Below are 57456 nucleotides of genomic sequence, written 5' to 3'. Positions count from 1 at the left end.
AACGGCTCGACAGGGGCGGAACGCCCGGCAGACGCGGATGGCTCGGCAGGCTTCGGGCCCTCGGTCGAGGAGGCCTGCTGTGCTGCTGCCGTCTCGGCAGGTGGAGGGCTCTCGGCGTCCGTGTCCGGCCGTGCAGGTGTCTCCGGGGCCTCCTCACCGGCGCCCGAGAAGGCGAGGGGCACGGCATCCGACGGCTCCGCCGGGCCAGGGTCCCCCGCTGACTCGCGTACGGCCGACTCCGGCCCGGTCGTCGGAGCCGGTACCCGGGGATCCCGTGCCGCTCGCACGACCCCCGGATCCAGATAGGCCGGCGTCGGCGACTCCCGCGGAGCCCACGGCGGCCCGTCCGGCGGAACCGGCTCCACCCCCGCGTCCGGAGCATCCGGCGTTCCTGGAGCCCCCGCAGCTCCAGGAACCTCCGGTGTGCCGGGGTCCTCCACCGGCCCCACCCGCAACGTGGGCGTGGGAGCCGAGAACGCGGCCACCTGGAGGGCCGCCTCCACCTCGTCGAGCCCCGGTCGTATCGACGGGTCCTTCTCCAGGAGGGCCGCGAGGATGTCGGTCAACGGGCCTGCCGCCGCCGGGAGTTCAGGCTCCTCGTAGAGGACCGCGTGGAGCGTGGCCAGGGTGGTGTCGCGGGAGAACGGGGAGCGGCCGCCGAGAGCCGCGCAGAGCGTCGCACCCAGGGACCAGATGTCCGACGGCGGGCCCTGAGGGCGCCCCGAGACCCGCTCGGGCGCCATGTAGTCGGGCGAGCCGACGAGCATGCCGACCATGGTGAGCGCCTTGGCGTCCTGCATCGCGGCGATGCCGAAGTCCGTGAGCACGATCCGGCGGCCCGTCCGGGTGCCGGACTCCACCAGGACGTTCCCGGGTTTGATGTCCCGGTGCAGCACGCCCCGCGCGTGCACCTGGCGCAGCGCCTCCACCAGGCCCAGGCCCAGCAGTGCCGTCGCGCGCGGGTCCAGCGCGCCGTCCTCCACCATCATCCGTTCCAGGGAGCGGCCCTTGACCAACTCCATGACGATCCACAGGCGTTCACCCTCGTCCACGACGTCGTAGACCCGTACGACGTTCGGGTGGTCGATGCGGGCCGTCGCGCGGGCCTCGCGCAGGGTGCGTTCACGGCGGGTGCGGGTGTCCTCCGCGTCGAGGCCGTCGATCCGCATCTCCTTGACCGCGACCTGCCGGTCGAGCATCTCGTCGGCGGCCCGCCACACCCGCCCCATTCCCCCCTGGCCGATACTCTCGACCAGGCGATAACGGCCCGTCACCAGGAGCCCTGGAACTCCGCCGCGCCTCGCATTTCCCGTGTCTCCCGTATTTCCCGGCAATCCGCTGCACCCCCTCGACGATGTCCCGAGTGGAACACAATGGTCACACTTCGAGCCGTACCAGCATAGTGCGGAGAAATCTTGTGGTACCTCTTCAAGTACTGCGAATTCAGGCGCAGCCAAGGGGGACGAACATGAGTTCTCGTCGTATGACGACCATTGCCGGATCGCTGGTCACGGCAGCCTTCTCGACGGTGATGATCCTGCCGTTCACCGCGAGCGCGGACGAGGGACCGGCAAGCAGCAAGGGGGGAAAGGCCGTTGACAAGGCGCCGGCCGGTGTGGAGCTGACGACGACACTGCCGGGGACGATCTCCGTCGACAACAAGTCGCAGAAGACCGATCTCACAGCCACCGTGAAGAACGACGGGAGCAAGGACAGCGGAAGGATCAGGCTTTTGGTCGTCGGATTCGACGGCATGACGGTCAAAAACGTTCAAGGCTGCTCTCCGATCGAAGAAAAGGATCTGCCGGAGGGTTCGAACAGCGGTTTCGCCTGCCCGATCGACAATCTCGCAGCCGGTAAGTCGAAGTCGTACGCCGTCGACGCGACATTCGATCTCGGCAAGACCGGAAAGATCTGCCTGCCGGTGCAGACCGGCGACGGGAAGAAGACGTTCTGGCAGCAGGGCCCGGTTCCGTTCGGTACGACGAACCCGTCGCCGAACGCCCCGGCCACCCCGCTGCTGCTGGGCACCGACAACAAGCCGGTGGGACCCGGCGGTGACGCCCCGAGCGAACTCCCGAAGACCGGTGTGGGACGTGACCTGCTGCCCCTCGGGGCTTCGGGCGCGGCGCTGCTGGCTGCGGGCGCGGCCGGCCTGTGGTGGTCGCAGCGGCGACCACAGCGCACCGTCTGACCCAGAGCGGGAGACCCACGGAGGCATAACCTGACGGAAGGTGTCAGGTTATGCCTCCACCCTGTCCGGCATGAACACCTCGACCCACGACGAAGTCACCAGTTTCCAGACCGGTTTCGCGCTGCGCCCCGACCATGTGTTCCCGGTGCGCTCCAGCGAGGACGTGGTGGACGCCGTGCGCCACGCGGCCGACGCACGGCTGCCGGTGTCCGTGCTGGCCACCGGACACGGACTGCCGGGCGCGGTGGAGGGCGGAGTCCTCGTCAGCACCCGCCACATGGACCGGGTGACCATCGACGCCCCGGCGCGCGCCGCCCGCGTCCAGGCGGGTGTCCGCTGGCGTGACGTGGTGACGGCCGCCGTGCCGCACGGGCTCGCGCCGCTCAACGGCTCCGCACCGGGTGTCGGTGCCGTGTCCTACACGCTGGGCGGCGGACTCGGCATCCTGGCAAGGGAGTTCGGCTATGCCGCCGACCATGTCCGCTCCCTCGACGTGGTCACCGGGGACGGCGAGCTCCGGCACGTCACCGAGGGGTCAGAGCTGTACTGGGGCCTTCTCGGCGGCGGCCACCGCCTGGGCGTCGTCACCGAGTTGGAGATCGGGCTCGTTCCCGTGCGGACGCTGTACGGCGGTTCGCTCGCCTTCGACGGCCGCGAGGTCGCTCCGCGTGCCCTGCTGCGGGCGTACGAGGAGTGGACCAGGACCGTGCCGTCCACGCTGACCTCGTCCTTCGCCGCCGTACCGTACCCGGACCTGCCGGCGCTGCCGCCGCATCTGCGCGGGCGGTACGTCGTCTCGGTGCGGGTGGCGTACACCGGCGCCGGTGGGGAGCGACTCCTCGCCCCGCTGCGGGAGATCGGGCCGGTGCTCGCGGACACCCTGCGGGAGATGCCGTACGCCGAGAGCCACACCATCCACAGCGATCCCGACGTCCCGCACAGCTACTACGGGGACAGCGCGGTGCTGAGCGCGCTGGACGTGGAGCGGGCCGGTGAACTGCTGGAGCGGACCGGGCCCGGCGCCGGGGCCATGGTGGTCGTACAGATCAATCATCTGGGCGGGACGCTGGCGCGACCGGCGCCGAACTCGGTGCCGTATCGCGAAGGGCGTTTCCTGGTACGGCTGTTGACCATGGGCGGGCGGCGGCAGGCGCGGGCGCTGCTGGACCCGGCCCTCCGGTTGCTCGCGCCCGTCACCCTCGGCCGCAGCGTCAACTTCGCCTTCGGGGCCGGGGACCGGACCGAGGGGCTGCACGACCCGGAAACGCGCAAGAGGCTCGCCGAGCTGGAGTCGCGGTACGACCCGGTGAGCCTCTTCCGGAGGAGCGTCAGCGCCTGACGAGCTTCCAGACGCCGGGCAGCAGACCCATCGCCAGGGCCGCCTTGAGGGCGTCACCGAGGAGGAACGGGGTGAGGCCGGCCGCGACGGCGGCGGACAGCGACAGGCCGGCGGCGTAGGCGAGGTAGGGCACGCCGATCGCGTAGATGATCGCCTCGCCGACCAGCATCGCGCCGGCCGTCCGCCAGACGTTGCGGTCGGCGCCGCGGCGGGCCAGGGCGCCGACGGCGGCGGAGGCCAGGATCATGCCGAGGATGTAGCCGAAGGAGACGGAGAACCCGGAGGTGCCCTGGGCGAACCACGGGAGGCCCGCGAGGCCGGCCAGCGCGTAGAGCGCGAGGGAGGCCACACCGCGGCGGGCGCCCAGGCTCGTGCCGACGAGCAGCGCGGCGAAGGTCTGGCCGGTCACCGGCACCGGGGAGCCCGGCACGGGCACGGCGATCTGCGCGGCGAGACCGGTGAGCGCGGCACCGCCGACCACGAGCGCGACGTCCCGCACACGGGAGGCGGGGATCAGGTCGGCGAGGACCTGGCCGGTGCGGGTGGTGGCGACGGCGGTGCTCATGGGGACTCCGCGGGGGTGAACGACAAGGGACTCCGGTGACGCTATCCCGGCCTCCCGCGGCCGATCACCGTCAACCGTCGACAAAGCCGGGAGCCGGGGCTTGGTGGGCTCCGGACAAAGAGTGCGGGTTACACCCGGTTCGGGGTGACTCCGGTCACTGAGGTGAGGTGGCCGGGGTGACAGCGACCCTGGTGGCGCGGCTGTGGGGACTCACCAAACACACAGCTTCACCGAACGAACCCTAGTGGTCTGGTCGGATTCACCGTTCCTGCCCTACCCTTCCAGACATGGTCGCCCAGTCCCGGTACTTCTCGTCGCGTCGCCACGTCGACCTCCGACGCGTGGGCACGGCCGTCTGTCGCCGTCCGGTGTGAGTCGGGCCCCGGCCCGCCTCGCCCTCCGAGACGTGTCGGCCCCCGTTCCCGAGGACGGTCCTCCATGCCCCGTACCGCGACACCCCCTGCCCCCGCTCCCACCTCCCGGCGCCGGACGAGCGCCAGCGTCGTCCTGCGGTCCGTGCTGGAGCACGGGCCGGTGGCGCGCAGCACCATCGCCCGGCTGACCGGGCTGTCCCCGGCGTCGGTGACCGACTACTGCTCCCGCTTCACCGAACTGGGCCTGATCCGGGAGTCGGAGGCGCCCCGGCAATCCCAGGGTGTGGGTCGACCCCATGTGCCTGTCGACCTGGACGACTCACGGTTCGTCGTGGGCGGCGTCCATGTGGCCGTCCCCTATACAACGGTCACGCTGCTCGATCTGCGGGGCCGGGTGGTGGCCGTGCGGGAGCTGCGGCACGAGAGCACCGACGCCTCCGCGATCCTGGCGCGGGCCGCCGACGGGCTCGCCGCGCTCCTGGAGCGGTCGCCGCGGCTCAGGTGCCTCGGCGTCGGCTTCGCGGCCGGCGGCTGGGTGGACCGGGACTCCGGGACCGTCGTCGAGCACCCCCTGCTGGGCTGGCACGAGGTACCGGTGCGGGAGCTGCTCGGTACCCGCACCGGCCTGCCGGTCCATGTGGACGGCCACGCGCGGGCGTTGGTCAACGCGGAGCGGCTGTTCGGGCGGGCGCGCGGCAGCCGGAGCGTGCTGCATCTGTTCGTCGGCAACGTGGTGGACGCGGCGTTCGCCACCAACGACGAGGTGCACCACGGGCCGCGCTCCCAGGCGGGCGCGATCGCCCATCTGCCGGTGCCGGGCGGCACCGAGCCCTGCGACTGCGGCCGGACCGGCTGCCTCCAGGCCGAGTTGAGCGAGCGCACCCTGTGCCGGCGGGCCCGGCGGGCGGGGGTCACCGAGGGCGTGAACCCGATGCATGTGCTGACGGCCGCGGCCGCGGGCGATCCGGCGGCGCTGCGGCTGCTGGTGGAACGGGCGCACGCCGTCGGGCGGGCCGCCCGGCTGCTGCTCGACGTGCTGAACCCGGAGACGGTCGTGGTGACCGAGATCGGCATCCTGCACCGCGAGGACTGCCTCGTCGCCCTGCGCGAGGGCGTCGGCGGCGACCGCGCGACCTCCGTCGTCCCGTCGAGTTTCCCGGATTCCGTACTCGCCGTGGCGGGCGGTTCGGTGGCTCTCGACGTGCTCTACCGGGATCCTCTGGCCGCTTCACCTGAGGCTATTTAATTCAGAAACTCGGAATGTTGACAGGGCTTCCACGGAACGGCGAACATCCTGTTCATGAGCCCGAACCTGCACTGTCGCGCCTTCTGTTGCTGACACGTTGCCCCGTGTGACGCGCTCATTTCCCCTGCGTGAACGCATTTCTTCGTGACTTTCTCCTGCACTGATTCAGGGAGCATTCCTATGCCCTATTCCCGCACGTCCGGCATCGACCGGCGGCTGTTCCTCTCCTCCGTCCTCGGTGCCGCCGCCGGTGTCGCCGGGCTCAGCGGCTGCGCCGACAGCAGCGCCGTAGCCGACACCAAGGGCGCCCTGTCCGCCCCGCTCGCCGCCAAGGTCCCGGCCGGTACGAGCCTGAAGATCGCCTCCTATCTGGGCGCCCAGCAACTCCAACTGAAACTCGGAAAGTTGGGGCCACTGCCGTTCAAGGTGAGTACCTGGGCGAATATCGGGGCCGGCCCCGATGTCATCAACGCATTCCGGGCCGGCTCCCTGGACATCGGCAACAACGCGGGAATCCCGCCGATCCAGGCGCATTTCCAGGGCTACGCCACGAAGATCGTCGCGATCAACATCACCCGTAAGCCGAACTACCTCTTCGCCACCAAGCCCGGCAGCGACATCCGGACGGTCGCGGACTTCAAGGGGAAGCGGCTCGCGTTCTCGCAGGGGCAGGCCCAGGGGGTCGTGCTGCTGCGGGCGCTGAAGAAGGCCGGGCTCGCCTACGACGACGTCAGGCTCGTCCCGCTGACCAGCAACCAGTTCCTCACGGCCCTCCAGTCCGGGCAGGTGGACGTGGCCCCGCTCGCCAACAGCCAGGCGCCCGCCTACCTCAAGCAGTACGAGGCCAAGGGTGCCCGGGCCGTCACCACCGATGTGGTCGACCTGCTCAACCTGCTGTGGGCGCCTACCTCCGTGCTGGCCGACCCCGCGAAGGCCGCCGCGGTCGCCGCCTACATCCCCTTCTGGGCCAGGAGCCAGGTGTGGACGTACGAGAACCCCGACATCTGGAACGAGGAGTTCTACGTGAAGACCCAGAACCTGACGCTCCCGCAGGCCAAAGCGGTCACCGCGCTCGCCAACAAGCCGCTGTTCCCGCCGAGTTGGAGCGAGGCGATCAAGTGGGAGCAGGAGACCGCGGATCTGCTGGCGGAGGGCGGCTTCGTGAAGAAGTTCGACGTGGGCCAGCTGTTCGACCACCGCTTCGAGGACATCGCCGCGCAGGCCGTGCCGGCGGAGTACCGGCGGTGAGCGCCGTGACCACGACCGTCCCGGTCGTCGCCCCCGAGGTGAGCACGCAGGTGCGCAGGCGCCGCCGGCTCTCCCCCGGCAGGCGGCTGCCCGCGGCGCGGCTCGTCGGACCGCTCCTTCTCCTCGCCCTGTGGTCCGCCGCCTCCGCCGCGGGACGGCTCGACCCGGCCGCGATCCCCGCGCCCTGGACGGTGGTCAGGACCGGCGCCCACCTGTGGACTGCCGGGACCCTGCCCACCGACATCCTGACCTCGCTGGAGCGGGCCGGGTACGGGTTCGCCATCGGTCTCGTCGCCGGTGTCGCCCTGGCCCTGGCCGCCGGGCTCAGCCGGGCCGGCGAGGCGCTGATCGACGGGACGGTGAACCTCAACCGGGCGATCCCCACCCTCGGCCTGATCCCGCTGTTCATCCTCTGGCTGGGCATCGGCGAGTCCTTCAAGGTCGCCATCATCGCGATCGTCGTCTACATCCCGATCTATCTGAACACCCATGCCGCACTGGCCGGCATCGACCACCGCTTCGTCGAACTCGCCGAGGTCCAGGGGCTGTCGAGGTTCGCCTTCGTACGGCAGATCGTGATCCCCGGCGCGCTGCCCGGATTCTTCGTGGGACTCCGGCTCGGCGTCACCGGCTCCTGGCTCGGCCTGGTCGTCCTGGAGCAGATCAACGCCACCAGCGGACTCGGCTACATGATGTTCCAGGCCCAGAACTACGGCCAGAGCGATGTGATCCTCGTCGGTCTCGTCGTCTACGGCGTCTTCGGCCTGGTCTCCGACAGCGCGGTCCGTCTCATCGAACGGAGGGTGCTGTCATGGCGCCGCACACTGAGCAGCTGACCCGGCCCGCCGTGCAACTGCGGGGACTCACCCGGTCGTTCGACGGGCGTACCGTCCTCGACGGCATCGACCTCGACATCCCGGCCGGACAGTTCGTGGCACTGCTCGGGCACAGCGGCTCCGGCAAGAGCACCCTGCTGCGGGCGGTGGCGGGGCTGGACCACGAGGTGGTGGGCAGCGGGCAACTCACCGCTCCCGAAAGGGTGTCGGTGGTCTTCCAGGACTCCCGGCTGCTGCCCTGGCGGCGCGTGCTGGACAACGTCCTGCTGGGCACCGACGGGGAGGAGCGGGGGCGCGAGGCCCTCGCCGAGGTCGGTCTGGCGGGGCGGGAGAGGGCCTGGCCGAACGAGTTGTCCGGCGGTGAGCAGCAGCGGGCGGCGCTGGCGCGGTCGTTGGTGCGGGAGCCGGAACTGCTGCTCGCGGATGAGCCGTTCGGGGCGCTGGACGCGCTGACGCGGATCAAGATGCACGCGCTGCTGCGGGAGCTGTGGAAGCGGCATCAGCCGTCGGTGCTGCTCGTGACGCACGACGTGGACGAGGCGGTTGTCCTTGCGGACCGGGTGCTGGTGCTGGAGGCGGGGCGGATCGGGCTGGACCTGACGATCGAGCGGGACCGGTCTCGGGAGGAGTACCGGGTGCGGTTGCTGGCGGCGCTGGGGGTGACGGTCGGCTCCAGTGACTGACGAACTTGCCGAACCCGGCACGACACAAGAATCCCTCCCGCAGCAAAGGAACCACCATGCCCCGCCACCTCCACCTCAACGCCTTCCTCATGACCACCGGGCACCACGAAGCCTCCTGGCGGTTGCCCGAGAGTGATCCGTTCGCCCATGTCTCGCTCGACCACTACGTACGGCTCGCGAAGATCGCCGAGCGCGGGACCTTCGACTCGCTCTTCCTGGCCGACGGGCCGCAGTTGTGGAGCAGTCTCGCCCAGCGGCCCGCCGGTGCGCTGGAGCCGCTGACGCTGCTGACCGCGCTGGCGACGGCCACCGAGCACATCGGGCTGATCGCGACCGCGTCCACGTCGTACAACTCGCCCTACAACCTGGCCCGGAAGTTCGCCTCGCTGGACATCATCAGCGGAGGCCGGGCGGGCTGGAACATCGTCACCACCGCCGGCAAGGAGGCCGCCCGGAACTTCGGTCTGGAGCACGAGCCGGCGCACGCGGAGCGGTACGCCCGGGCCGGCGAGTTCCTCGACGTCGCCCTCAAGCTCTGGGACAGCTGGGAGGACGACGCGATCGTCGGCGACAAGGCCACCGGCGTCTGGGGCGACGACGCGAAGATCCACCCGCCGCGCCACAAGGGGACGTACTTCAGCGTCGAGGGCGCGCTCAACGTCCCGCGCTCGCCGCAGGGTTACCCGCTGCTCGTGCAGGCCGGGTCGAGCGAGGACGGCAAGGAGTTCGCGTCCCGGTACGCGGAGGCCGTGTTCACCGCCCAGCAGACCATCGAGGACGCACGGGCCTTCTACGCCGACCTCAAGGCGCGGACGTCCGCGGTGGGCCGTGACCCCGAGCACATCAAGGTGCTGCCCGGCATCGTGCCGGTCATCGGCGCCACGGAGGCCGAGGCGCGCGCGAAGGAGCAGGAGCTGGAGGACCACATCGTGCACCGGCACGGCGTGGCCAACCTGGAGCGGCTGCTGCAACTGCCCGAAGGTTCCCTGGAGTTGGACAGACAGCTGCCCTCGGACCTGCCGCCCGAGTCGGCCGTCGAGGGCGCCAAGAGCCGGTACACGCTCGTCGTGGAGCTGGCCCGGCGCGACCGGCTCACCGTGCGGCAGCTGATCGGGCGGCTGGGCGGCGGGCGCGGTCACCTCACCTTCGCCGGTACGCCCGAGCAGGTCGCCGACGCCATCGAGACCTGGTTCACGCAGGGCGCCGCCGACGGCTTCAACATCATGCCCCCGGTGCTCCCCTCGGGCCTGGACGCCTTCGTCGACCACGTGGTCCCGATCCTGCGCACCCGCGGTCTGCTCCGCACGGAGTACGGACCGCGCACCACCCTGCGGGAGCGCTACGGCCTGCCCCGCCCCGCCAACCAGCACGTCCAGCCCGTCCACGCCTAGGAAGGACCCCTCCCATGTCCGGTATCGAGATCCGCAAGGTCACCGCGCACATCGGCGCCCACGTCTCGGGTGTCGACCTCTCCCGGCCTCTCGACGAGGAGACGGCCACGGCGCTGCGGGACGCCCTCAACGTCCACAAGGCGCTGGTCTTCAGCGACGTGAACCTCGACGACGAGGGCCAGCAGGCCTTCGCCCGGCACTTCGGCGAGCTCACCACCGCCCACCCGACCGTGCCCGCGATCGACGGCGCCCCCAACGTCCTGCCCGTCGACAGCGAGGGCGGCCAGGCCGCCAACCACTGGCACACCGACGTCACCTTCGTCCTCAACCCGCCCCAGGCCAGCACCCTGCGCAGCCTGACGATCCCGCCGTACGGCGGCGAGACCCTGATCGCCAACTCGGCGGCCGCGTACCGGGATCTGCCGCAGCCCCTGCGCCGGCTCGCCGACGAACTGTGGGCCGAGCACACCAACGACTACGACTACGCCGTACCGGAGGAGTCCGTCGACGAGGAACAGGCCGCCCGGCGCGCCCGGTTCACCTCGATCAAGTACCGCACCGCCCACCCGGTGGTCCGGGTGCACCCGCTGACGGGCGAACGCGGGCTGTTCATCGGCGGGTTCGCGCAGCGGATCGTGGGGCTGTCGGCGGGCGAGTCCCGCAAGCTGCTCGACATCCTCCAGTCGTACGTGACCCGCCCGGAGAACCTGCTGCGGCACCGCTGGTCGGAGAACCAGCTGGTCCTCTTCGACAACCGCATCACCCAGCACTACGCCGTCGACAACTACGACGGTCTGCCGCGCCGGCTGCACCGGGTGACCATCGCCGGGGACGTCCCGGTGGGCATCGAGGGCAAGGAGAGCTGGTCGATCGAGGGCGACGCCTCGCACTACACGTCCGTGGCCGCGTAGTCACGATCCGTGCCCAATGCGTCCGCATGATGGGCGGTCTCCCCTGTGACCAGGGGAGACCGCCCAGACTGTGGGCGTTTTTGCCGTCTCACGCACTGGACGAACCACGCCCATGCCCAGCACCACGGTCACGACTCCACAAGAGTCCGCCGCCTCGCTCTCCCACGGCCTCAAGCAGCGCCATCTGTCGATGATCGCCCTCGGCGGGGTCATCGGCGCCGGGCTGTTCGTCGGGTCCGGCGCGGGGATCGCCGCCGCCGGCCCGTCGATCGTCCTCGCCTACACCCTCTCCGGACTCCTCGTGATGCTGGTGATGCGGATGGCGAGATGTCGGCCGCCCACCCCTCCTCCGGCTCCTTCTCCGCGCACGCCGAGCGGGCGATCGGCCCGTGGGCCGGGTTCACGGCCGGGTGGTCGTTCTGGGTGCTGCTGTGCACGGCGGTGGGCCTGGAGGGCATCGGCGCCGCGAAGATCGTGACCGGCTGGCTCCCCGGGACCCCGGAGTGGGCCTGGGTGGCCCTGTTCATGCTGGTCTTCTGCGCCACGAACCTGGCCGCGGTGAAGAACTTCGGCGAGTTCGAGTTCTGGTTCGCCGCCCTGAAGGTCGGTGCGATCAGCCTCTTCCTGGTCCTGGGCGTCCTGGCGATCGCCGGTCTCCTGCCCGGCACGGACTCCCCCGGCACCGCCCACCTCACCGAGTTCTTCCCCGGCGGCGGCGAGGGCCTGGTCGTCGGCCTGCTCGCCTCGGTCTTCGCCTACGGCGGTCTGGAGACGGTCACCATCGCCGCCGCCGAGTCCGAGGACCCGGTGCGCGGGGTGACCAACGCGGTCCGTACGGCGATGTGGCGGATCGGGCTGTTCTACATCGGCTCGATGGCGGTCATCGTGATCCTGGTCCCCTGGGACTCGAAGGCGGTCGTGGAGAAGGGCCCCTATGTCGCCGCCCTCGACTCCCTCGGCATCCCCGGCGCCGGGCAGCTGATGAACGTGGTGGTGCTGGTGGCCCTGCTCTCCGCGATGAACGCCAACGTCTACGGCTCCTCGCGCATCGCCTACTCGCTCGTGGAGCGCGGTCTGGGTCCCAAGGCGCTCGGCCGGGTGTCCGGCGGCGTGCCGCGGATCGCGGTGCTGGTGTCGTGCGGCTTCGGCTTCGGCTGTGTGGTGCTGAGCTACTGGCGGCCCGACGACGTCTTCTCCTGGCTCCTCAACATGATCGGCGCGGTCGTCCTCGTCGTCTGGATCATCGTCGCCGTCTCCCATCTGCGCCTGCGCAGCTCGCGGGCGTTCCCCGTCCTGACCTGGGTCGCCCTGGCCGGCATGGCGGCGATCCTCGTCCTGATGGCCAGGGAGCCGGGCACCCGGGTGCAGCTGTACGCGACGGGTGCGATGACGCTGGCGCTGGCGGTCGCCGGATACGCACGACAGAAGGCGCTTCCTGTTGCTACCGTGTAGTTGCAAGTTACTTGCAATAAGGCACCTCCCCCTCGTGATCGTCTTCTCAACCTTCACGGGGATCGGGTGGAGAAAGGAAGGCCCCCGCGAGGACGTGACTCGCGGGGGCCTTCCGTGTCCGGGGGCCGTCAGGGCTTGCGGCCGACACCGCCGTGCTGGCCGATCGGAGCCGGGGTCGCGTCGCCGTCCGGGCGCCACAGCGGGACCGACACCACCCCGGGGTCCACCAGCTCCAGACCCTCGAAGAACGCCTCGATCTTCTCGACCGGACGCAGGAAGTAGGGCACCGCTCCGGTCTCGTTGTAGGCGTCCTGGGCCTGCTCGTAGTCCGGGTCGGTGCCGCGCGACCCGTCGTTGACGCAGAGATAGCTGCCGGAGGGCAGACCCGCCAGCAGCCGGCCGACCAGGCCCCGGGCCAGGTCGTAGTCGGCGACATGACCGAGGAGACCGCTGAGGATCAGGGCCGTGGGACGGGTCAGGTCCAGGGTCCGGGAGGCAGCCTCGAGGATCTTCTCCGGCTCGTAGAGGGTCAGGTCCTCGTACGCCGTCTCGCCCTCCGGGGTGGAGGTGAGCAGGGCGCGGGCGTGGGCGAGGACCAGCGGGTCGTTGTCGACATAGACGATCTTCGCGTCGGGCGCGTGGCGCTGGGCGACCTCATGGGTGTTGTCGACCGTGGGCAGCCCGGTCCCGACGTCCAGGAACTGGCGGACGCCCGCCTCCTCGACCAGGTACCGGATGCTGCGGCCGAGAAAGGCGCGGCTGCTGCGGGCGATCGTGACGATCCCCGGGAAGACGGCGGTGTAGGCGTCGCCGGCCGCCTCGTCGACGGGGTAGTTGTCCTTCCCGCCGAGCCAGTAGTTCCAGATCCGGGCCGAATGCGGCACCGAGGTGTCGATCTCCGTCATGGTCCTATCGTGCTACGACCGGTCCTGTTCGCACGGCACATTGAGTGAGAGAAGTGCGGCGGATCCGTCCTTGTCGAGGCGGAGTTCGGTGATCGCCGCGTTGCGCAACCGCGGGAACACTCTGCGGTACTCGGCGAGCGGAATCCCGAGGAGGGTGCACAGCACCAGCCGCAGCAGGGTGTTGTGGGCGACGACCAGGACCCGCTCGCCGGGATGGGCGGCGGCGATGCGGCGCAGGGCCGCGGTGCCGCGAGCGGCGGCCGCCGTCGGATCCTCCGCGCCGGGGAAGGGATACGTCACCGGGTCCGCGCGGAACGCCTCGGCCGCGTCGGGGACTTCGGCGGCGAACTCGTCGAGGGTACGGCCCTCCAGCACGCCGAAGTCGCACTCCCTCAGGCCGGGTTCGCGGTGCGGTTCTCTGCCGAGGGCTTGGGCGGCCGGTTCGGCGGTGGCGATCGCCCGGGAGAGGGTCGACGTCCAGATCGCGTCGGGACGGTGTTCGGCGGCCCAGCGGCCGAGTGCATTCGCCTGGGCGCGGCCTTCGTCCGTGAGGCCGATGTCGCTCACGCCGGCGTAGCGGTTCTCGGCGTGCCAGATCGTTTGGCCGTGGCGGGTCAGTAGGAGGGTTGTGCCTGTGGTCATGGGCTGGTCCCGTCTTCGAGTGCGGCGCCGTCGTGGCTGGTCGCGCAGTTCCCCGCGCCCCTGGGTGGGTTCAGGCCGCTGTACGCCTGCGCCGCGACCGGGGCTGGAAGCCAGCCTCGCTGGGTGAGTTCGTCGACGAGGCGGGCGTACGGGTCGGCGAAGAGTGCTGTGCGGGCTGGGCGCGGTTGCAGGACTGTACGGATGCGGACCATGCGCTCCGCGACATCCGCCAGCGGCTCCCCCGTCACGCCGTGCGCCGCCAACGCGGCCATCCCCAGGGCCGGTTCCGGCTGTTCCGGGACTCGGGCCGGGCGGCCCAGGATGTCGACGCGCAATTGGTTCCAGTACGGGCTGCGGGCCGCGCCGCCCGTGAAGGTGAGCGGGCCATCCAGAGGGGCGCCCAGGTGGTGCAGGTAGTCGAGGCACAGGCGTTCCGCGAACGCGACGCCCTGGAGGAGCGCGGCCCAATGGTCGGCGTCGTCGACCGGGGTGCCGAGGAGGAAGGCGGTGGCGTCCGGGGCGCGGAACGGGAACCGCTCCCCGCGCGAGACCAGCGGGTAGGCGACCGCTCCGGACGGCTCGTACGCGGCCGCCCGTTCGTCCATGGCCGCGGGGTCCGGGTCCGCCGGGAGCGCCCCCGCGCCCACGCTCGACGCCCCGCCCGGCAGCCATGTCCCGTCAGGGGCGCGGTGGTTGTAGACCACGCCGGTGGGATCCCGGACCGGTTCCGGGGCGGCCCCCTTGAGGACGAGGGTGGTGCCGAGCACCGAGTTCCAGGAGCCGGGCCGCAGGGCGCCAGCCGCGATCTGGGCCGCGCAGCCGTCGGTCATCCCGGCCACGACCGGGGTCCCGGCGGGGATGCCGGTGGCCTCGGCGGCGGCCGGGCAGACCTCGCCGAGCCGGGTGCCGGGGCGGACCACCTCGGGGAGGTCGAGGGCGATGTCCGGCCAGGCGTCGCGCTGAAGGTCGTAGCCCGTCTTGAGGGCGTGGCTGGAGTCGGTGGGCACTGGCCGTCCGACCAGCCGGGCGGTGACGGTGTCGGGCTGGTGGGTGACCCGGCCCTTGCCGTGAGCGGCGACGAGCCACAGCGCCTTGGGCAGCGCCCAGGTGTCCTGGACCGCGAGCCCGGCCGCCCGCAGCCCCGCCGCCTCGGTGGCCGCGCGGGCGTCGTCGTACATGAGCGCCGGGCTCGTCGGGCGGCCCTCCGCGTCCGTCAGCAGGACCGTCCCGGAGGTCCCGCAGACCGCGAGCCCTCCGACGCGTACGCCCGACCGGGTGAGAAGCGCGGAACGGGTCGCCGTGCGGACCGCCTCCCACCACTCCCCCGGCTCCTGCTCGTGCCGTACTCCCTCGCGTCGGCCGCCGAGCGGGGCGGAGCCCCGGCCCAGCACGGTTCCGCCGGCCGTGACCAGCAGCGCGCGCACGCTCTGCGTGCCGAGGTCGATCCCCAGCCACGCCGTCTCGTTCTCGTCAGTCATCTCGGTCATCTCCGCCCTGCCGGCACCTCCCACCCGCACGGGGTCTATGCGTACCCCGGACCGGCGGCTCAACATCGTGTCAGTGAAGCGACGATCCGGAGGTCGACGATGACCCAGAGGACCGATCCCGTACGTGTCGTGGCGGCCGGCGACCACTTCGTGCTGCCGGGGCTGATCGCCGGGGCCGTCGAGGCCGAGTTGGGCGGCATCGCCGTGGAGACCAAGGAGTTGACGCTCGGCTGGCCCCTCGAACCCTTCGGGCCCGTCTCCGAGGTGACGGAGGCGAGCGACGCCGAGGACGAGCTGATCGAGGCGCTGGACGGCGCGGAGGTCCTCGTCACCCAGATGGGCCCGGTCACCGAACGGGTCCTGGAGGCGGCCGACCGGCTGAAGCTGGTGGTGGTGTGCCGGGGCGGCCCGGTCAACGTGAACCTGGACGCGGCCAAGGCCCATGACGTACGGGTGTGCTTCGCGCCCGGCCGCAACGCCGCCGCCACCGCCGAGTTCACCGTCGGCATGCTGCTCGCCGCCCTGCGCCGCATCCCGCAGGCCCACGACCTGCTGGCCGCCCGGGGCAGGTGGGAGAGCGGCGCGGCCTACTACACCTACGAGCACAGCGGCCTCGAACTGGAGGACCTGCCCGTCGGGCTCGTCGGCTACGGGGCGGTGGGCAGCCGGGTGGCGCGCGTGCTGTGCGCGTTCGGGGCGCAGGTCATGGTGTACGACCCCTATGTGCGCGGCGAGATCCACGGTCTGCGGGTGAACTCCCTCGACCACCTCCTCGCCCGGTCCCGGGTCATCACCCTGCACGCCCGGCTCACCTCCGAGACCCGCGGTCTGATCGGCGCCCGCGAGCTGGGGCTGCTGCCGGAGGGGTCGGTCGTGGTGAACGTGGCCCGCGGCCCGCTGATCGACGAGTCCGCCCTGTGCGACGCCCTGGAGAGCGGCCGGCTGTCGGCGGCGGCCCTCGACACCTACGAGCTCGAACCGCTGCCCGCGGACTCCCGGCTGCACGCCCTGGCCGACCGGGTCGTCCTGACCCCGCACCTCGGCGGGGCGAGCCGGGCGGTGGCCGAGAAGGCGGCGAGGATCGCGGCCGAGGAGGTGGGCCGCTGGGCACGCGGGGAGCGGCTGGCGCACTGCCTGACGTGACGGTCGTAGAAGGGAATCCGAATGTACGTCGGTATCGATGTGGGCACGTCCGTGGTCAAGGCCGCCGCCTTCGACGGTGAGGGACGCCAACTGGCCGTCGAGTCACGCCCGGTGGAACTCTCCCTGCACGGCGGTTTCGTCGAGCAGGACATGACGGAGGTCTACGACGCCGTCGTCGACGTCCTCGCCAAGCTGACCGCGCGGGTGCCGGAGCCGGTGGAGCTGGCCGGGCTGACCGGGCAGGGCGACGGGGTGTGGCTGGTCGACAGGGAGGGGCGGCCGGTGCGGTCCGCGGTGTCCTGGATGGACGGGCGGGCGCACGAACTCCTCGACCAGTGGCTGGCGGACGGCACCTTCGAGACGGTGTTCCGGCGGACCGGCGGCGCGATGTTCCCGGGCTCGCCGGGACCGCTGCTGGCCTGGCTGGACCGGTACGACCCGAAGTCCCTGGACGCGGCCGCGGCCGCCGTGTACTGCAAGGACATGGTCTTCCAGCGGCTGACGGGCGCTGCGCGGGCTCTGACGGACGTGTCGGACGCGTCCATGCCCTTTCTGGACCCCCGGAGCCGGACGTACGACAACCGGGTGGTGGAGCTGCTGGGGCTCACCCGTCGGCGTCGGTTGCTGCCCTCCGTGGAGGACCGGATCGCCACGGGGGCGGCTCGGGGGGAAGGACTGCCGGCCGGGACCCGGCTCTCGAACGGGCCCTACGATCTGCCGGCCTGTGCGCTGGGGGCAGGGGTCACGGAGCCGGGGGACGGACTGCTCATCGTGGGCACGTGTCTCGCCGCACTGGTCGCCACGACCGAGCTGGATCTGAGCGGGGAGCCGGCCGGGCTGTACATCTCCACGGACCGTCCGGGGCACCGGTTGCGGGCGATGCCGGCGATGGTCGGTACGGCCGCGCTGGACTGGGTGCTGTCGACGACCGGCGTCACGCACGCGGAGGTGGACGGGCTGCTGGCGGCGACTCCGCCGGGGGCGCGCGGGGTGCGGGTGCTGCCGTACTTCGCTCCCTCCGGGGAGCGGGCTCCCTTTGTCGAGCCTCGTCTGCGGGCCGAGTTGAGCGGGGTGTCCCTGGAGACGACGCCCGCGGATCTGGTCCGGGCGACCTGTGAGGGGATCGGGTACGCGGCCCGGCACTGTCTGGAGGCGGCCGGGCTGACGGGCGCTCTCGCTGTGTGCGGTGGGGGGACTCGGAGTTCCGCGTGGATGCAGTTGCTGGCGGATGTGCTGGGGCGGCCGCTTCGGGTTGTCGAAGGGGAGGTGGGGGCCCGGGGGGCGGTGTTGGCCGCGGCCGAGCGGTTCGGGGTTTCTCTTGATGCCGGGGGGTGGACCGAGCCGACGATGATCGTTGAGCCTGATCCGGGGCGTTCTGCGTATTACTCCAAGGGTTTCCAGGAGCATGTGGTGCGGTTGGATGAGGCTCGGGGGCGGGCCGGTCGTTAGCCGCGGGTTTCATCGTGGCTCGTCGCGCAGTTCCCCGCGCCCCTGGGTGGGCTGGAGTGCACGGTGTTCATGCGGTGCTCGAATTGTGGTGGGTCGCTTCAGGAGTTTCGGGCTCTCACCGACGAGGAGCAGGCGTACGTCCGGGAGCACAAGCCCAGGCACACCAGCCTGGGCTCGTACTTCCGGTGCGCGCGTGAGGGGTGTCTGCGGTATCAGCGACGCGGGAACCAGAACGACGGGGGTTCCTTCCCCGAGCCGGAGAAGTGACTACAGGTTGCTGAAGTCGGGGCCCTTGGTGCGGGTGCGCTTGATCTCGTAGAAGCCCGGGACCGAGGCGACCGCCACGGTGCCGTCCCAGAGGCGGGCCGCCTCCTCGCCCTTGGGGGCGGGGGTGACGACCGGGCCGAAGAAGGCGATCTGCTCGCCGTCGGGGCCGGGGACCGCGATGACCGGGGTGCCGACGTCCTGGCCGACCTTGTCGATGCCCTCCTTGTGGGAGGCGCGCAGCTCGGCGTCGAACTCGAAGTCCTTCTGGTCGAAGTACTCGATCAGGTCGGCGGGCAGGCCGACGTCCGCAAGGGCGCCCTCGACGGCCTCACGCGTCGGGCCCTGGCCCTCGTTGTGGATCCGGGTGCCGAGCGCGGTGTAGAGCGGGCCGAGGATGTCGGAGCCGTGCTTCTGCCAGGCCGCGGTGACGACCCGGATCGGCTGCCAGGCCTTGGTCTCCAGCAGCTCGCGGTACTCCTCGGGCAGCTCGTCGATCTTCGGCTCGTTGAGGACCGCGAGGCTCATGAGGTGCCAGCGGACCTCGATGTCCCGGACCTTCTCGACCTCCAGGACCCAGCGGGAGGTCATCCAGGCCCAGGGGCACAGCGGGTCGAACCAGAAGTCGACGGGGGTCTTGCCGGAGGCGGTCGCGGTCTCGGACATGGGTCTCCTAGAGAAGTGTTCGTTTCAACCCGCAACACCGGTCGCCGCCCACCCCATTCCCGGCTGACCGATGTCAGGGGCACATGGCAGGATCGGGCCTGTCCGCATGTTGAACACCATCCGAGGGAGCACCGCCCGTGCCCGGTGAGAATCTGTCCCGCGAGGAGGCCCGGGAGCGGGCCGCCCTGCTGTCCGTCGACGGGTACGACGTGTCCCTCGACCTGCGCTCGGCGGTCGGTGACCAGGCCGGGGAGGGCCCGCGCACCTTCCGGTCCGTCACCACGATCCGCTTCCGGTGCAGCGAGCCGGGGGCCGCCAGTTTCGCGGACCTGATCGCGCCGAGCGTGACGGCCCTGTCGCTGAACGGCCGGGACCTCGACCCGGGGGAGGTCTTCGACGGCTCCCGGATCGCCCTGGAGGACCTGGCCGCCGACAACGAACTGGTCGTCGACGCCCAGTGCGCCTACTCCCGCACCGGCGAGGGCATGCACCGCTTCGTCGACCCCGAGGACGGCGAGGTCTACCTCTACACGCAGTACGAGCCGGCCGACGCGCGCCGGGTGTTCGCCAACTTCGAGCAGCCGGACCTGAAGGCGCCGTACCGCTTCGAGGTGCGGGCGCCCGAGGGGTGGACGGTGTGGAGCAACGGGGCCGGGACCCTGACGGACGGGGTGTGGCGGTTCGCGGAGACCAAGCCGATCTCGACGTACATCACCTGTGTCACCGCGGGCCCCTACCACTACGTGACGGACACCTACGAGCGCGTCCTCGACGACGGCACCCGCCTGGAGATCCCCCTCGGCGCCCTGTGCCGCAAGGGCCTCGCCCCCTACTTCGACTCCGACGACGTGTTCCTCGTCACCAAGCAGGGGCTGGACTTCTTCCACGAGCACTTCGACTACCCGTACCCCTTCGGGAAGTACGACCAGGCGTTCGTGCCGGAGTACAACCTCGGGGCGATGGAGAACCCGGGTCTGGTGACCTTCCGCGAGGAGTTCATCTTCCGCGGCAAGGTCACGCAGGCGTCCTACGAGGGCCGGGCCAACGTCATCCTGCACGAGATGGCGCACATGTGGTTCGGCGACCTGGTCACCATGGTGTGGTGGGACGACCTGTGGCTGAAGGAGTCCTTCGCGGACTTCATGGGCACCTTCGCCAACGTCGGCGCGACCCGCTTCAAGGACGCCTGGATCACCTTCGCCAACCGCCGCAAGGCCTGGGCGTACCGCGCCGACCAGCTGCCCTCCACGCACCCGATCACGGCCGACATCCGCGACCTCCAGGACGCCAAGCTCAACTTCGACGGCATCACCTACGCCAAGGGTGCCTCCGTGCTGAAGCAGCTCGTCGCGTACGTCGGTCAGGACGCGTTCCTGGAGGGCGCCCGGCGCTACTTCAAGCGGCACGCCTACGGCAACACCCGGCTCGGCGACCTGCTGTCGGTGCTGGAGGAGACCAGCGGCCGGGACATGGGCGCGTGGGCGCGGTCCTGGCTCCAGACGGCCGGGGTCAACTCGCTGACCCCGCAGGTGCTGCTGTCCGCGGAGGGGCTCGTGGACGAGCTCGCGGTCGTGCAGGAAGCCGCCGAGTCGCACCCGGAGCTGCGGCCGCACCGGGTGGCGGTGGGCCTGTACCGGGCCGCGGCGGACGGGACGCTGGAGCGGTACGCGCGCGCCGAGGTGGACGTCGAGGGGCCGCGCACGGTCGTGGCGGAGCTGGCGGGCGCGGAGGCGCCGGCGCTGGTCCTGGTCAACGACGACGACCTGACGTACTGCAAGATCCGCTTCGACACGACCTCGCTGGAGACCCTGAAGTCGGGGCTCGGTTCGGTGTCCGATCCGCTCGCGCGGGCCCTGTGCTGGTCGGCGCTGTGGAACATGACCCGGGACGCGCTGCTGCCGGCGCGGGACTTCGTGGAGCTGGTGACGCGGTTCGCGGGACGCGAGTCCGACATCGGCGTGCTCCAGATGCTGCACGCCTGGGCCGAGTCGGCGGTCACGCACTACGCGGCCCCCGACTGGCGACCGCACGGCGCGGCGCTGCTCGCCGAGTGCGCCGAGGGCGAGCTGCTGGAGCGGACCGCGCCGGGCAGCGAGCACCAGCTGGCGTGGGCGCGCTTCTTCGCCCGCACGGCCGAGGACCAGGGTGGCTTCGATCTGCTGCGGGGGCTGCTGGACGGCACGTCGAGCGTGCCGGGTCTGGAGGTCGACCAGGAGCTGCGGTGGGCGTTCCTGGAACCGCTGGTCGTGCACGGGCTCGCCGGTGAGAAGGAGCTGGAGGCGGAGCTGGCCCGGGACGACACCGCGTCGGGCAAGCGCCACCAGGTGCGGTGTCTGGCGGCGCGGCCGTCCGCGGCGGTGAAGGCTCAGGGCTGGGCGCAGGTCGTGGAGTCGGACGCGCTGTCCAACGCGCTGGCCGAGGCGACGATCGCGGGCTGGGGCCGGCCGGTCCAGCGGGAGCTGCTCGCCCCTTACACGGAGAAGTACTTCGCGGCCCTCACGCGGATCTGGCGGGACCGTTCGATCCAGATCGCGATGAACATCGTCTCGGGACTGTTCCCCTCGCTCCAGGACTCGGGGGCCACCCTGGACGCGGCCGACGCGTGGCTCGCGGCGCACGAGGACGCGGCGCCGGCGCTGCGCAGGCTGGTCCTCGAGGGGCGGGACGATCTGGCGCGGGCGCTGCGGGGACAGGCGTGCGACGCGGGGGCCGTCAACCAGAGCTGACCTATGGCCTGAGCTTGAGCGTCGGGTAGCCGTTACGAAATCCGTTCCATCACAACCGTAACCCCTGGTCCCACCCGAATGGACCAGGGGTTTTCGGTGCCTGATCGGCATCCGAACACCCGTCCTTTAGTACGGCCTTGTCCGTATTTGTCGACGGCCCTGTAACAGCGGTTAGCGGGCGGACCGGGTGCGGGAATCTCCGCTCCATGAACCACAACACCCCGGTCCCCCCGCTCTCCCCCCGCCCCCTGCGCCACCTCGCCGAGGTGCACCGCCGTGTCATGACGGCCGGCCGGCTGCGCGCGCAGGGCGTCTCGGTCGCCGAAGCCAACGAGCAGTGCCGGCCCGGCGGCCCCTGGCAGCAGCTCCTCCCGGGCGTCTTCCTGCTCCACCCGGGCCCGCCGACCAGCGAGGAGCGACTGCACGCGGTGCTGATGTACGCGGCACGGGAGCGCGGCACCGGGGTGCCGGCCCAGCCGGGCGCCGAGGACCCGCACCGCCCGGTGTACGCCGAGGCGGTGATCACGGGCCTCGCGGCCCTGACCCTGCACGGTTTCAGCTCGACCCCTCCGCTGCTCTCCCTGGACCGGATCGACGTGCTGGTGCCCCGGATGCGGCGGCTGCGCTCGACGGGCAGCGCGCGGATCGTGCGCACGTCGGCGCTCCCGGCCGCCGAGCAGGTCACCGGCCTCCCGGTCGCCCCGGTCCCGCGCGCCCTCGCGGACGCGGTCACCGAGCTCACGGACGCGGGCGCGGTACGCCGGCTGCTGACCGAGGCGGTGCGCGGCGGGCACTGCGAACCGGCCGCCGTCGTCAGGGAGTTGAACAACGCCAAGCTGCTGAGTCGCCCGCACGTGGTGGACGCGGTGGACTCCCTGCTCGCCGAGGGCCGGGCCATCGCCGAGGACCGCCTCTACCGCATGGTCCGGGAGTACGGCCTGCCCGACCCGGTCTGGAACGTCGACCTGCGGCTCCCGGGCGGCCCCCACCTGGGCGGCCTGGACGCGTACTGGCCCGAGCAGGCGGTGGCGGTGGAGCTGGACACCAGGGCCCCTCGGCAGGACGAGGACGCCCTGTGGTCGGAGTACGCCCGCAAGCGCGAGCACCTGGAGCGGCTCGGCATCACGGTCGTGCACATCACCCCGCGCAAGCTCCGGGACGCGATGGAGCAGCAGGCCACGGTCGTCCGTACGGCCCTGATGGCCTCCGGCGACCGGGATCCGGCGGCCTATGTCGTGGTCCTGCCCCGGTAGTGACGGACCGGGGAGGGATCAGGAGGGGAGAGGAGGGGCCCACCGGGACTGGGGAACCGGGGGCCCCTCCTCGTCGTGCGCACGGCGGGTACGCGAGGGCCTAGAGCGGGTCGGGAAGGGCCGGGCTCGCGGTGGTGCCCGCGGCCGCGCGGTCCAGCAGGGTCGCGTACGAGGCGATCATCCTCGTACGGCTGAAGCGTTCCCGGCTCGCGGCCAGGGCCGGGGCGAGGCCGGCGCGCGAGGCCACCGCCCGTGACCAGGCCGCCGCGATCACCTCCGGGTCCGGGGCGGTGACCAGACCGAGGCCCGCGACGATCGCCGCGCTGTCGCCGACGTCCGTAGCCACCGGGACCGCGCCGCACATCATGCCCTCGATCAGACACAGCGGGGCCGCCTCGCCCCACGCGGAGGTGAGGGCGACGACGTCGGAGGCCGCGTACAGCGACTCCATGTCACGGCGCACGCCGAGCAGCCGCAGCCCCCGGTCGGCGAGGCCCGCGGCTCCCGCGAACGCCGTCGCGATGTCGGCGGTGAGACCGGGGTTCGCCGCCGTCATGCCCGCCCCGCACAGCAGCACCTGGCCGTGCGGGACGCGGGCGAGCCAGGCGCGGGCGGCGGCGAGCAGCAGGGGGACGTTCTTCATGCCGTCGTAGCGGGCGGCGAAGACGACCACGGGAGCCGCCGGGTCGATGCCGAGTTCGGCGCGCAGGGTGCGGCGGCGGGAGGCGTCCGGGCGGAAGCGGGCCAGGTCGACGCCGTTGGGGATCACATGGAGGAGGTCGGCGGGGATGCCGGCGGCCCGGTAGGCGTCCCGGGTCGACTCGGCACAGCAGACGCAGGCCACGACCGTGCCGTCGGCGATGGCGGCCTTCAGCTCGTCGAGCGCGGGGCCCTGGTTCTCCGGGTCGGAGCGGTGCAGGCAGACCACGACCGGGCGGCGCGGCAGGCCCGCCTGGTTGAGCAGCGCGAGCGGCTGCTCCTTGAGGGAGAGGATGACGTCCGCGCCGGCCGTCACCCGGGCTGTTTCGGCCAGCTCCGGACCGGTGAACCCGTCCGGAACACCGGTGCCGCGGTAGGTGCGGTCGAGGGAGGTGACACCCACTCCGGCCGCGGTCAGCGCCCGGTAGCAGGTGTCGTCCGTCATCCGCTGCCGGGTCGCCTCCCGGTGCACCTCGCCGTACAGGCTCAGCACCCGATGGTGCTGGCCGCCCTCGGTGAGGCCCAGCACGATGTCACTGTGGACGATCCGGGCCCCGCCGGAGAAGAAGCCCTCGTAGACCGACAGCACTCGCAGTTCGCGTCCCGTACGCACACGACCACCCGCCTTGCACACCAATCGAGCCATCCCCGTGAAGTGCGGGTTAGCCGATATGAGGCGGTACGGACGTTACGCCCGGATGAACTGTGTGCTTCGGGGCGGGGTCGGGGCGTCTACTTGCCGCAGAACTCCGCCTCGATCACGGCGTCGGTGTCTCCCGACCAGTCGCCGTTGAAGTTGAAGGCGAGGGAGTGCCGGCCGTCGGCCGTGGTCACGGCCACGGAGCTGGAGCCGTGGATGCCGCCGTCGTGGCCCCAGACACGGACCCCGCAACTCAGCTTCCGGTCGATGAGGGCGAGGCCGTAGCCGGCGTTCGGGATCCCCTCGACGGGCACCGTGGTCTTCATCTCCTTCAGCTGCTCCGGCGGCAGCAGCCTGCCCTTCAGCAGGGCCGAGTAGAAGCGGTCCAGGTCGGCCGAGTCGGAGATCATCTCGCCCGCCGAGGAGGCCAGCGAGGGGTTCAGCCGCGTGACGTCGTACGTCGGCCCCGTCGCCGTCTCCGCCAGCTTGGAGTAGGCACGGCTGCTGGGCCCCGGAACGGTGACACGGGTGCCGGGGACCGAGGTGGCGGTCAGGTGCAGGGGGTCGATGATCCGGTGCCGGACCTCCTCGCCGTACGGCCGCCCGGTGACCTTCTGGATCACCATGCCGGCCAGTACGTAGTTGGTGTTGGAGTAGTTCCAGGAGGTGCCCGGTGCGAAGTCCGGCTCGTGGGCCATGGCGATCGCGACGAGCTGTCCGGGAGCCAGGGTGTCGTAACGGTGCTCGAAGAAGCCCTCCTTGAGGAAGTACGTGCGCCCGAACGTCTCGTCGGCGGTGTAGTTGAAGATGCCGCTGGTGTGGTTGAGGAGCTGGCGCAGGGTGACCCGGCTGCCGTCGTGGCCGTTGCCGTGCACCACGCCGGGCAGCCACTTGTCCACCGTGTCGTCGAGCGACAGCCGTCCCTCCGCCTCCAGCTGGAGGACGACGGTGGAGACGAAGGTCTTGGTGATGGAGCCGACGCGGTAGCGGTCGTCCGCCGAACGCGGGGCGTGCGTGCGGAGGTTGCCCACCCCGGCGGTGGTGGACCAGGTGCTCCGGCCGTTCCTCGCGGTGAGCGTCACCCCGGGCACGCCGTCCTTCACGGCGGCGCGGACGGCCTGCCGGGTGGCCCCGTGGGTGTCGGTGTGGGTGGTGCCGGCCGCCATCGCCGGAGCGGCGAGCCCGGTCGCGAGGGCCACGGCGGTCGCCCCGACCACCACAGTCGTCCGTACGGTCATGTCTTCCCCCTGTTCAGGCACGCCCGGTCGGCGTGATCGGCGGGAGAGACTCCCGCCGAGGAGGGAAGGTTGAGGTGGATCAGGAGGGTTGAGCGGCTTTCAGCCCTTCTTCAGAACCAGCTCCGTGTTCCGGTCCACCGCGCCGCCGCCGAGCTTGTTGCTCGACCCCGGGGCGTTGTAGGCCAGTTCGCGGTAGAGGGCCGCGAGGCCGGTCTGGGAGAGGTCGGTGAAGTCGGTGCGGTGGGGGGCCGCGGACTCGACCAGGGTGGTGAAGATCGAGATCGTGCCGTCCTTGTTGTCCACCAGCTCGATGATCCGGGCCAGGTGCGGGAAGTCGATGTGGGAGGCGGTGGAGATCTCCCAGAAGGAGCGGCCGTCGGGGGCGGCGTGGGCGGTGATCACATTGCGGTGGATGTGGCCGTTGACCCAGGCGAGGACGTTGCTGTGGCTCCCGAGGAGGGCGACGACGTCGGCGCCGCCGTACCGCCGCTCGCCCGGGTGGGCCGGGTCCCGGCGCAGGTTGTCCATCGAGTCGCTGGTGTGGTGGCTGAAGACGACGGCGAAGGAGTCCTTGTTCTCCCGCAGCGTCCGGTCCAGCCAGCGCAGCTGCGCGGCGCCGATGGAGCCCTGGTAGTGGCCGCCCGGGTCGGTGGTGTCGAGGCTGATGCCGATCACGTCGTCGGCGATGCGGAAGCTGTAGTACTGGGTGCCCGCGTCGAGGTTGGCGGTGGAGTATCCGTGGCCGACCGGGCCCACGCCCCGGTACGCGGGGTCGAGGTGGGCCTTGAGGTAGTCGCGGGCGGTGTAGGGGGCGCGCCGCTCGTCGGGGGTGACCGAGCGCATGCTGCGGGCGTGCGCCTTGAGCAGGTCGCGGAAGTGGTGGCCTTGCGGGTCGCTCGCCTTTCTGATCATGTCCTGGAGCTTCTTCGCCTCGGAGGCGGGCAGCGACATGAGCTTCCTGCCGCCGACGGCGTACTCGGCGAGCCAGGAGTCGCCGTGGCCGAAGCAGCCGAGCGGCAGGCTGTCGTGGTTGCCGACCGTCGAGTACCAGGGGATGTTCAGGCCGGGGCTGTTGACCTCGCGGATGGCGGCGGCGAGATAGCCCTTGAGGTGCGGGAAGCCGAGCCGCTTGTCGTTGTCGCGGGTGGTCGAGTCGGGCTGCCAGTACTGCTTGAGCCCGCTGTTCTGGACGCCCTCGTAGTGGCGCGGGTCCCCGGAGTTGGGGGTGATCCGGCCGCCGCTCATGACGGTGAGGAACCAGTCCAGCTCGGTGTGGGAGTTGTTGTCGGTGTTGTCGCCGGTCGTCATGGCGAACTGGAGCGGGGCGCCGGTGACCGGTCCGCCGCGCAGCGCGTTGACCCGCTCGACGAGGGAGATCGCGCCGGGCACGGTGAGCGCCTCCTGGGGCCGCCAGGCGTGCACGTCGGTGGAGCGCAGGTACTCCAGGCGGGCCGGGTGCTGGCTGTCCATCAGGTGCAGGTCGGTGAACTGCACGAAGGCGGCCAGCGAGGTGCGGCGGCCGGCCCGCCCGCTCTTCGGGGCGGCGAGGTCGGAGCGCACCTTGCGGCTCCACCCGGGGCCGTCGCCCAGGCGCCGGTAGCCGGAGGAGGTGCGCGGGGCGGCGATGGAGGCGACGGTGGTGCCGCGGGTGTACGGGGCGAGGGGGGCCTGGGCCGGGGCGGCGGCCTGGTGGACGGTCCGGGCCACCGGCGCCTCGGCGGCACCGGTGGTGGCCGTGGCGGCCTGGCTGTCGGTGGGCCGCAGGGCGTAGCCGATACCGGCGGAGGCGGCGGCCGCGCCCGCGGCGGCGAGGACGGTACGGCGGTGGACCGCCGGCGTGGTGCTGGCGACAGAGCGTGTGCGCGACATGGCGCGATCTCCCCGAGTGCGAACTGCGTCGGCAGTGGTCGCGGGTGATCGCGTTCGCGAACAACCCGCTCGCTCTGGATGCTTGGCACCGGGAATGACCTGCGCGTGAACGAGACGGCAACGCGCAACGCCGATCACCGTACGTGGATCTTCGCCCACCCCGCGCGTTCAGGAGCGCTCGTCGAACGGCCGGGGAGTGGTCACGCCGTGTTCATCTCGCGGGGTACGACACCTAGTCCGCGGGCGGGTTCGACACCTGGTCCGCGGGCCGCCCGGTCACCGGCCGCTCGCGCCACAGGCGCAGGCCGTAGTCGACCAGGGGAACGCGTTGCAACGCGGGTACCGCGTCCAGGTCGTGCCATGCGGCCATGTCGGTGGAGCCGCCGATCTCGTAGCGCAGTTCGCCCGCGGTGACCCTGGCCTCGTAGACGAGTCCGACGCCGTGGTGGTCGACGGAGTGGCCCCGGCGGCGGAGGGGGATCCGGTTCGACCTGACACCGAGGAGGCCGGTGACCTCGATGTGGTACCCGGTCTCCTCCTCCACCTCCCGCAGCACGGTGTCGTAGGGGTCCTCGCCGTGCTCCATGCCGCCGCCGGGCAGGGTCCACTCCGGTCGGCCCTCGTTGAGCCAGCGGGCGAGCAGGATCTGTTCGTCGCGGACGCATATGGCGTAGGCCGCCACCCTCAACTTCTTGCGCATACGGGCAAGTTAGCCCGCCGGGTCCGGATTGGCCGGTGAGTATTCGGGCGCGGACCAGCGCAGCGGGAGCGCCGAGGGGGTCTCGATCACCTCCCGTACCCGGAAGCGGACCCTGCGGTCCTCGCCGTACTCGGTGTGCGCCTCTCCGGTCAGCTGGAGTGCCGTGCCCGTCGTCCAGTCGAGGAACAGCAGACCGGCCCGGGGGTCGGCGGCGAGGTTGCCGAGGGTCAGGAACATGGAGTTGCCGGGGTAGTCGCGCCAGCTCAGCTCGCCCGGTGAATCGACGCGCACGAAACCGGGGTTGCCGCCCCGGTGGCTGGCGTCGGCCCCGCCCTCGTGCACGGTGGCCAGGAAGAAGGTGTCGGCCGCGGTGACGAACTCGGCCTGCTCGGAGGTCAGTTCGGCGGTGCGCTCGGGTTCGCCCGGTCGACGGTCCGCCACGGTCTCGTACGACTCCCTCTTCTGAAGGTACTTCGGGCAGTTCGCGAAGACCTGGTCGGCCTCGATCGTGAACCCCCGTGCCGTGGGCGTGAGTCTGCCGTTGAGGCGCATCCGGCGGCGGGTGCGGGGGTCGAGGGCGATGGTGCCGACGGGGGTGCCGGGGGTGGCGTACGCGGTCGCGAGGGGGTCGGCCGGCAGCCATCCGCCGGTGACCGAGACGCGGTCCGGGCCCGTCGCCCTCACGAAGCCCGGCGCCCCCGTGAGCGGGGAGGCCCAGACCCGGCCCTCCTCGGCGGCACCGACGACCAGAAGGGGCTGGAGCTCCAGGAAGGCCGCGGCGATCTCCCGGATGCCCCGGCCGACCGAGCGGCCCACATGGTCGGCCTGCTCGCGCACCCCGACCCGGTCCTGCACGGCCCGTGAGCCCGCGTGAAAGACGCCCATGGCTAGAAGAACCCGCAGGTCGGTGCCGTACCGGAAGGTGCAGGGGCCGCTTCGGCGCCGCTCGGTACGGAGATCTCCAGGCGGGTGCCGTCCGGGTCGTGGAAGAAGATGCCGCCCGACCCCGCGCCCTCGCGGTGCGCGACCACGCCCTCGTGGGCGAAGTCCGCCCCGTACGCCCGCAGCGCCTCCTCGTACTCCCTGACCCGCTCGATCGAGTCCGCCTCGAAGGCGAGGTGGTGCAGGCCCGCGCGGTCGGGGCCGTACGGCTGCTCGGCCTGCTGCCAGAGGGTGAGGACGAGGGTGTCGCCGTCACCGAGGAAGGCGTACCGACGGCCTTCCTCCTTGCCCTCGGCGAGAGCCGTGAAGCCGAGGACGTCCCGGTAGAAGGCGAGCGAACGGTCGAGGTCGGTGACGTTCAGGCCGATGTGGCCGGTGCGCAAAGTCATGGCTGTCCCCTTCAGCTGGTGTAACCCTCGTAATCGACTTTAGAGGTTAGAAACGCTGCACGCAACCAGTCACGTACGCTTGAGGGGTTAGTACGGAAGGAGTCCCCCATGCCCGCCACCGGCGACCCGCACCGGCGCACCGGCGACCCCCGCCCGCTCACCGGGGAGCCGCTCGCGCTGGACCTGCTCAACACCCGCTGGATGAGCGAGGGGACCCTCCAGGACCTGCTCACCGACACCGACGGTCTCGCGGTGTGGCTCGAGTCGGCGGGCCTGAGCGGCGACCACTCCCCCGACAGCCGGATGCTGCGGAACGTGCGACAGGCCCGCGAGGCCCTGCGGACCGCGGTGGACGGGTCGCTGAAAGAAGGCGCCCCGCTGGTGGACGCGGTCCTCGCGCACGGCCGGGTCCGGGTCTCGCTGACTCCCCAAGGCCCCGTCGAGCTGCCCGAGTTGAGCGACCCGGCCTGGGCACCCGCCTGGCTCGCCGCCCGCAACTACCTGGCGCTGCTCGACACCGCGCCCGACCGGATCCGGTCCTGCGCCCACGAGTCCTGCGTGCTGCACTTCCTGGACACGTCGAGGAACGGCACCCGGCGTTGGTGCTCGATGGCGACCTGCGGCAACCGGGCGAAGGCGTCCCGGCACTACGCCCGGGTCAAGGACGTATGAAAAGGCTTTCCCAAGGCTCCCCAAGGGTTCGCGGGGTGAATTGACCGCTTCGCCAAGGAACTTCACCTATGCCCCAATGGGCATCGCGGGTTTTCCCCATACAGCCATATCGATTCGGTCAACTCTCCCTAAACATCCTTCCCATGCGTAAAGCTGGGCGCTCATCCGGGGTCGTATTCCGGATCACCGTGGCCAGGACCGATCGGTCCCGGTCACACGCCTGCTCGTTCCTTTACTCACAAGGGATGCCGATGACCCTCACCCCCCAGAGCGACCGGATATCGGGCGCGAGACGTGTGGCGCGCATAGCCGCGGCCGCCGGACTGGTTGCCGCGCTGTCCGCGGCGGGGCCGATACCGATGGCCTTCTCCGCCGACGCGGGCACCACCCCCGCGGCATCGGACCCGGGCCTGAAGTCCGCCGACCGGAAGCTCGGTTCGGACGACGCCGACGCGCTGGCCGAGGCCAAGGCCGCCGGCGACAAGAGCATCACGCTGATGGTCGCCACCGCCCCCGGCAAGACCGAGCAGGTCGCCGCGGAGCTGGACGCGGTCAAGGGCGGCCTGGTGGGCAAGACCTACGACAAGCTCGGTTACGTCCGGGCCACCGTCCCCACCGCGAAGGCGGACGCGGCCATCGCCGCCGCCGCGAAGCTGTCCTCCGTGCACGGCATCGACGTCAAGCAGGACATCCCGCTGGACGACCCGACGCCGAGCGCCGACACCGCCAAGGGCGCCGCGCACAAGGCCGCGAAGACCTACCCGGCGCCGAGCGCGAAGACGCCCGCCGAGAACCCGTACAACCCGTCCTTCGAGACCGGCGCCGTCGACTTCGTGCAGGACCACCCGAAGGCGGACGGCCGCGGGGTCACCATCGGCATCCTGGACTCGGGTGTGGACCTCGGCCACCCGGCGCTCCAGAAGACCACCACCGGTGAGCGGAAGATCGTCGACTGGGTGACGGCGACCGACCCGGTCTCCGACGGCGACGCCACCTGGCGGCGGATGAACAACCCCGTCAGCGGCCCGACCTTCACCATCGCGGGCGCCACCTGGAAGGCCCCGGCGGGCTCCTACCAGTTCAACCTGTTCCGCGAGTCGGCCACGGCCGGCGGTGACGCCAAGGGCGACGCCAACCGCGACGGCGACACCACCGACGTCTGGGGCGTGCTGTACGACGCGGCCGCCGGGACCGTCCGGGTCGACCTGAACAACAACAACGACTTCTCCGACGACACGCCGATGAAGCCGTACAAGGACGGCTTCCAGGTCGGCTATTTCGGCACCGACAACCCGGCGACCGACGTCGTCGAGCGTCAGCCGTTCGTCGTCGAGATCCGCAAGGACGTCGTCTTCGACGCCGCGGGCAGCAAGGCCGACTACGTCAACATCGGTGTCATCGAGTCCGAGCACGGCACCCACGTGGCCGGCATCACCGCCGCCAACGGCCTGTTCGGCGGCAAGATGAACGGCGCGGCGCCGGGCGCGAAGCTCGTCTCCTCCCGTGCCTGCACCTGGACCGGCGGCTGCACCAACGTGGCGCTGACCGAGGGCATGATCGACCTCGTCGTCAACCGCGGCGTCGACATCGTCAACATGTCGATCGGTGGCCTCCCGGCGCTGAACGACGGCAACAACGCGCGCTCCGAGCTCTACACGCGCCTCATCGACACCTACGGCGTCCAGCTGGTGATCTCCGCGGGCAACTCCGGCCCCGGCGCCAACACCATCGGCGACCCCGGCCTGGCCGACAAGGTCATCTCGGTCGGCGCGACCATCTCCAAGGAGACCTGGGCCGCCAACTACGGCTCGGTCGTGGAGAAGAAGTACGCCATGATGCCGTTCTCCTCGCGCGGTCCGCGTGAGGACGGCGGCTTCACGCCGACCCTGTCGGCCCCGGGCGCGGCCATCAACACCACCCAGACCTGGCTGCCGGGCTCCCCGGTCGCCGAGTCGGGCTACACGCTGCCGGCCGGCTACTCCATGCTCCAGGGCACCTCGATGGCCTCCCCGCAGGCCACCGGCGCCTCCGCGCTGCTCATCTCGGCCGCCAAGCAGAAGCACATCGCGCTGACGCCGGCGACCCTGCGCACCGCCCTGACCTCGACCGCCCAGCACATCAAGGGTGTGCAGGCGTACGAGGAGGGCGCGGGCCTCATCGACATCGTGGACGCCTGGGACGCCATCAAGGACGGCGCCACCGCGAACACCTACACCGTGAAGGCCCCGGTCGACACCGCGATCGACCAGCTCCTGAAGACCCCGGGCTACGGCACCGGCATCTACGACCGCGAGGGCGGCCTGAAGGCCGGTCAGAAGAAGACGTACGACGTCACCATCACCCGTACGTCCGGCCCGGACAAGGCGCTCCGCCACGAGCTGTACTTCGAGAACAACGCCGGTGGCACCTTCCGGATCCTCGGCAAGGACGACATCCGGCTCCCGCTGAACCAGCCGGTGACCGTCAAGGTGCAGGCCCAGCCGAAGTCCGCGGGTCTCAAGAGCGCGATCCTGGTCGTCGACGACCCGAGGACCGAGGGCGTCGACCAGCAGATCCTGAGCACGGTCGTGGTCTCCGCGCCGGTGAAGTACACGTACTCCGCGTCGAACACCGTGCAGCGCAACAGCACGCAGTCGTACTTCGTGACCGTGCCCGAGGGCGCCAAGTCCCTGGAGGTCGCGATCGGCGGGCTCAAGGACAAGAGCCAGACCCGGTTCATCGCGATCCACCCCTACGGCGTCCCGGTGGACAACACCAGCACCCCGAACTGCTACAACAACTACCTCGACGGCAACGGCTGCAAGCCGGACGTCCGCTCCTACGCCGACCCGCAGGCCGGTGTCTGGGAGATCGAGGTCGAGTCGCGCCGCACCTCGCCGCTGCTCGACAACCCGTACAAGCTCGACGTCGCCGTCTACGGCGCGGCCTTCGACCCGGAGACCGTGACCGTGCCCGAGGCCAAGGTCGGCACCCCGGCCACCGCCTCCTGGAAGGTGACCAACAAGTTCGCCGCGATCGACGGCAAGCTGGCCGGCGGCCCGCTCGGCTCGTCCAAGACGGCCCGCCCGACCATCGCCGAGGGCGCCACCCAGACCACCACGGTCGAGGTGCCCGCAGGCGCCAAGTCGCTCGACGTCGCCATCGGCAACGTCTCCGACGCCTCCGCCGACCTGGACCTGACGGTCTACGACGCGGCCGGCACCGTGGTCGGCACGTCCGCCGACGGTGACTCGGAGGAGGCCGTCTCGGTCGCCTCGCCGGCCGCCGGCACGTACACCATCGAGGTCGCGGGCTACTCGGTCCCGGCCGGCACCACGGCGTACGACTACCAGGACGTGTTCTTCTCCAGCGCCCTGGGCACCGTCACCGTCGCCGACACCCCGGTCAAGCTCGCCAACGGCGCCTCGACCACCGTCTCCGGCAGCGTCACCGCCCTGGCGCCCGCTCCGGAGGGCCGTGAGTTCTTCGGCCAGGTCAGCCTGGTCAACGCGCGCGGCACGGTCGCGGGCCTCGGCAGCGTGAAGATCGAGAAGGTCACGCCGTAACACTTCTCCGTACGGCGATCAAAGGGGCGGGCGTCCGTGAGGGCGCCCGCCCCTCCCGTGTCTCAGCAGGCCGTCGTCCGCGACTCCGGGAGCGAGGCGGTGATCCAGGCCCGCTCGCCGGCGATCCGTCGGGTGCCGACGACCCAGTGGTCGGGGACCGGGGAGCCCTGGCTCACGCCGAACAGCACCGCGGTGCCCCGGGTGAGGGGTTCGGGCAGGTCGTACGCGTCGACCACATAGGTGAGGTCCTTCGGGCCGTGCGTCGGCACGTAGGAGTGGCTCACCCGCACGGTGACCCGGACCTGTCCGGAGGCGGGCAGGTCCTCGACGGCGGTCACCTCGCCCTCGGCGACCGTGGTGGCGCAGGCCAGGTAGGCCGGGCCGCCGAACCGGACCCCCGCTTCCGCCTTGGCGGCCGAGTCGGAGGAGGCGCCGGCGCCCCGGTCGTCCGCGCCGCTGTGCCCGAGGAGCCAGCCGAGTCCCGTGACGACACTCGCCGCGGCGGCCACCGCGAGGGTGCCGAAGGCCAGGGCGCGGGCCCGGCGGCGGGCCGGGGACGGCGGCCGCAGTCGCGCGGGAACGGGTTTCGGGGCGGGCCGCGCCTCGGCGGGCGCCTCGGAGAGCCTCTCGCCGAGGAACCCCAGCTGCTCCCTCAGCAGCGCGATGTCGGCCTCCGCGGCCCGGTACTCGGCGAGAAAGGCGGAGTCCGAGCGGGCCTCGTCGCCGAGTTCCCCGCCGGTGATCGCGGCCATGAGCGCGTCGCTGTCGTACGTCTCGTTCTCGGCGCTCACGTCACACCACCTCGTCCTCGTGCAGGCGGGCGCGCAGGGCCCGGACCGCCGTGTGCAGACGGCTCTTGACCGTGCCCTCGGGGACGCCCAGCTCGTGGGCGATGGAGCGCACCGGAAGGTCGGCGAAGAACCGCAGCACCAGGACCTGGCGCTGCTGGTCGGGCAGCTCGTCCAGGCCCTGCGCCACGGCGAGGGAGAGCACGCTGGTGTCCTCCCCGGAAGGGTGTTCGTGCTGCCGGAGCGAGGCCAGGCGCTCGCCGAGACGCTCCTGGCGCTTCTTGGCCCGGTGCCAGTCCATGGCGAGGTTGGAGGCGACCACGGCGGCCCACGCGGACACGTCCCGTGGCGCCTCGTACCCCTTGGCCGCCCGCTCCAGCAACCGCAGGCGGACCTGCTGCACCCCGTCCGGCAGGTCCGCCTGCGGCACCCCGCCCAGGGCGAGCACCGCTCGCACCCGGCGTTCCTGTGCCGCGTCCAGGGGGTCGTCCCCCTGGGTCCGGCGGGCGATTCTGCGCAGCACCGACACCCCTCCCCTAGGGCCTGCCCGGCGGATCAGGCCGCGGTCGCGGGGGCTGACACGCACATCTGCGGCGTTGTCGTCGGTCGCCGACGCTCCGCGTCGACTCCCTCCTCCGCCTTGCAGCTGCACGCGCCAGACCCCGCTCACCGGCGCTGATCAGTCACCGGAGTTTTCCGCGGCCTGATCCGCCGGGCAGGCCCTGCCGCGTTTCTCCTACGACGCCGGTGGGGCCGGAAACGTTCAGAGGCGTACGTCACACCCGGCGCACGGCACCGCACGGCTTGCGGCAGGACGTGACCGTAGGGCTATTTTCTCCAGCTCAGAAGGGGTGCGGCCAAAGTTCCGCAACCGTTGATGACCGCGCGCCGTCCCAGCCCTCGGGCATGGAGCACAAAGAATTGGACAGGCTGACCCGGGTCGGCCGCATGATGGAAAAGCCGCAGACACATCCAGGACACGCAGAGGGAGTCACCGTGAGGGTCGGAATCGTCGGAGCCACCGGGCAGGTCGGCACGGTCATGCGCGGGATCCTCAAGGAGCGCAACTTCCCGGTCACGGAGCTGCGCCTGTTCGCCTCCGCGCGCTCGGCGGGCTCGGTCCTGGACGGCGTGACCGTGGAGGACGCGGCGACGGCCGACTACACCGGCCTGGACATCGTGCTGTTCTCCGCGGGCGGCGCGACCTCGAAGGCGCTGGCCGAGAAGGTCGCCTCGCAGGGCGCGGTCGTGATCGACAACTCCTCCGCCTGGCGCAAGGACCCCGAGGTCCCGCTGGTCGTCTCCGAGGTGAACCCGCACGCCATCGCGGACCGCCCCAAGGGCATCATCGCCAACCCGAACTGCACCACCATGGCCGCGATGCCGGTCCTGAAGGTGCTGGACACCGAGGCGGGCCTCCAGACCCTGATCGCCACCACCTACCAGGCAGTGTCCGGCTCGGGCCTCGCGGGCGTGGCCGAGCTGCACGGCCAGGTGCAGAAGGTCGTCGCCGACGCGGACAAGCTCACCCACGACGGCTCGGCCGTCGACTTCCCCGAGCCGCAGGTCTACAAGCGGCCCATCGCCTTCAACGTGCTGCCCTTCGCCGGCAACCTCGTCGACGACGGCCTCAACGAGACCGACGAGGAGCAGAAGCTCCGCAACGAGTCCCGCAAGATCCTGGAGCTGCCCGAGCTGAAGGTCTCCGGCACCTGTGTGCGGGTCCCGGTCTTCTCCGGGCACTCCCTCCAGATCAACGCCCGCTTCGCCCGCCCGATCTCCCCGGAGCGCGCCACGGAGATCCTGGCGGGCGCCCCCGGCGTGACCCTCTCGGACATCCCGACCCCGCTCCAGGCCGCCGGCCAGGACGCCTCCTTCGTCGGCCGCATCCGCGTCGACGAGACGGTCGACAACGGCCTCGCCCTGTTCATCTCCAACGACAACCTCCGCAAGGGCGCCGCCCTGAACGCGATCCAGATCGCGGAACTGGTGGCGGCGGAACTGAAGGGCTGACGCCTTTCGCCCAGTCGTCGGGCGGGCTGCCGGACACGGCACCTGCCGGCCGGGGTGCGTGGGAGCCGTACGACTCTGCACGTCAGGCGTGTCCCCCGGGCGGGCCGTCCCTCCCGGACAGGCGGCGTCCCGGACAGGCGCCCTACGGCCTGCGCACCTCGTAGAGGAAACAGCCGTACTCGACGGCCCGGACGTGGACGAGTGCCACGGACGGGTCGTCGAACGCGTTTCGGAAGGCGTCGTCATCGGGCTCCTCGACCAGCTCGCCGCCCAGGATGTGCCCGTCGTGGGAGTAGCGGCGCACGGTCCGGTGGTCGCCCGGGAAGGGGTACCCGTCGTGCCCGTCCGGCCCCGCGCACTCCTCGGCGTGGACGAAGACCGGGCCCTGTTCGTCGTACGCCCCCGGATGCGCCCCCGTCTCGGCCGCCCAGCGGCGCAGGGGCGCGTAGGAGACGAGGGCGATCCGCTCGCCCGGGACGCTGCGGCGCAGACAGCAGCGCAGCGGAGCGCCGCCCTCCGCGTCCGTGAAGGGTGACAGGGGGCGACCGGAGTCGTCGGCGGTGCGGAGTTCCTTCAGAGTGGCCGGAGTGACGGGGCGTGCGCGGTAGGTCGTCATGGGACCAGGCTGACGCGTTCGGGCCCGGATGACCGGCGGAAACCGGACGGCGTGTCCCCGGAACCGCAGGGTAATCCCCCGATCCGTCGGAGGCAGATCGTGGAAGGATGACCGGACCGCCCAACCTACTCATAACGAGGAAACAAGGAGATGACCGCGTGCCTGGCACAAACCTGACTCGCGAAGAGGCTCAGCAGCGGGCCAAGCTGCTCAGCGTCGAGTCCTACGAGATCGACCTCGACCTCTCCGGCGCGCAGGAGGGCGGTACCTACCGGTCCGTGACCACGGTGCGCTTCGATGTCGCCGAGAACGGCGCCGAGTCCTTCATCGACCTCGTCGCCCCCACGGTCCACGAGGTCACCCTGAACGGGGACGCGCTCGACCCCGCCGAGGTCTTCAAGGACTCCCGGATCGCCCTCCCCGGCCTCCTTGAGGGCCGCAACATCCTGCGGGTCGTCGCCGACGCGGCGTACACCAACACCGGTGAGGGCCTGCACCGCTTCGTCGACCCGGTCGACGAGCAGGCGTATCTCTACACCCAGTTCGAGGTGCCGGACGCCCGCCGGGTCTTCGCCTCCTTCGAGCAGCCCGACCTGAAGGCCACCTTCCAGTTCACCGTGAAGGCGCCGACCGGCTGGACCGTCATCTCCAACTCCCCGACGCCGGAGCCGAAGGACGACATCTGGGTCTTCGAGCCGACCCCGCGGATCTCGTCGTACATCACCGCGCTGATCGTCGGCCCGTACCACTCCGTGCACAGCGTGTACGAGAAGGACGGCCAGTCCGTGCCGCTCGGCATCTACTGCCGCCCCTCGCTCGCCGAACACCTCGACTCGGACGCCATCTTCGAGGTGACCCGGCAGGGCTTCGAGTGGTTCCAGGAGAAGTTCGACTACGCGTACCCGTTCAAGAAGTACGACCAGCTGTTCGTGCCGGAGTTCAACGCGGGCGCCATGGAGAACGCGGGCGCGGTGACCATCCGCGACCAGTACGTCTTCCGGTCCAAGGTGACCGACGCCGCGTACGAGGTGCGCGCCGAGACCATCCTGCACGAGCTGGCCCACATGTGGTTCGGCGACCTCGTGACCATGGAGTGGTGGAACGACCTGTGGCTGAACGAGTCGTTCGCCACCTACACCTCCATCGCCTGCCAGGCGTACGCCCCGGACAGCCGGTGGCCGCACTCCTGGACCACGTTCGCCAACTCCATGAAGACGTGGGCGTACCGCCAGGACCAGCTGCCGTCCACGCACCCGATCATGGCCGAGATCAACGACCTGGACGACGTGCTCGTCAACTTCGACGGCATCACGTACGCCAAGGGCGCCTCCGTCCTCAAGCAGCTCGTCGCCTACGTCGGCATGGACGAGTTCTTCGGCGGTGTGCAGGCGTACTTCAAGCGCCACGCGTACGGCAACACCCGGCTGTCCGACCTGCTGGGCGCGCTGGAGGAGACCTCAGGGCGTGACCTCGGCACCTGGTCGCAGAAGTGGCTCCAGACCGCCGGCATCAACGTCCTGCGCCCCGAGATCGAGACGGACGGCAACGGTGTCATCACCTCGTTCGCGATCCGCCAGGAGGCCCCGGCGCTGCCCGCCGGCGCCAAGGGCGAGCCGACGCTGCGCCCGCACCGCATCGCCGTCGGCCTGTACGAACTGGACGACGACAGCGGCAAGCTGGTCCGTGACGAGCGCGTCGAGCTGGACGTCGACGGCGAGCTGACGGCCGTACCGCAGCTGGTCGGCAAGCGCCGTCCGGCGGTCGTGCTCCTCAACGACGACGACCTGTCGTACGCCAAGGTCCGCCTCGACGAGCAGTCGCTGGCCTTCGTCACCGAGCACCTGGGCGACTTCGAGTCCTCGCTGCCGCGCGCGCTGTGCTGGGCGTCGGCGTGGGACATGACGAGGGACGCGGAGCTCGCGACCCGCGACTACCTCTCCCTCGTCCTCTCCGGTATCGGCAAGGAGTCCGACATCGGTGTGGTGCAGTCGCTGCACCGGCAGGTGAAGCTGGCGATCGAGCTGTACGCCGCCCCCACCGCCCGCGAGGCGCTGCTGACCCGCTGGACCGACGCGACGCTGGCCCACCTGCGGTCCGCGGCGGCGGGCAGCGACCACCAGCTGGCCTGGGCGCGGGCGTTCGCGGCGACGGCCCGCACGCCGGAGCAGCTGGACCTTCTGGAGGGGCTGCTCGACGGGTCGCAGGTCGTCGAGGGCCTGGCCGTCGACACCGAGCTGCGCTGGGCGTTCGTGCAGCGGCTGGCCTCCGTGGGCCGCTACGACGAGTCGGAGATCGCCGCCGAGTACGAGCGGGACCGGACCGCGGCGGGTGAGCGGCACGCGGCGACCGCCCGTTCTTCGCGGCCCACCGAGGAGGCGAAGGCGGAGGCCTGGACGCAGGTCGTCGAGTCCGACAAGCTGCCCAACGCCGTCCAGGAGGCCGTCATCGGCGGGTTCGTGCAGACCGACCAGCGGGAGCTGCTCGCGCCGTACACGGACCGGTACTTCGAGGTGCTCAAGGACATCTGGGAGTCCCGCTCGCACGAGATCGCCCAGCAGATCGCGGTCGGCCTCTACCCCTCGCTCCAGGTCTCCCAGGAGACCCTGGACAAGACGGACGCCTGGCTGGCCTCCGCGGAGCCGAACGCGGCCCTGCGCCGGCTCGTCTCCGAGTCCCGCGCGGGCGTGGAGCGGGCGCTGAAGGCCCAGGCGGCGGACGCGCAGGCGGAGCAGTAGGAGACCGGGACGGCGGGAGGCGGGCGACTTCGGTCATCCGCCTCCCGCCGTCCCCTCTCTCCCCCGGTCGAGCCGCGTTCAGCGGGGTGCGCACACCAGCCGGGCCGTGTCGAGCATGGTCCGCACGTGCAGGGCGGTCTGCGTGGCCACCGGCACCCATCGCAGGTGGTACGTCTTCTCCAGTTCCTGGCTCCACTCGCGCACCAGGTCGTCGAGGATCTCCACGGCCCGCGGGTCGGTGCGGGCCAGGGCACGGCTCGCCATCGCCGCCACCCGGAGCGGGATGCGACGCGCGGAGATGCCCCGCGTCGCGAAGTACCCGCGGAACAGGCCGGGTTCCTCCGCGGCCCAGCTGTCCACGATCGACGGCGCCACCCCGAGGAGCTCCCGCGCCGCGTCCCGCAGCGGCGCCAGGTCGTCCGGTACGGCGTCGTCGAGCCGTGTCCCGAGGACGGCGGCCAGCTCCCGGCTCCGGCCGAGGAGGACCTCGCCCAGCCGTGCGGCCTCCCGGTCGGGGTCGGTCACCGGCCTCGCGTCGCTCACCGCGGGGACCGCCCAGGCCGGGGTCTCGATCAGGGTGGTCAGCGTGCCGTGGCGGCGCGGACGGAACCAGGTGCTCTCGGCGACGAACCCGCTCGGGTCGCGCTCGCCCGCTCCGTGGCCGTCGGGCAGCACCAGGACGCCGGGCGGGTCGAGCCGCCAGTCGGGACCGTCGACGGGGTGCCGGTCCACGGGGACGCGCAGCCGCGCCGCCGTCCGGCGGAAGGCGTCCGCGACGCCCGGCACCGTGCGCGTCATCATCACGAACGCCCCGCCGAACTCGATGCCGTGCAGGGTGAACTGGGCGACCGGCCGCTGCTCGTCGAGGATCCGCACCAGCGTGGCCGACTCGGGGAGGGGCACCCCGGGAGGCAGCGGCAGGGACTCGGGCTGGAGGGCGAACGCGGGCCGGTAGAAACCCCGGTGGCACTCCGTCAGCGAGGGGTCCGGCTCCTCCGGCTGCCAGCCGTGCGCGAGACGGGCGCCGTCGGGGTCGAGGCAGAGCAGGAAGTGCCAGGCGCAGCCGAGCCGTCGGAGCAGTTCGGGACGGCCGGCGAACAGGGCGGCCAGGCGCAGTGCGGAGGCCCCGCCCACCGGTTCGTTGGCGTGCGCCCCGGCGACGGCGAGGATGTGCCGGTCGGGAGCCGCGCCGCCGGTGTGCCCGGCGGACAGCAGCCACAGCGGTCGGCCGGCCCGGCTCTCTCCGACCTGCTGGAGGCGGAGCAGGCCGGGGGCGGCGCGGACCAACGCGCGTGCCCTTCGCTCCAGTTCGTCGACTGCCGGATAGAGCGAAGTCCGCACGCCGGTCCTCCGAACGCTGGTGGTCCGATCAAGCACCCTGGAATTACTGTCCCCAGAGGTCTCTTTCTTGTCCAGCGGGCCTTGTCCAGCGGCCTTGTCCAGCGCGCCTTGTCCAGCGGGCGAGTCATGATCTCGGAGTCAGTCAGCGGGAGACCATTCCGCCCGTGGCGTTGACGAACGTGCCGGTGATACCGCCCGCGTGGTCGGAGGCGAGGAACACGGCGGTGGCGGCCACCTCGGCGAGGGTGGGGTTGCGGCGGGTCATGCGCATCCCGGCCAGGTGCTCGACGATGCCCTGGACGGCGGCCGCGTCGATGGCCGGGTTGACCGCGGCGAGCTTCTCGACGGTGAACGTCTCCGGCACCCCGGCCACCCACAGTCCGACGGCCCGCACCCCGCGCGGCCCCAGCTCGATCGCCAGGTTGCGCACGAGCGTGTCGATCGCCCCGTCCGCAGGACCGGTGCCGCCCATCATCGGACTGCCGTGCGCGGAACCGCTGTTGAGGGCGAGGATCACCCCGGAACCGCGGGCGGCCATCCGGCGGCCGGCGGCCCGGGCGGTGAGGAAGTTGGCGCGCAGACCGTCGGTGACGGGCCGCATGAAGTCGTCGGCGGACATGTCGGTCAGCGGCGCGCCCTGCACGTCCCCGCGGCTGACGAGGTTGAGGGAGATGTCGATGTCCCCGACCGAGTCGGCGTGCGCCTCGACGGCCGCCTCGTCCAGCGCGTCCACGACGGCGACCTCGGCGTCCTTGAGGTCGGCGGCCACCGCCTCCAGGGTCTGCCGGGTCCGCCCGACGAGGTGAACCCGCGCACCCTGCTCGGCGAAGGCGCGGGCGACGGCCCCGCCGATGGATCCGCCGGCGCCGTAGACGATCGCGGTCTTGTCGGTGAGCAGCATGGTGAGCTCCTTGGGAGTGGTTCGTACGTGACATCCCTACAGACGCACGAGCCGCCGGATGCTCATCGGCCGGGCGTCACAGCCGCAGGGGCAGTCCGAACGCGGGGAAGAGATGCGGCTCGAAGGAGGTGATCTCCGCGATGCGGTCACCGCCCTTCTCGAACCGCAGGACGTCGAGGACCTGGGCGCGAAAGACGCTGGTCCCGGGTCTGCGGACGTAATTGCCCACTGCCAGCTGGCCGTTGGCGCGAGCGGGCAGGCTGCGCCAGTGGCCGAGGAAGGCGGGCGAGGCGGGGTCGAGGCTGACCCGCACGAAGTCGACGAGCGCGTCCCGGCCGGTGAACCAGAAGGGGTTGGGCGGCATGGTGAGGACGACGTCCTCGGTGAGCAGCGCGGTCATCGCGTCGAGGTCGAGCCGTTCGACAGCGGCCATGTACCGGTCCAGCACGTCCCGTTGCTGCCGCGTGGGCTCGCCGGCCCGCCAGTCGGCGCGGTCCCCGGGCAGGTGCTCGCGCAGGGCCGGCCGGGCCCGCTGGAGTGCGCTGTTGACCGAGGCCACGCTCGTCTCCAGGGCCTCGGCGGTCTCGGCGGCGGTCAGTCCGAGGGCGTCCCGCAGGACGAGTGCGGCCCGCTGCCGGGCGGGGAGGTGCTGGATCGCGGCCAACAGGACGAGCTCCAGGGTCTCCCGTGACTCGCCGGCCGACTCCGGCAACTCGCGCTCCGCGACGGGTAGTTCGTCGTCGGGGTAGGGCTGGAGCCAGGTGATGCGGGCGGGCGGTTCGCCGTCCCCGTGGTGCATGCCCGGCACGGGTTCATAGCGTTGCGGGCGGCGCGCGGTCCGTCGCAGGAGATCCAGGCAGGCGTTGGTGGCGATCCGGTACAGCCAGGTCCGTGCGCTCGCCCGCCCCTGGAAACCGTCCCGTGCCCGCCAGGCCCGCAGGAACGTCTCCTGGACCAGATCCTCGGCCTCGTCGTAGGACCCGGTCATGCGGTAGCAGTGCACCTGGATCTCACGGCGGTACTGCTCGGTGAGGGCGGCGAAGTCGGTCTCGTCGAGTTCCGTCACGGGGAGGAGCGTGACGGAACCGTCCGGCTCCGCCGCGGTGTCCCGTACGTGTTCTGTCACGGGGGCGGGTGTGACGGAACCGCTCGACTCCGCCGCGGTGTCCCGGGCGGTGCGGGCGACGCGCTTGAGCTGGGCGATCGCGGTGGCCAGCTCGGTGACGTGGGCGTAGAGGGCCGCCGGCGGCTGCGGGGTCAGTCGCCCGGCCCGGCGCCCGATCTCGTCGATGAGGCCCTGCACGGTGAGAGCCCCCGGCTGGTGCCGTTCCCGGTAGGCCTTCTGCCGGCAGGCGGCGGAGCAGTAGACGGAGCCGCGTCCGGTGCGGCCGGCTCGCGCGGCGAGCGGCTTGCCGCACACCGGGCAGACCTCTGCGGCCACCTGCGCCTCCGGGAGTTGCGTAACGCGGAACCGGTGTGACGTTACAGCGCCCTCGACACGTCCCGCAGCGCTTCCGGCGCCGCCTCGGCAACCTCGGGCCTCGCGGGGGAACGCAGCGATGGGGCGGCGGGCGGCCGTACCCCCAGCTGTCCCGCCACCGTCGCCCCGAACGCCAGCGCCATGCCCGCGAGCTGCACCGGGGTCAGGGACTGGCCGAGCGCCGCCCAGCCGAGGACCGCGGCGGTCAGCGGGGAGAGCGGGCCGAGGAAGGTGACCTGGGTGGCGGTGAGGCGGCCGATGCCGCGGAACCAGAGCCAGTAGGCGACGGCGGTGTTCGCCAGCGCGAGGTAGAGGTAGCCGCCGACCGCGCGGCCGTCCAGTGCGGGCGGGGCCCCCTCGACCAGGAAGGCGAGCGGCGCGACGAGCAGCCCGCCGGCGGTGAGCTGCCAGGCGGTGAGGGCGAGCGGGCCCACGCCGTCGGGGCGGCCCCAGCGCTTGGTCAGCACGGTGCCGGCGGACATCGAGGCGGAGGAGGCGAAGGCCGCCGCGACGCCGACCGCGTCGAGGGCCCCGGCCGCCTTGAGCACGACCAGGCTCACGCCGAACGCGGCGACGAGGCCGGTGAGCACGCTCCTCGCCATGGGCCGCTGCCCCAGCAGCACCGCGGACAGCCCGACGACGATCAGCGGCCCGACCGATCCGACCACCGCGGCCATCCCGCCGGGGAGCCGGTAGGCCGCCAGGAACAGCAGCGGGAAGAAGGCCCCGATGTTCAGCGCCCCGAGCACCGCCGCCTTGCCCCACCACACCCCGCGCGGCAGCACCCGGGCGAGGGCGAGCAGTACGAGACCGGCGGGCAGCGCACGCATCATCCCGGTGAACAGCGGCCGGTCGGGCGGGAGGAACTCGGTGGTGACGGCGTAGGTGGTGCCCCAGGAGACGGGGGCGAGGGCGGTGAGGAGGACGGTGGCGACGCGGTTCACGAGCTGATTCCTTCCACACGTTTAGCTTGACGGAAAGTAGCTTACTCTTAAGCTACTTTCCGGCAAGCCACTTTCTCGCGGTCCGCTTTCTTGCGATCTACTTTCTTGCGGGCCGGCGAAGGCCCCCGGATACTCGACCCATGGGTGCACAGCGCAAGGACGCCGTCGACGCGATCATCGACCAGTGGGCGGCCGTGCGGCCCGACCTCGACACCAAGGCCATGGAGGTCTTCGGGCGGATCTACCGGCTCGCCCGTGCGATGGGCGACCGCGTGGAGAAGGTGTACGCCCCCTACGGCATCTCCCGCGGCGAGTTCGACGTCCTCGCGACCCTGCGCCGGGCCGGAGAGCCCTACACGCTCTCGCCCCGCCAGCTCTCCTCGACGCTGATGCTCACCACCGGCGGTATGACAGGCCGCCTCGACAAGCTGGAACGCGCCGCCCTGCTGCGCCGCTCCCCCGACCCCCACGACCGCCGCGGCCTCCAGGTCACCCTGACCGACAAGGGCCTGACGGTCATCGACGCGGCGGTCGAAGCGGGCCTCACCGCCCAGACCGAGGCCCTCGCCACCCTCACCCCGACCCAGTCCACCCAACTGGCCGACCTGCTGAGGGAGTTGCTGGAGGGGACGCAGAACTCCCCGGAGTGATCCCGGTTCCGGCGGGCGCGGGGCGGTGGCAGTTCCGAACGTCAGCCTTTTCGAGCCTGCGATGCCGCACCCTCGCGACCCCTCACCCGAGATGCTCGGCCAGGGCCGACTCAACACCCGTTGCGTCCGGCTCGTCCGCCGCCCACGCCACATACCCGTCGGGCCGCACCAGCACCGCCGTACGCCGGTCGCTCGCCCAGCGTTCCACCGTGAGGCGGTCCTTGCGGGGGCCCGGGTCGAGGGGCGGGGTCGGGGTGATCAGGACGAAGTGGCCGGTGCGGAGGGACTCGTACAGGCGGCCGCCGCCGGCCAGGGGGACGTCGGGGGCGCGGGTCCCGGTGAGGGGGTGGGCGGTGCGCGGGGCGGCGTACTTGTAGCCGATCCCGGTGAGCCGGCCGAGCATCCTGCGGCGGGCCGGGGCGACGCGGCTGAGGACGGTGGTGAGGGCGGCGCGCAGGGCCAGTTCCCAGGGGCGCTTGGCCATCGCCAGGCGGACGATGCCGCCGCTGCTGCGCAGGACCGCCCTGCCGACGGGGTAGCGCTCGGACTGGTAGGTGTCGAGAAGTCCGGGGCTCGCGTGGCCGTGGATCACCTGGGCCAGCTTCCAGCTCAGGTTCGCCGCGTCCTGGAGGCCGGTGTTCATGCCCTGGCCGCCGGCCGGCGTGTGGACGTGGGCGGCGTCGCCCGCGAGGAAGACACGGCCGACGCGGTAGGCGGGGGCCTGCCGTTCGTCGCTGTGGAAGCGGGACATCCAGCGGGCGTCGTGCATCCCGAAGTCACGGCCCAGCGCGAGACGGGTGACCTCCTTGATCTCGTCGAGGTCGAGGGGCTCGCTGTCGGGGACGTCGTGGGCGCGGTTCCAGGCGATCAACCGGTGGTAGCCGTCGCCGAAGGGCGCGAGGAAGGCGAAGGCGTCGCCGACCGTGTTGACGGTGAGCAGGGTCTCGGGCTGTTCCGCGAGCCGGACGTCCGCCAGCACCACCGACCGGATGACCGAGCGGCCCGGGAAGGGCAGGCCGATCGCGTCGCGTACGGCGCTGCGCATGCCGTCGGCGCCCACGACGTACGCGGCGCGCAGGGACTCCGCGGTTCCGTCGGAGGTGCCGACCCGGACCGTCACCCCGTCCGCGTCCTGGGTCAGGGCCGTCACCTCGGTCTCGTACCGGAAGTCGACGCCCGCCGCCACCGCCCGCCGCTCCAGGGCCTTCTCGACCTCGTACTGCGGGAGGACCAGGAGGTGGCGGAAGCGGGAGGGGAGGCCGGCGAGGTCGATGGTCAGGTCGCCGAACAGCCGAAGCCTGTCGAGGCGCTGGCCGAGCGCCTCCAGGTCGTCGGCCAGGCCGCGCGCGTCGAGTTGTTCCAGGGTGCGGGCGTGCAGGACGAACGCGCGGGAGAGGTTGCTGATCCGGTGCGGACGCTTCTCGACGAGGGTCACGGGCACGCCGGCGACGGCCAGGTCGCCGGCCAGGAGAAGGCCGGTGGGGCCGGAGCCGACGACGATCACGGGGGTGTCGATCGCCGGGGTGCCGTTCGTGCCGGTGCGCTTCGTGCCGGTGCCGTTCATGGGGACCTCCTATGGCCAACACCTGTTCGCCAACGACTGTTTGACAACGACTGTTTGCCAACGCTTGTTTGCCAACATCTGTTGACGAAGGTAGCGGCACCCCAAGTCGGCGTCAACACTTGTTGGCCAACACGCGTTGGCCTACGATCGTGGGCGTGAACGACACCCCCCGCCGCCGCTCCGACACCACCCGCGACGCGATCCTCACCGCCGCCCGCGAGCGCTTCGCCGCCGACGGCTACGAGCGGGCCACCATCCGCGCCATCGCCAAGGACGCGCAGATCGACCCGTCCATGGTCATGCGCTACTACGGCAACAAGGAGGGGCTCTTCGCCGCGGCCGTCTCGGTCGATCTCGGGCTGCCCGAGCCCGCGTCCCTGCCCCGGGACGACATCGGCCGGGCCCTTGTGGCGCGCTTCCTCGACCTGTGGGAGGAGAACGAGGTGCTCACCGCGTTGCTCCGGGTCGGCGCGACCAACCAGGCGGGGGCGGAGCGGATGCAGGGCATCTTCCGGGAGCAGGTGATGCCGGTGGCCGCGCGGGTGTGCCCGGACCCGGAACAGGCCCCGGCGCGGGCCGCACTCGCCGCCACGCAGCTGCTGGGGCTGGCACTGACCCGGTACGTGCTGCGCCTCCCGCCGACCGTGGCACTGGCCCGCGAGGAGATCCTCGCGTGGCTGGCCCCGACGATTCAGCGCTACCTCACGGCACCGAGCCCCTGACGGCGCCGGTGGAATCGGGGGGCGCGGGTCTGGTCACCGGGCCCGAACACACCAAAGGCGCCGCCCTCACCCCCGCACGGACGAATTCCGTACAGAAGGCGAAGCCGGCGCCCAGGAAAGTGCAGTCAGACCCGGTCAGGCCTTTGTCGTGACCTTGGCCTTGGCCTTGGTCTTCGGGGCGATCACCCGGTGCTCGTTCTTGGACTTGTCCAGGACCATCACCAGCCCGGCGATGACCCCGAACAGCACGAGCGGGGCCACGACGAAGAGGCCCAGCGTCTCGATGACGCTCAGACCCGTGCCCGGGTCGTCGCCGTCGTCGCGGGTCAGCGCCGAGGCGGGAACCGACATGAGCAGCATCATCAGCGTCGTACCGGCAGCCAGGGCGCCGGCGCGCAGGGCGTTCTTCTTGTCCACGGGGCCAAAAGTACCGAACGTCGGACGGGGCCGCGCGTCCGGGGTGCGTTAAAGCGTCCCGGGCCGTCCCCGCCCAAGAACCCTTCGGCACCCACCCAGGAGCCCTACAGCGCCCGCCCCGAGCCCCTACAGCCCCCGCAGCACCTCCATCAACGCGTGCAGCCGGGCCGACGACGCCAGGTCCTCCAGTGTCACCGCCCGCCCCTCCCCGTCCGCGATCGGCAGCCGCCAGTTCGGGTACTGGTCCCACGTCCCCGGCAGGTTCTGCGGCCGGCGGTCCCCCACCGTGTCCGGCAGCCACACGCCCACCATCCGCGCCGGGGTCCGCTGGAGGAACCGGTGCACCGCCTGGATCTGGGCCTCCTCGGAGGAGGGGTCGGCGCCGCCCCCCGTGCCGTGCAGGAGACCGAGGCGGGCCAGCAGCTCCAGCCACTCCCCCGTGTCGGCGGCGGCCTCCGCGCGCTCCTCTTCCAGTGGCCGCGTCAACAGACCCAGGCCGTCCCGCAGTTCGACGTGTTCCCCGGTGAGGCGGGAGGCGGTCGGCGGCAGGTCGTGGGTGGTCGCGGTGGCGAGGCAGTCCGCGCGCCACCGCTCCGGGGGCAGCGGCCGGCCGTCCCCCTCCCAGTCCCGTTCGAACCACAGCACCGAGGTCCCCAGCACCCCCCGCTCGCGCAGGGCCTCGCGTACACCGGGCTCCACCGTCCCGAGGTCCTCCCCGATCACCAGCGCCCCGGCCCGCGAGGCCTCCAGGACGAGCACGGCGAGCATCGCCTCCGCGTCGTAGCGGACGTAGGTCCCCTCGGTCGGCGGATGCCCCTGTGGCACCCACCAGAGCCGGAACAGCCCCATGACGTGGTCGATGCGCAGCGCGCCGGCGTATCGGAAGAGGGCCCGCAGGAGCTGCCGGTACGGCTCGTAACCCGACTCCGCGAGCCGGTCCGGGCGCCATGGCGGCAGCCCCCAGTCCTGGCCGCGCGCGTTGAAGGCGTCCGGAGGCGCTCCTACGGACATCCCGGCCGCGAAGTACGCCTGCTGGGCCCAGGCGTCCGCGCCCTCGGGGTGCACGCCCACCGCGAGGTCGTGGACGACGCCGACCGGCATCCCCGCCTCCCGCGCGGCCCGCTGTGCGGCGGTCAGCTGGCTCTCGGTGAGCCAGGCGAGCCAGGAGTGGAAGTCGACGCTGTCCATCAACTCGCGGCGGGCGCGGGCTGTTTCGGCGGACCGCGGGTCCTGGAGGCCGGCCGGCCAGGTGCGCCGGTCCGAGCCGTGCACCTCCGCCAGCGCGTACCAGGTCGCGTGGTCCTCCAGCGCCTGGCCGCCCTCGGCGAGGTAGTCGGCGTAGGCGGCACGGCGGCCTGGTCCGAGCGGGACCTGGCGGACGAGTTCGAGCGCCTCCCGCTTGAGCTCCCACACGGCGTCCCGGTCGATCAGGGCACCCTTCTCCAGCACGGCTTCCCGCAACCGCTCGGCCCGCTCGCGCAGGGCCTCGAGCCGGTCGGGGTCGGCGACATGGACGTACTCGGGGATGCCCTCGATCCGCAGGTGCACCGGGTCGGGGAAGCGGCGCGAGGAGGGCCGGTAGGGCGAGGGGTCGGTCGGAGGGCCGGGCACGGCCGCGTGCAGCGGGTTGACCTGGACGAAGCCGGCACCGAGCGCGCGGCCCGCCCAGGAGGTCAGTTCGGCGAGGTCACCGAGGTCGCCCATGCCCCAGGAGCGGTGCGAGAGCAGGGAGTAGAGCTGGACGAGGAGGCCGTACGACCGCCCGGGCGGCGCGGGCAGCCGGGGCGGGGCCACGATCAGGTGGGCGTCGGCGGTGCGGCCGTCGGGGGCGGTGGCGGTCAACCGGTGGACCCCGGGCGGGAGCCGGTCGGCCGAGTCCCGCGTCTCGCCCTGTTCGGTCACGATGCGCAGCCGGGTGCCCTCGGGCAGGCCGGCGGCGAACGCGGGCGGGCTGCCGCTCCAGCACACCACCGTCGGCGGCAGCAGGCGGGCGCTCAGCTCGCGCTCGCGGGCCGCGAGGGCGGCGGCCGGGTCGTCCGTCTCGACGCCCAGCGCGGCCAGGGCCAGGGTGACGGCGGTGGCGGAGGCGGCGACCGTACGGTCCGGGGCGGGCTGGTAGGAGGCGGCGACGCCGTAGGACTCGGCGAGCCGGGTCAGCTCCGGACCGGGGGGCGCCGCCATCTAGGGCTCCAGGTGGTCGTAGGACCCGCCGGCCGGGCCGGGCTCCGGGTAGGTGTCGGACTCGCTGGTCAGGGGGGAGGCGTCGGCGAGCGGCGGTTCGCTGGTGAGGGGTTCGGCGTCGGGCAGGGGCGGTTCGCTGGTCAGGGGGGTCTCGGTGCAGGCGCCCTCGGCGCTGAAGACACAGAAGTGGTCAGCGGGCGCCCCGGGTTTGGACGGGGCCGGGAGCAGAAGGTGTGCCGGTGCGGCCACGGGGGCCTCCTTGGTCGAGTACGACGACGGGGGTTACCGCAGCCCTACCCAGTGGACGCGAAGGCAGACGTACCGGAGGGGAGAACGTGCTGTTCGTCATGTTCCGTGCCGCCGCCGCTCCCGTCCACCGATCACACGGGAGCCATGTTCAGCGACCACTATTCACTCAGTACATATACGTGATGCATACTGATCTCCATGAGCACCCGTCACATCCTGCTGGGGCTGCTCGCCGGTGGGCCGAGCCATGGCTACGACCTCAAGCGACGCCACGACGACCGTTTCCCGCAGGCCCGTCCGCTCGCCTACGGGCAGGTCTACACGACCCTCCAGCGCCTGGTCCGGGACGGTCTCGCCGAGGTCGACGGCACCGACTCGGACGGCGGCCCGGAGCGCACCAAGTACCGCGCGACCGACGAGGGAGCACGGGAACTGGCCGAGTGGGCCGGGCAGATCGCCCCGCCGGCGCCCTTCGTGACGAACGAGATCTTCGCCAAGGTGGTCGTCTCGATCCTGGCCGGAGGCGACCCGGACGCCTACCTGAGGGCCCAGCGTGCCGCCCACATGGCGCGGATGCGGGAACTCACGGCGGTCAAGACGGCCCCCGGAGCCGACCTCGCGACCGTGCTCTCGGCGGACTACGCCCTCAATCACCTGGACGCCGACCTCCGCTGGATGACCACCACGGCGGCCCGGCTCACCACTCTGACCGCCGAGGTCGACTCGGCATGAGCAGCAAGGGGGACACTTCGGTGCCACTTCTCGAAGGGCGCGACCTCGGCAAGGCGTACGGCAAGGCGGACGGGAGGACGGAGGCCCTGCGCGGTGCCTCGCTGCGGCTGGACGCGGGCGAGATCCTCGCCGTCACCGGCACCAGCGGCAGCGGGAAGTCGACGCTCCTGCACTGCCTGGCCGGGATCGTCCGCCCCGACACCGGTGCGGTGTCCTACGGCGGTGAGCGCCTCGACCAGCTGCCCGAGAAGCGGCTGAGCGAGCTGCGCCGCACCGAGTTCGGCGTGGTCTTCCAGTTCGGGCAGCTGATCCCGGAGCTGACCGCGCTCGACAACGTGGCACTGCCGCTGCTGCTCGCCGGCACCTCGCGCGCCCAGGCGCACACCCGGGCCGGCGAGTGGCTGGAGCGGTTCGGTGTGCGCGGCCGGTCCGAGCTGCGGCCCGGTGAGATGAGCGGTGGCCAGGCCCAGCGGACCGCGCTGGCCCGGGCACTGGTCACCGGCCCGAGGGTCGTCTTCGCCGACGAGCCCACCGGTGCGCTGGACTCCCTGGCGAGCGAACAGGTCATGACCGCCCTGGTCCGCACGGCCCGCGAGTCCGGCACCGCGATCCTGCTCGTCACCCACGACCCACAGGTGGCGGCCTACGCCGACCGCGAGGTCCGGATGGCCGACGGGATCGCGGCCGCCACGGAGGTGGCCGCGTGAGCACCGACCTCGCCCGCGCCGGAGACTCGCTGAGCACCGACCTCGCCGCCCGTGCCAGAAGCACGCTGGGCACCGACCTCCGTCTGGCCTGGCTGCTCACCCGGGGTTCCGACCGGCGTGAGTGGTGGCGGGTGGGGCTCACGGCGCTCGGTGCGGCGCTCGCGACCGGGTTCGCGCTGGCCGCGGCCGCGCTCGCCTCGCTCCAGGGGCAGTACGCCGTCTCCCTGGCCGCAGGTCTCCTCGACCAGCCCGGCACCCGCTCCGGCGTGATCGTCACCCTGCTGCTCCTGCTGGTCCCCGTGCTCGGCTTCCTGGGCCAGTGCGCCCGGATCGGAGCCGTGCACCGCGACCGGCGACTGGCCGCACTGCGGCTGGCCGGCGCCACGCCCGCACAGGTACGGCGGATCTCCGCGCTGGAGACGGGCCTGGCCTGTCTGCTCGGCTCGGCGCTGACGACGTCCGCCGCCGTGGTCGTGATGCTGACCGGGTGGGAGAACCCGCCCGCGCTCGCCTGGGCCGGGGTCGCGATGACCGGGCTCGGCGTGCCGGTGCTGGGCGCGGCCGCGGGCGCGGTGGCCCTGCGTCGCGTGGTGGCCTCCCCGCTGGGGCGGGTACGGCGGGTGCGACCGCGTTCGGGGCGGACCTCGGGGCTGCTGCTCGCGGCCGCGGTGCTGCTCCTGGCCGCCTCGGCACCGGTCGCCGTGGCCCTCACCTCCCGAGGAGGGCCCGAGCGCACGCCTGCCTACGGCGGGCCGCCGCTGATCGTGGCCGGTCTGCTCGTGGTGGTCGGCGCGGCCGCATTGGGGCTCGTCGGCGGGACGGCCAGGGTGACGGGCCGGGTGCTCGCCCGCCGGGCCCGTACGGCGGCCACGCTGATCGCGGCGGAACGGCTGCGCGAGGACCCGTGGGCCGCGGCCCGCACACACGCGGCGGTGCTGCTGGTGACGGTCGTCGGAACGGCGTACGTGGGCGTCCGCCAGGCGTTCCTGGCCGATCTCCACGCCAAGGGCCCGGACCGGCTCGCCGCGAGCATGTCGTACTACGAGGCGGGGCTCGACCTGACCGCGCTGGCGATCCTCGTCGCCCTCGCGATCACCCTCGGCGGCCTCGCCGTCGGCACCGTCGAGTCCCTGGCCGCCCGGCGCCGCGGACTGGCCGCGCAGACCGCCGCCGGGGTACCCCGGTCGGTCCTGGGCCGGGCGCTGCTGCTGGAGACCGCCCTGCCCCTCGGGCCCGCACTGCTGCTGGGCGGCGCCGGGGGCATGACGATCGGCGTCTGCTACGCCCGCCTCACCGCGGACGGGGCCCCGGTCACGCCGTACGCCGCCCTCCTGGTCCCGCTCGGCGTCTACGCGGCCTGTCTCCTCGCCGCCGCGACCTCACTGCCGCTGCTGCGCCGCTCGGTCCGCCCGGCGGAGCTGCGGTACACGTGAGGGCATGAGTGTCCGGTCCCGGAGGTACGGGGGGCCTCCGGGGCCGGAGCCGAGCCGCGGGCACACGCGCGTGGGCGGCTGCGGCACACGCGCGTGGGCGGCTGCACAAAGGCCCGGATCGTCGTCAGGCTGAGATGCCGTCGATCCGGGCCATGGCGTCCTCCGCGCCGTACGGCTGCAAGTAGGGCAGCCAGCGCGGGTCCCTATGCCCGGTGCCGATGATGCGCCAGGCCAGACCGGTGGGTGGAGCGGGTTTGTGGCGCAGCCGCCAGCCGATTTCGAACAGGTGTCGGTCGGCCTTCACATGGTTGCAGCGGCGGCAGGACGCCACCACGTTGTCCCAGACGTGCTTGCCCCCGCGGCTGCGCGGGATGACGTGGTCGACGCTGGTTGCGACGCCACCGCAGTACATGCACCGGCCCCCGTCGCGCGCGAAGAGCGCCCTGCGGGTGAGAGGCACAGGACCTCGGTAAGGAACCCTGACGAACCTTTTGAGCCGGACCACGCTGGGTGCGGGGACTGTGACGGTCGCGCTGTGCATGAAGGCGCCGGATTCCTCCAGGGAGACCGCTTTGTTCTCCAGGACGAGGACGAGCGCGCGGCGGAGCGGTACGACGCCGAGAGGCTCGTACGACGCGTTGAGGACCAGGACATGCGGCACGGATGCCTCCTTGGGCGTCGGCGGCGCGTGGCTCGCGCCGGGACGATCTGAGGTCAGTCTCCCCTCTTGGCCGGGAGAAACGCCACCATGTCCCGGTAACGGGCTGGGAGTGTTTTCGACCACACATTTCTTCATCCCCAGGTGAAGCCCGTCTCTCCCTCGTACATGGCAACGATCCCCACACGATGCACCGTTAGTGTGGTTGTTCTGCCGTACCGGTGACCTTTTCGTGACCTTGACCGCCCTGCCGGACGGCAGACGCAAGCACCTGGAGGTACCTGCCGTGTCCTTGTCCGCCGTCCTACTGGCCGCCGGTTCGTCACCGACGCCGACTCCCTCGGAGTCGCCGTCCGCCGTGACGGTCCCGTCCCTCCAGGACGCCCAGGAGAGCGCGACGAACGCCGCCAGCTGGGTCGAGCAGAACTGGTCGACCTGGCTGGCGATCAGCCTGCGCGTCCTGCTGATCCTGGTGATCGCCGGGGTGCTGAGAATGGTCGTGCGGCGGGCCATCACCAAGCTGATCGACCGGATGAACCGCACCGCCCAGGCGGTCGACGGCACCGCGATCGGCGGGCTGCTCGTCAACAACGAGCGGCGGCGGCAGCGCTCGCAGGCGATCGGCTCGGTGCTGCGCTCGGTGGCGAGCTTCATCATTCTGGGCACGGCCGCCCTGATGGTCCTGGGGGCCTTCGAGATCAACCTGGCGCCCCTGCTGGCGTCGGCCGGTGTCGCGGGTGTGGCGATCGGTTTCGGCGCCCGCAACCTCGTCACGGACTTTCTCTCCGGGGTCTTCATGATCCTGGAGGACCAGTACGGCGTCGGCGACACCATCGACGCGGGTGTGGCCTCCGGCGAGGTCATCGAGGTCGGCCTGCGGGTCACCAAGCTCCGCGGCGACCAGGGCGAGATCTGGTACGTCCGCAACGGCGAGGTCAAGCGGATCGGCAACCTCTCCCAGGGCTGGGCGACGGCCGGCGTGGACGTGACCCTGCGGGCCTCCGAGGACCTCGACAAGGTGAAGCGGGTCCTGGGCGAGGTCGCCGAGAAGATGAGCAAGGAGGAGCCCTGGAACGAGCTCCTGTGGAGCCCGATCGAGGTCCTCGGCCTGGACAGCGTCCTGCTGGACTCCATGGTGGTGCGGGTCTCCGCCAAGACGATGCCGGGCAAGGCCCTGACGGTGGAGCGCGAGCTGCGCTGGCGCATCAAGCACGCCTTCGACGCGGCGGACATCCGTATCGTCGGCGGTGCGACGGTTCCCGCGGAGGAGGAGCCCGCCGACCCGAGCGCGGCGGTGGCGGCCCCCTCGGTCTTCTCGAACTCCGAGTCCCCCCAGCACGCGGCGGCCTCCCCGCTGGCGTCGGCCCCGGCGCAGCGCCCGGCGGCGAAGTAGGCCGCATTCTCACCATCTTCACGTGAAGGGCCCATTCCCCCCACAAGCATGATCATCTAGCGTCGCCCCCACAACGGGCCCTTGTTCTGGAGCGCAACGCCCAGGGGCCCGTTTCGAATGTGGGGAAACACATGAGAAAGCTCGCCATAGGCATCGCCGCGTCCGGTGCCCTGGCCCTGACCGGCCTGATCGCGCCCGCCGCGTCGGCCACCACCAGCCCGGACCTGGTCTTCTCCGGCGTCACGGTCAACGGCGGCAAGGCCGTCGTCGCCGGCACCACCGGCTCGGTGAAGGTACCGGTGACGTACACGCTGACCCGGCCGTCCGACCTGACGATCGACTACAAGAAGACGTTCGCGGGCGTCCTGCTCTACCGGGGCACGCTCAGCAGGATGGCGAACGAGATCGATCCCGAGAACGCCCCCACCTGCACCACGACCGCAACGACGGACACCACCGTCACCGAGTCGTGCAAGGAGATCCTGGCGATCGACTCCGAGGGCTCCCTGTACTCGAACGCGGACGCCACCACCTGGAAGGCGGCCGGCCTCTACAGCAAGATCGACCAGGACGACGACGGCTCGGACGGTCACATCAGCCTCGGCTACACCTACGACGCCTGGGGCCCGCTCGGCAGCGGCGTCCAGATCAAGCGTGCGGCCAGGCTCACCGCGGACGCGGCCCCCGAACCGGTGAAGAAGGGGGCGACCCTCACGGTCACCGGCAAGCTGACCCGGGCCGACTGGCAGAGCAGCGAGTACGCCGGCTACGTCTCCCAGAGGGCCACCCTCCAGTTCCGCGCCAAGGGGGCCACCGGCTACACGACCCTCAAGACGGTGACCTCCGGGACCGGCGGCGCGCTGAAGACGACCACGAAGGCCACCAAGGACGGCTACTACCGGTACGTCTTCGCGGGCACGGCCACCACCGGTGCGGCTACGGCCGCGGGCGACTACGTCGACGTGCGTTAACCACTCCCGCCGCCGTCCCCCACTCTCAGGCCCCCGCAGGTAACGACTCCGTTTCCTGCGGGGGTTCTTGGTTCGCCCCCTCTTGACTCTCCTGAGGTCCAGACCTATGTTCCCTGCATCCGATAGGAAACCTTCCTAACAGTCTTCTTTCTCTAGAGTCGTCTTTTCCCTGTAGTCACGGAGAGGGGCACCCATGGCAGGCACACCACGCACGCTTCGCGCCATGAACGACCGTGCCGCGCTCGACCTCCTGCTGGAGCACGGCCCCCTCTCCCGCACCCGGATCGGCAAGCTCACCGGGCTGTCCAAGCCGACCGCGTCCCAGCTCCTGGCCCGCCTGGAGGCGTCGGGGCTCGTCCTCGCCACCGGTACCAGCGAGGGCAGGCCGGGTCCCAACGCCCAGCTGTACGAGGTCGACCCGACCGCCGCGTACGCCGCCGGGCTCGACGTCACCCCCGAGCGCATCCTCGCCGCGGTCGCCGACATCACCGGCCGCACCGTGGGCTCCTACGAACTCCCGACCCCGGGACGGCGGCCCACCCAGTCCGTCGTCCGGCAGGTCACCGATGCCCTGGACGGCGCCGTGAAGGCGGCCGGACTCGCCCGCGGCGACCTCCACCGGCTCGTCATCGGCACCCCTGGCGCCTTCGACCCCAACACCGGCCGACTGCGCTACGCCTCCCACCTGCCCGGCTGGCACACCCCGGCCCTCCTCGACGAGATCGCCGCCACCCTGCCGATGCCGGTCGAGTACGAGAACGACGTCAACCTCGTCGCCGTGGCCGAGCAGCGGCTCGGCGCGGCCCGCGGGCACGAGGACTTCGTGCTGCTGTGGAACGAGGGCGGCCTCGGCGCCGCCCTGGTCCTCGGCGGCCGACTGCACCGAGGCTGGACCGGCGGCGCGGGAGAGGTAGGTTTCCTGCCGGTTCCCGGAGCACCCCTGGTACGGCATGTCACCAAGGCCAACAGTGGTGGCTACCAGGAGCTCGCCGGCTCCCAGGCCATCCCCCGCCTCGCCCGTGAGCTCGGCATGACGGACATCCCCTCCGGGCCGTACGCCGAGGCCGCCGCCGCCCTCGTGGAGCGAGCCGCCACCGAGGACACCGTCCTGAACCGGCTGCTCCTGGAGACCTACGCCACCCGTCTGGCCACCGGTCTCGCCTCCCTCGTGTCCGTCCTCGATCCCGAACTCGTCGTCCTCAGCGGTGCCTCGCTCACCGCCGGCGGCGACACCCTGCGCGCCCTCGTCCAGGACGAGCTGGAGGAACTGGCAGCCTCCCGGCCCCGGCTGGTCGTCGGCGACGTCCGTGAACACCCCGTGCTGCGCGGCGCGCTGGAGAGCGCGCTCGCGGCCACCCGCGACGAGGTCTTCGACACCTCGCGCTGATCCTCAGACTCCCCCACACCCTCACCTCACCGCCCGCCCCTGGGAGACCTCGTCATGCGCTCAGCCATCCCCTCGTCCGCCCGAAAAGCGGCTTTTGCCCTGACCG

General features: G+C 71.8%; 49 protein-coding genes and 1 pseudogene (2 of these 50 running past the window's edge). 26 read left to right on the top strand and 24 right to left on the bottom strand.

All coding sequences use genetic code 11. The features are described from left to right. Positions 1-1229, bottom strand: partial view of a serine/threonine-protein kinase gene (locus H295_RS47925; RefSeq protein WP_234021613.1) — the start only. Its footprint begins 1432 nt before the window's first position; only the first 1229 of its 2661 coding nucleotides appear in the window; it begins with the start codon at positions 1227-1229; its stop codon lies off the left edge, out of view. A gap of 239 nt (positions 1230-1468) precedes the next feature. Between H295_RS47925 and H295_RS0114975 the strand changes: the two genes are divergently transcribed. Next, entirely contained in the window at positions 1469-2194 is a 726-nt protein-coding gene (locus tag H295_RS0114975) for a hypothetical protein (protein WP_028809373.1), read from the top strand. Between the two features lie 70 nt (positions 2195-2264). Continuing rightward, the gene (locus H295_RS0114970) at positions 2265-3533 is read left to right on the top strand and encodes an FAD-binding oxidoreductase (RefSeq protein WP_020136147.1); all 1269 of its coding nucleotides are present in this window, start codon (positions 2265-2267) and stop codon (positions 3531-3533) included. Here H295_RS0114970 and H295_RS0114965 read toward each other — a convergent pair. Continuing rightward, positions 3523-4098: a biotin transporter BioY gene (locus tag H295_RS0114965; RefSeq protein WP_020136146.1), complete on the bottom strand. Its 576-nt coding sequence runs from the start codon at positions 4096-4098 to the stop codon at positions 3523-3525. The two genes, H295_RS0114970 and H295_RS0114965, sit on opposite strands and share 11 nt — an antisense overlap. A 438-nt stretch (positions 4099-4536) precedes the next feature. Between H295_RS0114965 and H295_RS0114960 the strand changes: the two genes are divergently transcribed. The 7 genes and pseudogenes from H295_RS0114960 (at position 4537) to H295_RS43235 (ending at position 12239) form a co-directional block, all read left to right on the top strand. Beyond that, the gene (locus H295_RS0114960) at positions 4537-5718 is read left to right on the top strand and encodes an ROK family transcriptional regulator (protein WP_028809371.1); all 1182 of its coding nucleotides are present in this window, start codon (positions 4537-4539) and stop codon (positions 5716-5718) included. A 180-nt stretch (positions 5719-5898) separates the two neighbouring features. Next, positions 5899-6966 (top strand): ABC transporter substrate-binding protein, encoded by a 1068-nt coding sequence (locus H295_RS0114955; protein ID WP_020136144.1) that lies wholly within the window; start codon positions 5899-5901, stop codon positions 6964-6966. Beyond that, on the top strand, positions 6963-7802 hold the full coding sequence (locus H295_RS0114950) for an ABC transporter permease (RefSeq protein WP_020136143.1): 840 nt from the start codon (positions 6963-6965) through the stop codon (positions 7800-7802). The genes H295_RS0114955 and H295_RS0114950 overlap by 4 nt, the downstream gene beginning before the upstream one ends. After that, entirely contained in the window at positions 7778-8485 is a 708-nt protein-coding gene (locus H295_RS0114945) for an ABC transporter ATP-binding protein (RefSeq protein ID WP_020136142.1), read from the top strand. Before H295_RS0114950 ends, H295_RS0114945 begins: the two co-directional genes overlap by 25 nt. A 56-nt stretch (positions 8486-8541) precedes the next feature. Beyond that, the gene (locus H295_RS0114940; RefSeq protein WP_020136141.1) at positions 8542-9876 is read left to right on the top strand and encodes an LLM class flavin-dependent oxidoreductase; all 1335 of its coding nucleotides are present in this window, start codon (positions 8542-8544) and stop codon (positions 9874-9876) included. Positions 9877-9890: 14 nt separating this feature from the next. Then, entirely contained in the window at positions 9891-10787 is an 897-nt protein-coding gene (locus H295_RS0114935) for a TauD/TfdA dioxygenase family protein (RefSeq protein WP_020136140.1), read from the top strand. Between the two features lie 112 nt (positions 10788-10899). Then, positions 10900-12239 (top strand): annotated as a pseudogene (locus H295_RS43235) (amino acid permease). A 128-nt stretch (positions 12240-12367) separates the two neighbouring features. On the opposite strand, the gene H295_RS0114925 reads toward H295_RS43235, so the two are convergent. Genes H295_RS0114925 through H295_RS43230 form a run of 3 tightly spaced genes read right to left on the bottom strand, consistent with a single transcriptional unit; the run spans position 12368 to position 15264 of the window. After that, positions 12368-13144 carry an SAM-dependent methyltransferase gene (locus H295_RS0114925; RefSeq protein ID WP_020136138.1) on the bottom strand — a complete coding sequence of 259 codons (777 nt, stop codon included), beginning with the start codon at positions 13142-13144 and terminating at the stop codon, positions 12368-12370. A 12-nt stretch (positions 13145-13156) separates the two neighbouring features. Then, positions 13157-13786 (bottom strand): histidine phosphatase family protein, encoded by a 630-nt coding sequence (locus tag H295_RS0114920; protein WP_020136137.1) that lies wholly within the window; start codon positions 13784-13786, stop codon positions 13157-13159. Then, a complete protein-coding gene (locus H295_RS43230; protein WP_078616663.1) occupies positions 13783-15264 on the bottom strand; it encodes an FGGY-family carbohydrate kinase in 1482 nt (493 codons plus the stop codon). The genes H295_RS0114920 and H295_RS43230 overlap by 4 nt, the downstream gene beginning before the upstream one ends. A 108-nt stretch (positions 15265-15372) precedes the next feature. On the opposite strand from H295_RS43230, the gene H295_RS0114910 reads away from it, so the two are divergent. Both H295_RS0114910 and H295_RS0114905 read left to right on the top strand, forming a co-directional pair. Then, positions 15373-16416 (top strand): 2-hydroxyacid dehydrogenase, encoded by a 1044-nt coding sequence (locus tag H295_RS0114910; protein WP_020136135.1) that lies wholly within the window; start codon positions 15373-15375, stop codon positions 16414-16416. Between the two features lie 21 nt (positions 16417-16437). Next, positions 16438-17865: an FGGY-family carbohydrate kinase gene (locus H295_RS0114905; protein WP_020136134.1), complete on the top strand. Its 1428-nt coding sequence runs from the start codon at positions 16438-16440 to the stop codon at positions 17863-17865. A 267-nt stretch (positions 17866-18132) separates the two neighbouring features. Here H295_RS0114905 and H295_RS0114895 read toward each other — a convergent pair whose 3' ends face one another. Further along, positions 18133-18795: a DsbA family protein gene (locus H295_RS0114895; protein ID WP_020136132.1), complete on the bottom strand. Its 663-nt coding sequence runs from the start codon at positions 18793-18795 to the stop codon at positions 18133-18135. Positions 18796-18932: 137 nt separating this feature from the next. On the opposite strand from H295_RS0114895, the gene pepN (H295_RS0114890) reads away from it, so the two are divergent. Next, positions 18933-21521, top strand: coding sequence for an aminopeptidase N (gene pepN / locus H295_RS0114890; RefSeq protein ID WP_020136131.1), 2589 nt, complete (start codon positions 18933-18935; stop codon positions 21519-21521). A gap of 206 nt (positions 21522-21727) precedes the next feature. Then, positions 21728-22774: a hypothetical protein gene (locus H295_RS0114885; RefSeq protein WP_020136130.1), complete on the top strand. Its 1047-nt coding sequence runs from the start codon at positions 21728-21730 to the stop codon at positions 22772-22774. Positions 22775-22874: 100 nt separating this feature from the next. Here the strand turns inward: H295_RS0114885 and H295_RS0114880 are convergent, their stop codons facing one another. The 6 genes from H295_RS0114880 to H295_RS0114855 all read right to left on the bottom strand — a co-directional run bounded on the left by H295_RS0114880 (position 22875) and on the right by H295_RS0114855 (position 29251). Beyond that, on the bottom strand, positions 22875-24062 hold the full coding sequence (locus H295_RS0114880; RefSeq protein WP_020136129.1) for a glycosyltransferase: 1188 nt from the start codon (positions 24060-24062) through the stop codon (positions 22875-22877). A gap of 143 nt (positions 24063-24205) precedes the next feature. Continuing rightward, the gene (locus H295_RS0114875) at positions 24206-25351 is read right to left on the bottom strand and encodes a serine hydrolase domain-containing protein (RefSeq protein ID WP_020136128.1); all 1146 of its coding nucleotides are present in this window, start codon (positions 25349-25351) and stop codon (positions 24206-24208) included. A 99-nt stretch (positions 25352-25450) separates the two neighbouring features. Further along, the gene (locus H295_RS0114870; RefSeq protein WP_020136127.1) at positions 25451-27220 is read right to left on the bottom strand and encodes a TIGR03767 family metallophosphoesterase; all 1770 of its coding nucleotides are present in this window, start codon (positions 27218-27220) and stop codon (positions 25451-25453) included. A 232-nt stretch (positions 27221-27452) separates the two neighbouring features. Beyond that, positions 27453-27920, bottom strand: coding sequence for an NUDIX hydrolase (locus tag H295_RS0114865; RefSeq protein ID WP_020136126.1), 468 nt, complete (start codon positions 27918-27920; stop codon positions 27453-27455). 9 nt (positions 27921-27929) lie between these two features. Continuing rightward, the gene (locus H295_RS0114860; RefSeq protein ID WP_028809370.1) at positions 27930-28805 is read right to left on the bottom strand and encodes a pyridoxamine 5'-phosphate oxidase family protein; all 876 of its coding nucleotides are present in this window, start codon (positions 28803-28805) and stop codon (positions 27930-27932) included. 2 nt (positions 28806-28807) lie between these two features. Beyond that, positions 28808-29251 carry a VOC family protein gene (locus H295_RS0114855; protein ID WP_020136124.1) on the bottom strand — a complete coding sequence of 148 codons (444 nt, stop codon included), beginning with the start codon at positions 29249-29251 and terminating at the stop codon, positions 28808-28810. A 108-nt stretch (positions 29252-29359) separates the two neighbouring features. Between H295_RS0114855 and H295_RS0114850 the strand changes: the two genes are divergently transcribed. Both H295_RS0114850 and H295_RS0114845 read left to right on the top strand, forming a co-directional pair. Beyond that, positions 29360-29923: a CGNR zinc finger domain-containing protein gene (locus H295_RS0114850; protein WP_020136123.1), complete on the top strand. Its 564-nt coding sequence runs from the start codon at positions 29360-29362 to the stop codon at positions 29921-29923. Positions 29924-30174: 251 nt separating this feature from the next. Next, entirely contained in the window at positions 30175-33468 is a 3294-nt protein-coding gene (locus tag H295_RS0114845; RefSeq protein WP_020136122.1) for a S8 family serine peptidase, read from the top strand. A gap of 62 nt (positions 33469-33530) precedes the next feature. Here the strand turns inward: H295_RS0114845 and H295_RS0114840 are convergent, their stop codons facing one another. After that, positions 33531-34259, bottom strand: coding sequence for a hypothetical protein (locus H295_RS0114840; protein WP_020136121.1), 729 nt, complete (start codon positions 34257-34259; stop codon positions 33531-33533). A gap of 1 nt (position 34260) precedes the next feature. Continuing rightward, the gene (locus H295_RS0114835; protein WP_020136120.1) at positions 34261-34785 is read right to left on the bottom strand and encodes a sigma-70 family RNA polymerase sigma factor; all 525 of its coding nucleotides are present in this window, start codon (positions 34783-34785) and stop codon (positions 34261-34263) included. 467 nt (positions 34786-35252) lie between these two features. Between H295_RS0114835 and H295_RS0114830 the strand changes: the two genes are divergently transcribed. Continuing rightward, entirely contained in the window at positions 35253-36269 is a 1017-nt protein-coding gene (locus H295_RS0114830) for an aspartate-semialdehyde dehydrogenase (RefSeq protein ID WP_020136119.1), read from the top strand. Positions 36270-36411: 142 nt separating this feature from the next. Here H295_RS0114830 and H295_RS0114825 read toward each other — a convergent pair whose 3' ends face one another. Next, positions 36412-36885, bottom strand: coding sequence for a DUF1203 domain-containing protein (locus tag H295_RS0114825; protein WP_020136118.1), 474 nt, complete (start codon positions 36883-36885; stop codon positions 36412-36414). Positions 36886-37043: 158 nt separating this feature from the next. On the opposite strand from H295_RS0114825, the gene pepN (H295_RS0114820) reads away from it, so the two are divergent. Further along, entirely contained in the window at positions 37044-39620 is a 2577-nt protein-coding gene (gene pepN / locus H295_RS0114820) for an aminopeptidase N (RefSeq protein WP_020136117.1), read from the top strand. A gap of 78 nt (positions 39621-39698) precedes the next feature. Here pepN (H295_RS0114820) and H295_RS0114815 read toward each other — a convergent pair whose 3' ends face one another. From H295_RS0114815 to H295_RS0114800, 4 genes are all read right to left on the bottom strand, one after another. Continuing rightward, the gene (locus H295_RS0114815; RefSeq protein WP_028809369.1) at positions 39699-40961 is read right to left on the bottom strand and encodes a M14 family zinc carboxypeptidase; all 1263 of its coding nucleotides are present in this window, start codon (positions 40959-40961) and stop codon (positions 39699-39701) included. A gap of 142 nt (positions 40962-41103) precedes the next feature. Next, positions 41104-41862, bottom strand: a complete 759-nt coding sequence (locus tag H295_RS0114810) for an SDR family NAD(P)-dependent oxidoreductase (protein WP_020136115.1) — start codon at positions 41860-41862, stop codon at positions 41104-41106. A gap of 76 nt (positions 41863-41938) precedes the next feature. After that, a complete protein-coding gene (locus H295_RS0114805; RefSeq protein WP_020136114.1) occupies positions 41939-43303 on the bottom strand; it encodes a sigma-70 family RNA polymerase sigma factor in 1365 nt (454 codons plus the stop codon). Between the two features lie 41 nt (positions 43304-43344). Further along, a complete protein-coding gene (locus H295_RS0114800) occupies positions 43345-44286 on the bottom strand; it encodes an EamA family transporter (RefSeq protein ID WP_020136113.1) in 942 nt (313 codons plus the stop codon). Between the two features lie 140 nt (positions 44287-44426). Here H295_RS0114800 and H295_RS0114795 point away from each other — a divergent pair, with 140 nt between their 5' ends. Then, positions 44427-44936, top strand: coding sequence for a MarR family winged helix-turn-helix transcriptional regulator (locus H295_RS0114795; protein WP_020136112.1), 510 nt, complete (start codon positions 44427-44429; stop codon positions 44934-44936). Positions 44937-45018: 82 nt separating this feature from the next. Here the strand turns inward: H295_RS0114795 and H295_RS0114790 are convergent, their stop codons facing one another. Continuing rightward, positions 45019-46500, bottom strand: a complete 1482-nt coding sequence (locus H295_RS0114790; protein ID WP_020136111.1) for an FAD-dependent monooxygenase — start codon at positions 46498-46500, stop codon at positions 45019-45021. A 155-nt stretch (positions 46501-46655) separates the two neighbouring features. Between H295_RS0114790 and H295_RS0114785 the strand changes: the two genes are divergently transcribed. Next, entirely contained in the window at positions 46656-47222 is a 567-nt protein-coding gene (locus tag H295_RS0114785) for a TetR family transcriptional regulator (protein WP_020136110.1), read from the top strand. A 135-nt stretch (positions 47223-47357) separates the two neighbouring features. Here H295_RS0114785 and H295_RS0114780 read toward each other — a convergent pair whose 3' ends face one another. From H295_RS0114780 to H295_RS0114770, 3 genes are all read right to left on the bottom strand, one after another. Then, positions 47358-47639, bottom strand: coding sequence for a hypothetical protein (locus H295_RS0114780; protein ID WP_020136109.1), 282 nt, complete (start codon positions 47637-47639; stop codon positions 47358-47360). Positions 47640-47765: 126 nt separating this feature from the next. Beyond that, a complete protein-coding gene (gene malQ / locus H295_RS0114775) occupies positions 47766-49820 on the bottom strand; it encodes a 4-alpha-glucanotransferase (RefSeq protein WP_020136108.1) in 2055 nt (684 codons plus the stop codon). Then, positions 49821-50069, bottom strand: a complete 249-nt coding sequence (locus tag H295_RS0114770; protein ID WP_020136107.1) for a hypothetical protein — start codon at positions 50067-50069, stop codon at positions 49821-49823. It lies immediately after the preceding gene. Between the two features lie 198 nt (positions 50070-50267). Here H295_RS0114770 and H295_RS0114765 point away from each other — a divergent pair, with 198 nt between their 5' ends. The 3 genes from H295_RS0114765 (at position 50268) to H295_RS0114755 (ending at position 52941) form a co-directional block, all read left to right on the top strand. Then, on the top strand, positions 50268-50801 hold the full coding sequence (locus H295_RS0114765; RefSeq protein ID WP_020136106.1) for a PadR family transcriptional regulator: 534 nt from the start codon (positions 50268-50270) through the stop codon (positions 50799-50801). Next, a complete protein-coding gene (locus H295_RS0114760) occupies positions 50798-51508 on the top strand; it encodes an ABC transporter ATP-binding protein (RefSeq protein ID WP_020136105.1) in 711 nt (236 codons plus the stop codon). Before H295_RS0114765 ends, H295_RS0114760 begins: the two co-directional genes overlap by 4 nt. Positions 51509-51573: 65 nt before the next feature. Beyond that, positions 51574-52941 (top strand): hypothetical protein, encoded by a 1368-nt coding sequence (locus H295_RS0114755; RefSeq protein ID WP_028809368.1) that lies wholly within the window; start codon positions 51574-51576, stop codon positions 52939-52941. 124 nt (positions 52942-53065) lie between these two features. On the opposite strand, the gene H295_RS0114750 is transcribed toward H295_RS0114755, so the two are convergent. After that, positions 53066-53602 carry an HNH endonuclease gene (locus tag H295_RS0114750; RefSeq protein WP_020116449.1) on the bottom strand — a complete coding sequence of 179 codons (537 nt, stop codon included), beginning with the start codon at positions 53600-53602 and terminating at the stop codon, positions 53066-53068. 283 nt (positions 53603-53885) lie between these two features. Between H295_RS0114750 and H295_RS0114745 the strand changes: the two genes are divergently transcribed. From H295_RS0114745 to H295_RS0114730, 4 genes are all read left to right on the top strand, one after another. Next, positions 53886-54992 (top strand): mechanosensitive ion channel family protein, encoded by a 1107-nt coding sequence (locus H295_RS0114745; RefSeq protein WP_043217534.1) that lies wholly within the window; start codon positions 53886-53888, stop codon positions 54990-54992. 131 nt (positions 54993-55123) lie between these two features. After that, positions 55124-55963, top strand: coding sequence for a hypothetical protein (locus H295_RS0114740; protein ID WP_020136102.1), 840 nt, complete (start codon positions 55124-55126; stop codon positions 55961-55963). A gap of 193 nt (positions 55964-56156) precedes the next feature. After that, positions 56157-57350, top strand: coding sequence for an ROK family transcriptional regulator (locus H295_RS0114735; RefSeq protein WP_020136101.1), 1194 nt, complete (start codon positions 56157-56159; stop codon positions 57348-57350). Positions 57351-57404: 54 nt separating this feature from the next. After that, on the top strand, positions 57405-57456 hold the start of the coding sequence (locus tag H295_RS0114730) for an ABC transporter substrate-binding protein (RefSeq protein WP_028809367.1). The gene runs 1292 nt beyond the window's last position; the window shows 52 of its 1344 coding nt (coding positions 1-52); the start codon lies at positions 57405-57407; its stop codon lies beyond the right edge, outside the window.

Source organism: Streptomyces sp. 351MFTsu5.1 (assembly GCF_000383655.1).
Lineage (GTDB): Bacteria > Actinomycetota > Actinomycetes > Streptomycetales > Streptomycetaceae > Streptomyces > Streptomyces griseorubiginosus.
Note: the sequence above shows the minus strand (reverse complement) of the source record. Positions and strands in the feature narration are given on the sequence as shown.

Coding starts and splice junctions, on each gene's coding strand:
- H295_RS0114975 (WP_028809373.1), top strand. CDS start 1,469: ATGAGTTCTCGTCGTATGACGACCATTGCCGGATCGCTGGTCACGGCA.
- H295_RS0114970 (WP_020136147.1), top strand. CDS start 2,265: ATGAACACCTCGACCCACGACGAAGTCACCAGTTTCCAGACCGGTTTC.
- H295_RS0114965 (WP_020136146.1), bottom strand. CDS start 4,098: ATGAGCACCGCCGTCGCCACCACCCGCACCGGCCAGGTCCTCGCCGAC.
- H295_RS0114960 (WP_028809371.1), top strand. CDS start 4,537: ATGCCCCGTACCGCGACACCCCCTGCCCCCGCTCCCACCTCCCGGCGC.
- H295_RS0114955 (WP_020136144.1), top strand. CDS start 5,899: ATGCCCTATTCCCGCACGTCCGGCATCGACCGGCGGCTGTTCCTCTCC.
- H295_RS0114945 (WP_020136142.1), top strand. CDS start 7,778: ATGGCGCCGCACACTGAGCAGCTGACCCGGCCCGCCGTGCAACTGCGG.
- H295_RS0114940 (WP_020136141.1), top strand. CDS start 8,542: ATGCCCCGCCACCTCCACCTCAACGCCTTCCTCATGACCACCGGGCAC.
- H295_RS0114935 (WP_020136140.1), top strand. CDS start 9,891: ATGTCCGGTATCGAGATCCGCAAGGTCACCGCGCACATCGGCGCCCAC.
- H295_RS0114925 (WP_020136138.1), bottom strand. CDS start 13,144: ATGACGGAGATCGACACCTCGGTGCCGCATTCGGCCCGGATCTGGAAC.
- H295_RS0114920 (WP_020136137.1), bottom strand. CDS start 13,786: ATGACCACAGGCACAACCCTCCTACTGACCCGCCACGGCCAAACGATC.
- H295_RS43230 (WP_078616663.1), bottom strand. CDS start 15,264: ATGACTGACGAGAACGAGACGGCGTGGCTGGGGATCGACCTCGGCACG.
- H295_RS0114910 (WP_020136135.1), top strand. CDS start 15,373: ATGACCCAGAGGACCGATCCCGTACGTGTCGTGGCGGCCGGCGACCAC.
- H295_RS0114905 (WP_020136134.1), top strand. CDS start 16,438: ATGTACGTCGGTATCGATGTGGGCACGTCCGTGGTCAAGGCCGCCGCC.
- H295_RS0114895 (WP_020136132.1), bottom strand. CDS start 18,795: ATGTCCGAGACCGCGACCGCCTCCGGCAAGACCCCCGTCGACTTCTGG.
- H295_RS0114885 (WP_020136130.1), top strand. CDS start 21,728: ATGAACCACAACACCCCGGTCCCCCCGCTCTCCCCCCGCCCCCTGCGC.
- H295_RS0114875 (WP_020136128.1), bottom strand. CDS start 25,351: ATGACCGTACGGACGACTGTGGTGGTCGGGGCGACCGCCGTGGCCCTC.
- H295_RS0114870 (WP_020136127.1), bottom strand. CDS start 27,220: ATGTCGCGCACACGCTCTGTCGCCAGCACCACGCCGGCGGTCCACCGC.
- H295_RS0114865 (WP_020136126.1), bottom strand. CDS start 27,920: ATGCGCAAGAAGTTGAGGGTGGCGGCCTACGCCATATGCGTCCGCGAC.
- H295_RS0114860 (WP_028809370.1), bottom strand. CDS start 28,805: ATGGGCGTCTTTCACGCGGGCTCACGGGCCGTGCAGGACCGGGTCGGG.
- H295_RS0114855 (WP_020136124.1), bottom strand. CDS start 29,251: ATGACTTTGCGCACCGGCCACATCGGCCTGAACGTCACCGACCTCGAC.
- H295_RS0114850 (WP_020136123.1), top strand. CDS start 29,360: ATGCCCGCCACCGGCGACCCGCACCGGCGCACCGGCGACCCCCGCCCG.
- H295_RS0114845 (WP_020136122.1), top strand. CDS start 30,175: ATGACCCTCACCCCCCAGAGCGACCGGATATCGGGCGCGAGACGTGTG.
- H295_RS0114825 (WP_020136118.1), bottom strand. CDS start 36,885: ATGACGACCTACCGCGCACGCCCCGTCACTCCGGCCACTCTGAAGGAA.
- H295_RS0114810 (WP_020136115.1), bottom strand. CDS start 41,862: ATGCTGCTCACCGACAAGACCGCGATCGTCTACGGCGCCGGCGGATCC.
- H295_RS0114795 (WP_020136112.1), top strand. CDS start 44,427: ATGGGTGCACAGCGCAAGGACGCCGTCGACGCGATCATCGACCAGTGG.
- H295_RS0114790 (WP_020136111.1), bottom strand. CDS start 46,500: ATGAACGGCACCGGCACGAAGCGCACCGGCACGAACGGCACCCCGGCG.
- malQ (WP_020136108.1), bottom strand. CDS start 49,820: ATGGCGGCGCCCCCCGGTCCGGAGCTGACCCGGCTCGCCGAGTCCTAC.
- H295_RS0114765 (WP_020136106.1), top strand. CDS start 50,268: ATGAGCACCCGTCACATCCTGCTGGGGCTGCTCGCCGGTGGGCCGAGC.
- H295_RS0114760 (WP_020136105.1), top strand. CDS start 50,798: ATGAGCAGCAAGGGGGACACTTCGGTGCCACTTCTCGAAGGGCGCGAC.
- H295_RS0114740 (WP_020136102.1), top strand. CDS start 55,124: ATGAGAAAGCTCGCCATAGGCATCGCCGCGTCCGGTGCCCTGGCCCTG.
- H295_RS0114735 (WP_020136101.1), top strand. CDS start 56,157: ATGGCAGGCACACCACGCACGCTTCGCGCCATGAACGACCGTGCCGCG.